Raw genomic sequence first — 53,295 nt, forward strand, 5'->3', positions numbered from 1 at the left:
ACGCGAACCGGGAGCAGAAATTGTCTCCGCCAACCTCTTGCACTCGCCTGTGGAGAGTGCTAAAAATTATCTGTGTCTAGCGACATAGGTTATCTGAGTTCTCTTCAATAGAGAGTGGAGTGAGCTGGAGGTGACGACCATGTTGATGCGCACCGATCCGTTCCGGGACTTGGATCGTCTGACCGAACAAGTGTTCGGGACCCCGGCCCGGCCGGCGGTGATGCCGATGGATGCCTGGCGGGACGGGGACGAGTTCTTCGTGGAACTCGACCTGCCCGGCGTCGACCCTGATTCGCTGGATCTGGACGTCGAACGCAACGTGGTCACCGTGCGGGCCTCGCGCCCACAGCTGGATCCGGGGCGGGCGATGATCGCCTCGGAACGCACTCGCGGCGTGTTCAGCCGTCAGCTGTTCCTGGGCGAGAACCTCGACACCGATCGCATTCGCGCGGACTACCGCGACGGGGTGCTGCGGTTGATCGTCCCGGTGGCGGAGGAGGCCAAGCCCCGCAAGATCGAGGTCACCTGCGCCGGGCACGAGCGTCAGGCGATCAACGCCTGAGCGCGGGTGCTGCCGCACCGGAGGTCTGCGTCATGACCGCCGTGGCCGACGTCGGCGCACCCGAGTTGTCGTGGCTGGATGACCGGCTGCTCGCGCTGGATCCGGACCTCGAAGAGTTGTTCGGCGAGGTGGACGACATCCTGCGCGGGGCACAGGCGCGATGGCGGCCACGACCGGGCCGGGCGCGTCCGAGCAATAGCCGGCGACCGCGGCAGCCGCCCCGGTTGCGGGGGCGGCGCCCGGAGCCGGCGCCCGCGACCCAGCGCAGCCCGCCCGCGCGCCCGCTGCGGCTGGATGGCCGACCAGGAGTGAGAGCGAGGTGATGCGCGTATCGCACAAGAGCACAACATGATTCCGCGGCCAGCGGAACACGACCTGCCGCACCCGCATCGAGCAGACCGGCTCCCGGCTGTGTCCGGGCATTGACGGTCGCCGTGCCCGCCACCGGAAGTGGCACCGGGCAGGCGCTGTTCCGCCCGTCAGCGGAAGTTCATCGACACATGTCCTTCGATCCCTTCTGTCGACGGGTGGGCCCGGTCGGCGCAGAGCGCCGGGCCCACCCGGCCCTTCGCCGGACTCCCGCACGATCACGGTTCGAGGAAGGAGACCGCCATGTCCACGTTCCCGTACGGCAGCGACACCGATCGCGCCGGCCAAGACACCCTCGTCTACGACCATGACCGCGACATCGGCCTGGACATCGCGGCGGTGCACCCGCTGGCCGAACGCATTCGTGCCGCGTTCGACACCGCCGCTCTCACCGACCGCATCGACCAAGCCTGGATCACCCCGGACCCGTATGACGACTACGACCTCGCCTACTGACCGCATCCCGCACCTCGACCCGCACACCGAAACGGAGCTACCGCGCTGGCAGCACGGGCACGTCGCCTGGTTCAACACCGAGAAAGGCTTCGGCTACCTCACTCCCGACCGCGGCGAGCCGGTATTCGCCGAGTATCGCGTCATCGCCACTCCCGGCTACAAAACCCTCACCGCCGGGCAACCGGTGATCTTCACCTACACCGACACGCCCCGCGGTCCCGAAGCCACCCAGATCATTCCGTACACCCGCACCGGCACCACTCCACGTCCCGCACCGCATCGCCAGCGCGGCGACCACGGGAGATCGACTCGCCCGCGCCGACCTCACCGCCGGTACCGCCCATGAACGTCGGCGGTGCGGGGGCCGAGCGGAATTCGGCTCCGCTCGGTCTCTCGGCCGCCGGCTGCTTGCGCTGGGCGAAGCCGCTCCCCGGTGCCGTGTTCGCCGCACGCGTGCTCTCGAGCCGGTGCCACCGATCGCCCTTGCCGGGTTCCGATTCCACTGCTACACCGGATCTATGTCGATGAATACAGATTTATTAGTTCGCAATCCACAAAATCTGCCACAGAACGCACCGGCGCGCCCGAGTGACTGGCATCCGGGGTCGCTGTGGTGGGATGCCCGAACCGTGCTGGTGACCCACGAGATCGAACCGGGCCGCTGGGAGCGGCTGCGGCGGCTGGTGGTACCGGTCGGGCTCGGACGACTGGCGTTCCGGCTCTCGTCGTGGTCGCCGGAGGCGGCGCGGATGATGCGCGACCGCCGGGTCATCGTCCAGGCCGGGGACTGGCGCGGCGAGCCCGCCATCGGATCCCGCGAGCATCAGGGCAGCGTGCAGCTCTACGGCCCCGGTCCGCTGGCCGACACCGTCGCCGAGGGCCTGCGGATCAAATACGGCCGGCGCTTGACCATGGCCCGGCTCGGGCATCAGCTGCGGCTCGGCTCGGCCCCGTACGCGGACCTCGTCGCCGTGGTGACCGTCCGCGAGAACAAGGGCCTGCTCGCCCTGCCCTGACCGCGCGGCCCTGTGCTCGCGTCGGCCGCCCACGCGGGAAGGCGGGACCCCGCCGCGTCCTCGAACTATGCCGTGTCCATCGACGGCCCACTAAAACTCGTGCCGGAACAATGCCCTGACGGCGGGGGATTCGACTCGCCGTCGGCCTGCGCGTTTTCCATCTTCTCCGCTGGGTACAGCCCCGTGGTCCCCGAGAGAAGGAGTGATGCAAAATGCGCAAGTTCATCGCGATCCCCTTGACGGCGCTCACCCTCACCCTCAGCGGAGTCGGTGTAGCCGAAGCGGTCCCCGCCCCGGCGCCCGTGACGCTGGCCCAAGACATGCATAACGAGGACAAAGACAGTGACAAGACCGGTCTGTGGGGCCTGCTAGGGCTGCTTGGCCTGGCGGGCTTGGCCGGCTTGGCTCGCCGCAAGGAAAACCGCGATGTTCCGTCCACCGGAGCACGCCCCCGCCAGCCCTGAACCGCTTTCGACTCGGGCCCTGTCATGGGCAGGGCCCTTTCTGTCGAATGTTCGGCCGCCAGCTGCGCACGCCGAACGATCCGGCCGGACCTCGGCCACCGTGCCGCCTTCTCGGTGTGCAGCGGTCTTTCACCCGGACGAATCTCGGATCTGGTCGCTCCTGCGCGAGGCCTGGCGTTGCACGCGCACAACCGGCGGCCCGGCGTGGTCGGCCGAATGCCTTCACCGGCGCAGCGGCGGCCTTGCCATCGCGAGTTCCCCTCGCCGGGCCGCCCGCCACCAGCGCTGTCCGGAGTCGATGCCACGCCGGATCCTGCGCACGGCGGGTACCTGTGTGAGCAGGTGTAGCTGATATCGCCACGGCATTTGCAGCCCGTGCCGAACCGCCATCGCATAGGCGAAGCGCACGGCGTGGCGGTCGAGATACCGGTCGGCGTGTTCGAACCAGACCATGCTCGTACGGGCGGCGGCCTGGATCGGGCGCAGCGCGGCGCGCCGCTGCGCGTCGTAGTTCTCCAGCGCGTCGGCGACCTCGGCATGCTCGTACAGGTTCTGTGCGAGCACGACGGCGTCCAGGATCGCCAACCGGGTGCCCGAACCGATGGTGAAGTGCGTCGTGTGCGCCGCGTCGCCGAGCAGCACCACGTTGTCGTGATACCAGGTCTTGTTGGTCACCTCGGGAAAGCGGCTCCACCTTGCGAACTCGCCTCGTGTCTTGCTCATCAACGAGTGACCGTCGAGGGGGCGCCGGAAGATGTTCTCCAGAACACGCAGGGTCTCGAGGTTGTCCAGGGCATCGAAGCCGAGTCCGTGCCAAGTCTGCGGTTGACACTCGACGATGCAGGTGCTGATTTTCCCGGCAACCGACGGGTAGGCATGGAACCAGATCCACCCGGCCGAGGTGTGTTCGAAGGCGAAAGTGAATCGGCTGAACACCATGTCGGTACCGAGCCAGATATATCGATTGTCGCCGAAAGCGACGGAGGTACCGAAACGTTGACCACCCAGCTGCCGTATCCGGCTGTTCGCGCCGTCGGAGGCGACAACGAGATCGGCGTCTTCACAGCCGGACAGATCGTCGATCTCTCGCCCGTGCTGGACATCGACGCCCAGCTCGCACGCCCGTCGGGAAAGGACGTCGAGCAATGCCGCGCGCCCCATGCTGAATCCGTAGCCACCGAAATATGCGGTTTGGTCGTCGCGTATCCGGATCGCCTGTTCACGCCAGAGGACCGACCCGGCACGCACCGCCTGAGCGCTGTCGGGGTCGTTCCGATACAAAATGTCGAGCAGGTCGTCCCAATACACGACGCCCCAGCCGTAAGTGGACCCGGGGGGATCGCGATCCATCACCGTGATGTCATGGGCCGGGTCGCGCCGCTTCATCGAAATAGCGAAGTACAACCCGGCCGGCCCCCCACCGATACACACGATCTTCATCTCGTCACCGGCTTCAGCCCGGTCGGTCGATCCTGGCGTCACATGTACTCGATGTGGCCGAGCCCGGCACGCTGTGCGTGTCCGGGCTCGATCACCGGCGCTGGAACGCTAGAAGCTGCCCCAGCCTCCCCATCCGAAGGGGTTCCACCAGCCTCCGCCGTTACCCCAGCCGCCCCCACCCCAGCCGCCGCCGCGCCAGCCCCCTCCACCCCAGCCGCCGCCACCCCAGCCCCAGCCCCCGCGGCCCCAACCGCCGCCACCCCAGCCCCCGCCGCCCCAGCCGGGGTTGTCGACGAGTTGGGTTGCGGACGTGGGCGTCGTGGCCTGCGCGGTGGGCGCTTGCGCCGCGGCTGTGACGACCGGAATCGCGGCAACAGCGGCTATACCGGCGGCAGCCGCCAACCGGGCGAACTTCGTGTGTGAATTCTTTCTCTCGAACATGATGGGCTCCAGGTACAGTCCCGACCTGCTCGAATCCTACGCGCCTTCGCGGAACTCCATAAGCCACCGCGGGAACTAATTCAGAATTACACCGTATTTCCGACCGTTGCCCTCTCCGAGGACTCCGGAACGGGCCCAGTGGTCGAGGCGCGTCGCATAGGGATCATCACTGCGGCGTGGCTGCTGGCAATTGATCTGACATATGTACCTAAAGGCGACATTCCGAAGACCTACCTGTTGGCCGCCGCGATGGAAGTAGGCTGGTTGACGGCGTGGTCGCGTCCGGCTCTGCGGGCGCGAGCCCAGGCTTTATTCCAACGTGTTCCGGGTTGCCGGCGCTGTCGGACAACCCGTCATTCACCCGGTTTCGGCTCTCGCTTCACGGGTACTTCGCGGGCGCCCGAACGACGAAGAAGGTGCAAGATGGCGGCGATTGCGCGTGAGATTCCACCTGTCGAGGCGATACGGCCTTACCCCGCGCGAGTCGGGCCGAAAGGCTCGTTCCTGTGGAAGATGGTCACCACCACCGATCCCAAAGTGCTCGGGATCCTCTATCTGACCTCGGCGACCGGATTCTTCCTCATCGGCGGTCTCATGGCACTGCTGATGCGCGGCGAACTCGCCAGGCCGGGCCTGCAATTCCTTTCGCCGGAGCAGTACAACCAGTTGTTCACCATGCACGGCACCATCATGTTGCTGTTCTACGCGACACCTGTGGTGTTCGGCTTCGCCAACGCGATCCTGCCGTTGCAGATAGGGGCGCCGGACGTCGCCTTTCCGAGGCTCAACGCCCTCAGCTACTGGCTGTATCTGTTCGGCGCGACGATCGCCACCGCCGGATTCCTCACCCCGGGCGGCGCCGCCGACTTCGGCTGGACCGCCTACACCCCGCTCAGTCTGGCCGAGCACTCGCCCGGCCCCGGCCCCGACCTATGGATCATGGGCTTGGCCGTCTCCGGTCTGGGCACCATCCTCGGCGCGGTGAACATGACCACCACGGTGATCTGCCTGCGCGCACCGGGGATGACGATGTTCCGGATGCCCATCTTCACCTGGAACATCCTGGTCACCAGCATCCTCGTGCTGCTGGCCTTCCCGATCCTCACCGCCGCGCTGATGGCCGTGGCCTATGACCGGCATCTGGGCGGGCACATCTACGACCCGGCGACCGGCGGCTCGATCCTGTGGCAGCACCTGTTCTGGTTCTTCGGCCATCCCGAGGTCTACATCATCGCGCTGCCGTTCTTCGGCATCGTCACCGAGGTGATCCCGGTGTTCAGCCGCAAACCCATCTTCGGCTACACCGCCCTGGTCTACGCCACGCTCGCCATCGGAGCTCTTTCGGTCGCGGTATGGGCCCACCACATGTACGCCACCGGCGCGGTGCTGCTGCCGTTCTTCTCGTTGATGACGTTCTTGATCGCGGTGCCCACCGGTGTGAAATTCTTCAACTGGATCGGCACGATGTGGCGAGGTCAATTGACCTTCGAGACGCCGATGCTGTTCTCCGTCGGATTCATCGTCACCTTCCTGCTCGGCGGACTGTCCGGCGTCATCCTCGCCAGCCCGCCACTGGACTGGCATGTCACCGACACCTATTTCGTCGTCGCCCATTTCCACTACGTGCTGTTCGGCACCATCGTGTTCGCCACCTTCGCCGGCATCTACTTCTGGTTCCCGAAGCTCATCGGACGCTTCCTGGACGAAAGACTCGGGAAAATCCACTTCTGGACAACCCTGATCGGCTTCCACGCCACCTTTTTGATCCAGCACTGGCTCGGCAACGAAGGCATGCCGCGCCGGTATGCCGACTACCTCCCGACCGACGGGTTCACACTGCTGAACACGATCTCCACCCTCGGATCGTTCCTGCTCGGCGTCTCCATGATCACGTTCGTCTGGAACGTCTTCAAAAGTGCCCGTTACGGCGAGGTGGTGACCGTCGACGATCCCTGGGGCCAAGGCAACTCCCTGGAATGGGCGACCACCTCACCGCCCCCGCGGCACAACTTCTACGAACTACCCCGCATCCGCTCCGAACGCCCGGCCTTCGAACTGCACTACCCCCACATGTCCGCGCGCATGCGCGCCGAAGCCCACGCGGGGCGCACGACACACGGAACACCCGTAGCGATCGCGAAAGCAGACCAGCAAGCCGACACCGAGCCGACACCCACCTCCGGAGGATGATGCTCAATATGTGTCCACGCGTCGCCGATGGAGGTAGCCGCGGGAAGCGCGCTCGTCTGAGCGCCGGAAGCGATCGAACCGGCGACGAGGATTCCGGCGCGCCCGCCACGTGTGAGCCGGGGACGGCTCTCGGTCAGCAGCGGCCGAAGACGACGGCTGCGTTGTGGCCGCCGAATCCGTAGGAGTTGTTCAGCGCGTACTCGATGTTCTGGGTGCGTGCGCTGCCGTGGACGATGTCGAGGTCGATCTCGGGATCCTGGTTGTCGAGGTTGAGGGTGGGCGGCACCACCCCGTCGCGGATGCTGAGGACGGTGAGGGCGGCTTCGACCGCGCCGACCGCGCCGACGGAGTGTCCCAGCGCGGATTTGGGTGCGTAGACCGAGGGGTGGTCGCCTACCGCGGCGCGGATCCCTTTGGCTTCGGCCAGGTCGCCGAACGAGGTGGATGTCGCGTGGGCGTTGACGTGGTCGATGTCGGTGGGGCTCACGCCCGCGGTTTCGATCGCGCGGCGCATCGCCCGGATGTTGCCCGCACCGTCCGGGTGGGGGAGGACCATGTGGTAGCCGTCGGCGGTCAGGCCGGCGCCCATCAGCCGTGCCAGTGGTGTGGCGCCGCGGGCTCGGGCGTGGTCTTCGGATTCGAGTACGAACAGCGCGGCGGCTTCGCCGAAGACGAACCCGTCGCGGTCGCGGTCGAACGGGCGGGAGGCGCGTTCGGGTTCGTCGATGCGTGTGCTCAATGCCCGCATCATCGCGAATCCGGCCACCGCCAGCGGGTTGATGCGGCCTTCCACCCCGCCCGCCACCACCATGTCGGCCTCGCCCAAGATGATCGAGCGCCACGCGTGCACCAGCGCCTCGCATCCCGACGCGCACGCCGAGACCGGCGTGATCACGCTGGCGCGCGCGCCGAGTTCCAACCCGACCACCGCGGCGGCGCCGTTGGGCATGGCCATGGGCACCGCGAAAGGAGACACCTTGCGGTAGCCGGCGTTCTGCATCTGATCATTGGACTCGATGATCGTGTCGGCGCCGCCGAGGCCGGTGCCGATGCAGACGCCGAGCCGGTCGGGATCGACCTCAGGACGGCCTGCGGTGTCCCAGATCCGGTTACCCATGACGTAGGCGACCTGCTGGACGTAGGACATGCGCCGCTTCTGGACTCGGCTGAGTTCGTCGGTCGGATCGAGCTTGAACTGGCCGCCGATGTCCACGGGGATTTGAAAGCGCTCGAACTCGGGGTCCTTGACCTTGGCGATCCCGGTCTCCCCGGCGAGCAGTCCTTTCCATGTCGCGTCGGTGTCGGCGCCGACCGCGGTCGACATCTCGACAGCGGTCACGACCACACCCCGGAACCCTCCGTTGCTGGTGGAGAAGTCCGTCAAATCGGACATCGAACTCCTTCTTTCGGCTTGTCGGCTCGGCTGCTCCAGCGAGGCTATGTGCGCGCCGGAAGCCTGGGGTAGTAGCCCGAGTGCCGATCACCGCTACGATCGGGCCATGGAATCGGATGGGGGCGCGCGCCGGGTGACCGTGGTCATCCCCGACGAAGTAGTCGTTCTGGATGCCGCGATCCCGATCGACGTGTTCGGCTCCGACCCCAATTACCGGCTCGAGGTGTGCGCGGTCTCGCCGACGGCGCCGACGTCGGTGCCGGGGTTGTCCTGTGTGGCGGTGGCCGGGCTGGAGGCTCTGCGGCACGCGGAAACGGTGGTGGTGCCCGGTTACGCCTCCTACGCGACACCGCCGCAGGAGCCGGTGCTGCGCGCGCTTCGCGATGCCCACGGCCGAGGCGCGCGGATGCTGTCGATCTGTACCGGCGCGTTCGCTCTGGCCGCCGCCGGGCTGCTGGCCCACCGGCCCGCGACGACGCATTGGCGGGCCGCCCCGCTGCTGCAGAGCCGGTATCCCGACATCGAGGTCCATGCCGATCGCCTGTTCGTCGACGACGGCGACGTGCTGACCTCCGCAGGCGTGACCAGCGGGATCGACCTCTGCCTGCACGTGGTGCGCAAGGACATCGGCGCGGCCGCCGCCAACGAACGTGCCCGTGACCTGGTGGCGCCACCGGTCCGTGAGGGCGGTCAAGCGCAGTACACCCGGCAGTTCCCCAAGCAGACCTCCGCGGGCGTGCTCTCCGAGACGCGCGCGTGGATCCTCGCGAACCTCGACCGGAGGCATTCGCTCGAGGACCTGGCCAGGCGGTCGAATCTCTCGCGCCGCAGCTTCATCCGCCGATTCCGGGAAGAGACCGGAACCTCGACGCACGTCTGGATCACCAGCGCGCGCCTGAACCAGGCGCGGGAGCTGCTGGAGACGACGGAACTGCCCATCGACCAGATCGGCTACCGCGTCGGACTGGGCAACCCGGCCAATACCCGGGCGGTGTTCAAGCGCTATCTGGGAGTCAGTCCGGGGCAGTACCGACGCACGTTCGCGATCCGCGACTGACGGGCGCCGCCGGTCTAGCCGGGCAGCCGCTGCGCCGGGTAGCCGTGCAGGCGCGGATCGGCGTCGCCGACGACGACAGGATGACCGACCAGTTCGAACATCGCGGTGTCGGAGTGGTGGTCGCCGAACGCCGCGCAAGACGACAGATCGATGGCCGCTTCCTCGGCGTACCGCAGCAAGGCCGCGGACTTGTCGGCGCCGACCATCGTCGCGACGACCTCGCCGGTGTACCTCCCCGCGGCCGTCGCCAAGGTCGTACACAGCACCGACGACGCGCCGACGACCTCGGCGATCGGGCGCAACGCCGGGGTGAACGAACCCGACACCAGGACGATCCGGGTTCCGGTGTCAGACAACTCGGCCAGCCGCCGTCGCACCGCGATGTTGAAGAACGCCGGGTCCGCGCAGCGGGAGGCGAACCATGCACGGCCGACCTGCCGCACGTCGGCGACGTCGCGGCCGGCCCAGTGCCGATAGAACCACCGATGGGATTCGCCGCGGCTCATTCCCGCCGCCCGAAGCGCCAGGAACTCCTCGAGCACGGCGTCGGCCTCGGCGCCGCGCCCGCGTCGCCGCGCGTCGAAGGAGAACAACGACAAGAAGGTGACATCACGCACCAACGTTTCGTCGACATCGACGAAAGCCGCCGGTACCGAGCAGCTTTCGGTTCCCATCGGACTCGCCCCCGCGGATTCCCGAGTCCCCTTGTTGGTCATGGCGCGGCCTCTGCCTGAACGGCTGAACCGGTGCGCTGTCCGTCCCCGGTTCTCCGCTCACCGTCGGGCAGGGCGCGCGGGACACCGAAGAGTTTCAACAGCGGTGCCGTCATCGCGGTGGTGATCAACGCCATCATGACCAGCAGCGAATACAGCCGCTGGTCGATGACGCCGATCGTGAGCCCGATGTTGAGGATGACCAGTTCGGTCAAGCCCCGGGTGTTCATCAGCGCGGCGAGGGCAGCGGCCTCGGTCCGGCCGGTGCGGCTCAGGCGAGCCGCCAGGTAGGTGCCGCCGAGTTTGCCGGCGAGTGCGGCGAACATGATCGCGGCGAACTCGGTGATGCTGGCGCGGTCGAGTCCGCCCAGGTTCACTTGGAGGCCGGCGACGACGAAGAACGCGGGCAGGAAGATGCTGCTGAGCAGTTGCGCGCCGTTGTCCACGGCCGCGCGCAACCGTCGGGGGAAGACGACGCCGAACAGGAACGCGCCGAAGATCAGATGCAACCCGATCCATTCGGTGGCCGCTCCGAGCAGTAGAGCGCCGGAGACCCCGATGAAGACCATGTTCGCGGGGTTCTTCTCGGATCCCGCGCCCGCGAGGCGATCCAGGGCGGGACGTACCGCCCACCACATGACCACGACCAGCGGAACGAACAGCAGCAATCGCCAGTGGTGGCCGAGGCCGGGTCGGGCGACGCCGATGACCACCGCCAGGACGCACCAGGCGAGGACGTCGTCGAGTGCGGCGCACGTCATGGCGGACTGGCCCAGCCGGGTGCCGAGCAGTTTGCGGTCGTGCAGGATGCGCGCCAGCACCGGGAATGCCGTGACGGCGAGCGCGCAACCGATGAAGAGCGCGAAATTGAGGCGGTTGCCGCCGTCGTGGCGGGCCAGCGCCCAGACCGCGATGGCGGAGCCGAGCGCGAACGGTGTGAGGTAGGCCGACAGCGCGATCGCGGTGACCGATCGCCGCCGTCCGGCGACGGACCGGAGATCCATCTCGAGGCCGGCCGAGAACATGAAGATCATCACGCCCACGTTCGCGAACGCGGTGAGATACGAACGCGTGTCGTGCGGGAAGACGGTTTCCGACAGGTGCGCGCCCAGCACCGTGGGGCCCGCGAGTATGCCCGCCACGATCTCGCCGATCACCGGCGGTTGACCCAACTTCGCGGCCAGCCAGCCGAGCAGACGCGCGGCGGCCACGATCAGGACGAGATCCAGCAGCAGAAAGATCATTTGGTCGCTCGGCAACGCCTCGACTCCGTTCGACACCGAGGACATCGCGGAAGCGGATTCGACACTGGCACGGGGTATCTCCGTATCGCACCGATCGCAGCGCGGAACCCCCGAAACATGGACTGCCTGCCCCGCGACGATATCGCACCCGACCGGCCGGCGAGAGTGGACAGTGAGCTACGCCACCCTCGCCGTGACCGTGCGCGCCTGCTGGCGCAAAGGAGTGCATCTCTGTCGCGAATCGGACTGGCTGGTCGTTCTTTTCGGCGGGAATACTTCTCTTCATGGCTTGCGCCGGTCGGAGGGCGCAGCCGAGGGGAGTCGACGTTGTTCGAAGGTAAGACAGTACTCGTAACCGGTGCGGCGACCATCATCGGCGCCGAAGTAGCCCGGGTCTTCGCCGAATATTCCGCGAATGTCGTGCTGGGAGACATCGATACGGACGGGGGACAAAAGGCGGCCGCGGCGATCGGCGACCGCGCCTTCTTCCTCCCCCTCGACCTGCGCAGCGACCCGTCGGTCAGGTCGTTCGTCGCCGCCGCGATCGACCGGCACGGACGCATCGACACGCTGGTCAACATCGCGTGCGTCTACGGTGACGACGGGCCGGGTCCGGACGCGCGGGCCGAATGGCTGGAGGTGCTGAACACCAATGTCGCGGGCACGGCGATGTTGTGCGCGCAGGCGCGCGGCGCATTGCGGGACACGTCGGGGTCCATCGTCACCTTCACCTCGCCCAGCGGACGCATCGCGCAGGCAGGCCGGATTCGATACCCGGTCAGCAAAGCCGCGTTGCTGCAGCTGACCCGCAGTCTCGCCTTGGAATACGCGGCCGACGGGATCCGGGTGAACAGCGTCTCACCGGGCTGGACCTGGTCTCGCGTGATGAACGAGCTCACCGAGGGCGACCGGGCCCGGACCGACGCGGTGGCGTCGCGGTTCCACATGCTGGGCCGGGCGGGCGACGCGCGCGAGATCGGCGAAGTGGCCGCCTTCCTCGCTTCGGACAAGGCGAGCTTCGTGACCGGCGCCGAGTGGACCGTGGACGGCGGCTACTCCGCCCTCGGCCCCGAGCAGACCACTTCGGCGATCGAGCTTCTGCTGCGCGAGCGGCCGCCATCGCACGCACCCTCTCTGACCTAGGAATCGGACCATGACTGCAGCAACAATTTCGGCGACCTCCCTGCTGAGCGCGGTGCGTTCGCTGACCCCCGACCTGGCGGCGCGTCGCAGCGAGATCGATGCCGAGCGCAAGCTCCCGATGGACATCGTCGAGCGGCTTCGCGACATCGGCGTCTACCGCATGTGTTTCAGCGCGGAGATCGGCGGCCCCGGCTTGACTTCGCTCGAGCAATTGGAAGTCGTCGAGGCGCTGTCCTACGGGGACACCGCGACCGGCTGGTGCGCCATGATCGGCGCCGCCACCGGGATCTACGCCGGATATCTCGACGAGCAGGCCGTCGCCGAGCTGATGCCGACGCAGGATCTGATCACCGCGGGACTGATCTTCCCGGCCGGCCGCGCCGAACGGGTCGCGGGCGGATACCGGTTGACCGGACGGTGGAAGTTCGGCAGCGCGATCACGCACGCCGATCTGGTCATCGGCGGTGCGTTCGTGACCTCGGGTGGCCGCATGGAGGAGACCGCGGAAGGCGGGCCGCTCGTCCGGCTGTTCTTCATGCGCCGCGACCAAGTCGCCGTGTTCGACACCTGGGACACCACGGGCCTGCGCGGCAGCGGCAGCAACGATTACGCGGTCGAGGACCTGTTCGTTCCCGACCGCCATTCCTTCGCGTTCAGCGAACGCAAGAGCTGTCGCGGGAGGCTGTCCGAGCCGGAGGCCCTGGCCCGGATCATGCCGGGTGTGCCACTGGGAACCGCCCGTGCGGCACTGGATTACGTGCGCGGCCTCGCGGACGGGAAGATCGTGACCGCGACCGGACAGAAGTGGGCCGACAACTACCGGGCCCAGTACCTGCTCGGCGAGTGCGAGATGGAGTACATCGTCGCGCGCGGCGCCGTCGTCAACACCGTGGCGCAACTGTGGGACGCGCTGGAGGGCAAGCGGTTCGCCGACCTGCCCACCGATCTGCGGATCGCGACCGCGCTGGCCAGAACGAACGCCTTCCGTGCCGCGCAACGGATCGTCACTCGGTTGTGCGAACTCGTCGGCACCGATTCGATCTACCGGCCGAATCCGCTCGACATCTGGTTGCGGGACACGAACACCATGGCCCGGCACATCATCGCGCACGACCAGGTGATCCAGTCCACCGGCGCCTTCGTCCTCGGCGGCAGGCCGGAATTCCCCTTCGTCGTCGGCCTGGGTTGATCGCGATGGAAATCGACACTCGTAAACGGCTGCCGTCGCTGACCGGGCTGCGGTTCTTCGCGGCGTTCTCGGTCTTCGTCTTCCATGTGATGCTGCCCAACTCGCCGATTCCGCCCTACAAGCCGGTGAATCTCTTCGCCGACCCGGATATCGCCTACGATGCGGCGTGGGTGGTCGGCAAAGCCGGATTCCTCGGGGTCTCGTTCTTCTTCATCCTGAGCGGCTTCGTGCTGACCTGGTCGTGGAAGCCGGGATCGAGCAAACTGCAGTTCATCCGGCGGCGCGTGGTGAAGATATTCCCCAACCACCTGACGCTGTGGCTGGCGTCGATGGTGCTGTTCGCGGCGGCGATCACGCCGTGGAAGGCATGGCTGCCGAATTTCTTCCTGCTGCACGCCTGGTTCCCGCAGAACTATATCAATGCGGGGGTCAACACGCCGTCGTGGACATTGTCTTGTGAGCTGCTCTTCTATGTTCTGTTTCCGTTCCTGATTCCGCTGGTGCTGCGCGTCGACGGAAAGTATCTGTGGTACGGAGCCGCGGCGATGGTGGCCGGCATGGGCGTGATCGTGCTGCTGACCGTATTCGTCATCCCCGGTTCCGAGAAATCGGAACTCACGCCGATACCCGTGCTGCAGCTATGGTTCGGATATCTCTTCCCGCCGACGCGTCTTTTCGAATTCTTTCTCGGGGTGTTCATGGCGCGAATAGTGGCGGAGGGCCGGTGGATACGGATTCCGTTGTGGGCGGCCGTGGCCGCGGTCGGCGTGGGGTACGCGGTGGCGACGTACACGCCGTTCTACATCGGCTTCATCCTGGCAACCGCTGTTCCGCTCGCGCTGCTGATCGCGTCGGCGGCGCAGTCGGACCTCGACGGCACCTCGAAATTCCTGTCCAGCCGGCTCGCCGTGCGGCTCGGCGAGATCTCGTTCGCCTTCTATATCTGTCAAGGCGTGACGCTGTTCTATGTCCGCCGGCTGATGAACGCCGCCACGTTCAGTGCTCCGGTCGCGGTGTTGTTGATCATCGCCCTGTTCTGCCTGAATATTTTTGCCGCGTGGTTGTTGTTCACTTTCGTGGAATCTCCGGCGATGCGCCGCTTTGCCCGGCCGAAACGGCCTGCGGTCGCCGCAGAAAGGATGGCCGGCCAGCCGCTCCGGAGCACATGATCGACGGAGATCGAAATTCCTGTTCGGAGGTCCGTGGCGTTGCCGCGGGCCTCCGAATTCATTTGTATCCCCATGCCTGGCAATGTGGTTGCCCTGCCGTCCTGGCGGCGGTATCCTGATGGTGTTATAAACCACAGTTTAGATTGTGAATACGGGGGGTGTTTCATCGAATGGGCCACGTGATTCGGATTCGGCTGTGAGCATCGGGGCTCGCCGATCCCGGATATTGATCCGGCGTCTGAATCACTTTCCCACTACGACGTTCTGATCGCAGGCAACTACCGACGGCTCGATTCGCGCTGATGGCGGAATTGTCGCCGTGTGGTCCGTTGCGTGCGCTCGTTGGTGTGTCCGGAAGGTAGTAATGAGCACGACTGTCGACAACGGCTCCGAGCGCGTCCAGGAGCTCGGGCGACCACGACTACACAGACCCGGCGACGACGTCGGATCCGTTGCCACGCAGATACTTCACATCGTCTTCGCCCGCCGGCGCAGTGCCGAATCGAAGTCCCTGTGCGACCTGGCCCCGTGTGCGGACTGTTTCGCACCGCACCTGGCCAAGGTGATCCGATACCTCGAGGCCCGCGTGCCGGTCCACTTCATCATCCCCGCGTTCCCGGCGAAGTCACGCAACCGCCGCAAGACGCTGGGACGCTTGCCCGATATGGCGGAAACGCTGGCGATCGAGTCCCTGCAAGGGTTCTGCGATCAGATCTCGGCCGTCTACCGGCCCGGCGCCATCGTCACGATCTGTTCCGACGGTCACGTCTTCAGTGATGCGTTGGGAATCCCGGACGCTCACGTCGACGACTACGGCGACGAGCTGCGCCGGATCATCCGGTCGACCGGCGGGGGTTCCATCGGCCTGTACGGCCTGCGCGACGCGATGCCCGAGATGACCTGGGACGAACGCAGGCAGCGGTTGCTGAAGGAGTACTCCGACGGCATCGACGTGCTGCGCGAGGCGGTCAGGACCGATCCCGCGGCCCGGCGGATGTTCAACGGGATCCATCGCTTCATGGTCGAGGACAACTCGGCGCTGCTGCCCGAGCTGTCCGCGACGCAGCGGCGGAACCGGTCGAAGGAGACGGCTTACGAAGTGGTGCAACGCAGTCAAGCGTGGAGCAGTCTGATGGCGGAGATCTTCCCGGACGCGGTGCGGCTGTCGATCCATCCGCAGGCGAACCACTCGGAGAAGATCGGATTCCATCTGCTGCGCACCCAGGACAGCTGGCTGACGCCGTGGCACGGCGTGGTGCTCGACGACGGAACGAATTACACGCTGGTCAAGCGGATGCATGCCGAGGAACTGGGGGCGCGCGTGGTGTGGCGCAACAGCCGCCCCAGCCACTTCGTCCTCGGAACCACGCCCGTGACCGAAACACAGCGAGGGTGAGGAGACCCATGACGAAAAGCGTGAACAAGGTGCTGCCGGACAGTGAGCCGCTGCGGCCCTTCGGCCGGCTGGTGGCGTCCGATACGGAGGGGCGCACCCTCGCCGACGTGCCGATCGAGGAGCTGCTCGCACTCACGCTCCAGGCGAAAGTGGTCGTATTGCGCGGATTCGGGCTGCTCGGCAAGACGGAACTGGAAACCTATTGCCGCGCGGCGGGAGAGATCCTGCAGTGGAACTTCGGGTCCATCCTCGATCTGGTGGTCCGGGACACTGCCGAGAACTACCTGTTCGACAAAGGCGACGTCCCGTTCCACTGGGACGGTGCGTTCGCCGAGCGTGTGCCGCGGTTCTTCCTGTTCCAATGCGTACGAGGAGAGGGCGCCGGCGGCGAGACCGTGTTCTGCGACAGCGTCCAGGCCTATCGGGACGCGCCGGAAGACCTGAGGCAGCTGTGGGCGCGAACCACGATCACCTACCGCACCGACAAGCTGGCCCACTACGGCGGACTGGCCGAATGGCCGCTGCTCGGCACGCATCCGGCGACCGGCGAGACGACGATCAGATATGCCGAACCACTCGACCCCGCCCGCTACGCCAATCCGCTGTTCTTGACCGTGGACGGCATCTCGGCCGAGGACGGCGTCCGGGTCATGGAGGACTTGCGCGAGCGGCTGCACGACCCTCGCTACTGCTACGCCCACGAGTGGCGGACCGGCGACATCGCGGTGGCCGAGAACCACGCTCTGCTGCACGGCAGGAATGCGTTCACCGGCTCGGTCTCCCGGCATCTGCAGCGCATCCAGATCATCTGAGCAATCGGCCATCAGAGAGGAATGTCAATGGCTAACCCAATCTCCAGACCGGCGGACGAGTACGACGTGGTGATCATGGGCGGTGGTCCCGCCGGGTCCACGCTCGCCGCGATGCTCTGCCGCGACACCGATCTGCGTGTGGCGATCTTCGATCGCGAGGTGTTCCCGCGGGAGCACATCGGCGAATCGGGTGCCCACCCCCTGGTGCCCGTTCTGCAAGCCAGCGGCGCGCTGGAGAAGGTGCTCGCGAGCGAGTGCTGGATCCAGAAATTCGGCGGAATCTACCAGTGGGACACCGACCGGCCGTTCGTCGGCTTCTTCGAGCACGCCGACTACCTGGTCGACGGCGTCCACCGATGGTCGGTGCACGTCAATCGCGCCGAATTCGACGCGGTGCTGCTCGAGCACGCCGAAGCCTGCGGCGCCCACGTCTTCCAGGGCGTGCGGGTCATGCGGTTCCTCCCCGGCGACGGCAAGGCCACGGTGGTGCTGGAAGACGGAACCGAAATCGCGGCAGGCTATTTCGTCGACGCGTCCGGCCGGGCGAATCAAGTGGCCGCCCGTGGTTCCCAGCGCGACAAGCAATGGCTGTCGGAATACCGCAACGTGGCCGTCTGGTCGCACTACCGCAACTGCGTGCCAGCACAGCGGGCGGAGGGCGACTGGAACGTCTTCCGCGCCGACGATCTGTCCCCGATCTACGCGGTGGCCTTCGAGCACGGATGGGTGTGGTACATCCCGACGCCTCGGTTGGTCGACGGCGTCCGGGAAACCGTGTGGTCCATCGGCATCGTCACCAACCCGGAGTCGATCGCCCGCGTGGATCTGCGTGATCCGGACATCTTCCTGAAGACGATCAAATCGATCCCGGTGCTGCAGGATCTGGTGGCGAACGCGGAGCCGATTCGTGCCGAGATGCTGACGGCCACCAACTATTCCCGGGTGAGCGAATGCTTCGGCTCGTACCAGGACCGGTGGATGGCGGTCGGTGACGCGTCGTACTTCGTCGATCCGCTGTTCTCCTCCGGGATGTCCTTCGCCGTCACGCAAGCCTGGGCGGCCGCGCTGGTCCTGCGCAAGACGTTCGACGAGGACCTGGACGAGCGATCGAAGGAAGACCTCTGGCGCGACTACGACGTCGAGTGGCGCGGCATGGCGCAGACCTGGGCACTGAGCATCGACCAGTGGTATCACGAGATCTCGCGCTCGCATCCGGACAGCCCCTACTGGAGCGCGGAAGGCAGGCGGGTGGAGGTCGACAACGCCACCGAGGGAACGTTCCAGGCGCTGCTGAACACCGCGCTGGTGCCCGACCTGCTGAACATCATGACCAAGGGCTCCCGCGACCCGCGTGACCTCGCCACCGAGGGGCCCTACCTGCGGGCCTTCACCGCCGCCGACGCGGTCGAGCTCGCGGCCGACGACATCGTGACGTTGTCGGCGGACGCGCGCATCCGCGCAGGTGTGGCAGCGGACATCCCGGGCTTCAAGGGGATGTCGCCGCCGTTCGAGATCCCGCAGGAGGCGCGCGACGGGCTGGCCAGGTACTGGCGCGACCCCATCGCGAACAGCGACGCGGCGCCGTCGCCGCTCGCCGACACCGTCGCCTGCCACCGGATCTACTCCGCGGCCGACCCGGACGTCGAGGTGCGATGCCTGGAGCGGGACGGGGGTGAACAGCTGTGGGAAACGCTGAACCGTGGTCCCGCCAGGTGGTCGGAGCTGGCGCCCCGATTGACAGTGCTGCAGGGACGAGCCTTGAAGCGTTTGATTCGCGCCGGATTGGTGGTGGCCGGCCCGGAAGCGGACCAGCGGGTCGGCTAGGTCCGACGCATGAGGTCAGTGGCTGTTCTGGCCGTCGACGACGTGATTCCGTTCGATCTCGCGGTTCCGCTGGAAATCTTCGGCCGGACCAGGCAGGAGGACGGAACCGCGGCGTACGAGGTCCAAGTCTGCGGCGTGAACTCCGACGTCCCGTCGAAGTTCTTCGAAATCTCCTGTCTCGGCGACATCGAGTATCTCGAGGAGAAGGCCGAGACCATCGTCGTGCCGGGAGCGATGAGCTACCGGTCGCGGCCGTCGGATCGGCTGTGCAAGGCGTTGGTGCGGGCCCACGCACGTGGGGCGAGGGTGGCGTCGATCTGCTTGGGGGCGTTCACCCTGGCCGCCGTCGGATTGCTCGACGGACGGCGGGCGACCACGCATTGGATGGCCGCCACCGAACTGTCGCGGAGCTATCCGCGGGTCCGCGTGGATCCCACGGTGCTGTATGTGGACAACGGGGGCATCCTCACCTCGGCCGGTGCCGCGGCCGGGCTCGATCTGTGCCTCCATATGGTGCGCAAGGACTACGGGACCGCCGTGGCGGCGGCTACCGCCCGGCTCTCGGTCATGCCACTGACCCGCGATGGGGGTCAGGCGCAGTTCATCGCGGAGCGTCCACGGTCGGAGGCGGACAGCAAGTCCATCAATCCGACTTTGGAGTGGGCGGAAACGATGCTCGGTGAGAAGATCACCGTGCTGGATCTCGCGGACCGCGCCGGAGTCAGCAAACGCACGCTGATCCGGCGCTTCCACGAGCAGGTCCGGATGACACCGAACGAGTGGCTCCAGACCGCCCGGGTGCGCAAGGCCCAAGTGCTGCTCGAGACGACCATCCTCACAATGGAATGCATCACCGACCGAACAGGATTCGCCTCGGTGGCAGCATTCCGGAAAGTCTTCCGCAAGACCGTGGGGGTGACGCCTCAGGCGTACCGGCGAGCCTTCCGCTGACCGGTCGCGCCGCCTGGTATCCGGTTCTCGCCGGGGATTCGCGCAAAACCGAATCCGCGGCGAGAACACCTGGGCACCACGAGAAAGCTCTTCCGACGTTGGTCGGAATGGGTCTGATACACACTTCGCGGGAATATCAAGATCAGCCCGACAACGATGCCCGTCTCGGCGCTGCACCGCATCTGATGGTGAACGCCAAGGTTTGAACGCACTTGGCAGGCTCGTGACTGAGAGCGACCTCGCCGAGGTGGCTGAACCGATCTCGTGGTGGAAGAAGGAGTGGCGCAAGCACTACTCCATCATTTCCGCCACCACGAACGTAGGCGTGCTCCGCTCATCTGATCTCGATCTGTCCAGTCGGTCGGCCCGACTGCTGCGGCAGGTACGGTCCGGCGTAGAGGGCCGCCGCTATGCCCTTCGGCTCGATGCCGGTTGTGCAGGGGCCGTATCGGTGCGCAGGGCGGGTGCGATCCAGGTGGTGAGGTAGGCGCGCAGGGCGGCGCCGGTGCGGGGCGGGCGGCCGGGGTCGATGACGAAGGACTGCACGATCCGCAGCATGTGCTCGACGAGTTCGCCGAGGCGGGCGTCGTCGATGCCGGCCGCTGCCCAATCGACGGCGAAGCGTTCCAGGATGGCGCGGCCGAAGCTGAGCGCGGTGTCCGAGGTGACGCCGGGGGAGAACGCGCCGGCTCGGCCCGGGGTGAGCAGCAGGCCGAGGTAGCGGTCGGTGGCCAGGCTTTCCAGCGTGTAGGCGATGCCTTCGACCACTGCCTCAGCGGGATCGGTGAGGTGGTCGAGGTGTGCGGCGAGGACGTCGAGGAACCGGCCGGTCTCGGCCAGCGCGGTCGCGGTCAGTAGCGCGTCGGCGTTGGCGAAGTAGCGGTAGACGGTCTGGCGGGTGACGCCGAGGTCCCGGGCGATTTCGGTCATGGTGAAGTCGCCGCTGCGCTCGATGGCAGCGCGTGCCGCGGCCACGATGCGGTCCACGGCTTCGGTGTCGTCGGCCGGAGCGGTGCCCGACCAGCCGTGTGTGCGCATCCGGACCCTTCCCAGTAGGCGATCGTGTCGAACCGACCCTAGCGAGTTCCGCGCCCCGGTGAATGAGGTCCCGCACCGAATCCAGACCATACAATACGAGTTGAGTGTATGGTCTGGTCTCATGACGACACATACCGGCCCCGCCTGCCCGACCGGGCTGACCGGGCTCACCGAGGAGCTGACCCGCCGCGCGCTGCGCCTAGTACTCGACGGGACCACCGACATGGCCGCACATCCACTGCGCGTGCCGCTGCACTACTACCGCGATCCGAAGATCACCGAGGTCGAGGAGTCGCAGATCCTGCGCCGCACCCCGCTGATGATCGTCCCCTCGGCGCGTATTCCCGAGCCGAACGATTACGTGGTGCGCAGCGTGCTCGGTGACTCGCTGCTGGTGACACGTGACCGGTCGGGCACCGTGCACGTGCTGCTGAACTACTGCCGCCACCGCGGCGCGCAACCGGCCTGCGGCTCCGGCAAGGCGACCCGCTTCACCTGCCCGTACCACGCCTGGACTTATCGCAATACCGGCGAGCTGGCTGGAGTGCCCGGCAAGGAGGGCTTCACCGGGATGAACCGCGCCGACTACGGCCTGGTCGAGCTGCCGAGTCAGGAACGCCACGGGTTCGTCTGGGCGGTCCTCACCGCCGGCGGCGACATCGACGTCGACGATCACCTCGGAACCATGGGTCCCGAACTGGCACAGCTGGACTATGCGAGCTACGGCTATCACGACGACCGCGAGTTTACCTCCGAGGTCAGCTGGAAAGGTGCGCTGGAAGCCTTCGCCGAGAGCTACCACTTCCCGTTCGTCCACGGCCAGAGCGTCATCGGGCAGAACACCGTCGCCAACACCTCCACCCACGACGCCTTCGGCCGCCACCACCGCATGGGCTTCCCCTTCACCTGGATTCGCGCGCTGGACACCGACCCCGCCGGCTCCTGGGACCCGCTGATGAACATGGGCGTCATCTACTGGATCTATCCGAACCTGGTACTGGCCAACAGCCCTGTCGGCGTCGAGATCCTGGACATGCTGCCCGCCGGCGCGCCCACTCGCTGCACCGTGCGACACAGCTGGATGGCCAAGATCCCCGCTACCAGCGACGAGCAACGCGAGGTCTACGACGGCATCTACGCCCAGGTCCACGCCGCCGTGCGCGACGAGGACTTCGCCATGCTGCCGCAGTGCGGCGAAGGCGTGCGCCAGGGCCAGCACGACCACATGATCATCGGCCGCAACGAGATCGGCGTCCAGCACATGATTCGCACCTTCGCCACCGAACTAGGTGTCGCCCTGGACTACGAGGAGACCACGTGACCACCCCACCCCGGCCCACCGCACTCGACTCGCCGTTACTGCCGAAGATCTTCAAATACGCGGGCCGAGCTCAGGTGTGGATCTACCGCCGCACCGGCGGGCGGCTCGGCTCCCGCTGGCGTATCGGCGCCGGCTTTCGCAAGCCGGTGCCCACCCTGCTGCTCGAACACCGCGGCAGGCGCAGCGGCGCCGGCTACGTCACCCCGCTGCTCTACCGCGCCGACGGCGACGACATCGTGGTCGTCGCCTCGCAGGGAGGACTGCCGAAACATCCGCAGTGGTACCACAACCTGCGCGCACACCCCGACACCCACATCCAGATCGGCCGCGAGCGCCGCCCCGTGTACGCCACAGTCGCCGACCCGACCCAACGCGCCCGGCTCTGGCCGCTGCTGGTCGAGACCTACGCCGACTTCGCCACCTACCAGTCCTGGACCGACCGCGAGATCCCCGTCGTCGTCCTGCGCCGCCGCAACCCCCAACCGGATTGCACCGTTTCCCGGTAGTCGGCCGGCGCGTGGTGCAGGAGACGCCATCGAAAGGGGGAATCAGCAGGGCGCTCCGGTCCCCAGTCTTGGATGCGAAGCGCGACCGAGCCATCGTTTCGGCTGCCTCTCGGTCGAGAGAGCTTCGGCGGGCGGGCGGGATGCTTCACGCCCGGCTCCCGCTCCGGTGTACGTCCCGCAAAGGCGCGGCCACCACAGCCAACCACGCCTACGGCGATCCCGAACGCGCCGCCCGCCAGCTCGACAACACTCACGCGGTGGCCGAGACCCTACATCGACGTGCCGGAGACCGTTCCCGACAATCGGGACGTCCTGGAACGCTAGGCCGGCGGCGACGAGGGCGAAAGTATGAGATTTCGACTGGCTCGGGTCGAATCCGGCCCTATGCCGAGGAACGAGAAAACCCCTTCCGACGCTGGTCGGAAGGGGTTTTGTCTGTCGGGCTGACAGGATTTGAACCTGCGACCACTTGACCCCCAGCTCTGGGCTAATGTCATTTGCACACGTCAAACCCGGTAATAGATCATGCGGCAACATTCCAAACGTGCTGGTCGTTCTCGGCCGCGCATAGCGTGTGGCCCCAGATTGGCCCCAGCTTTCGACAGCCAGCCGAATGCCAAACGGCAGGTTTCTGGTTTGAGTCCGATCGTCGATGAGCACACTCGCGAATGTTTGGGCGGGCTGGTGGAACGCTGGGTCAGCGCCGACAGGCTGATCGATGAACTCGACCGCATCGCCGTGCAACGCGGCTACCCGGCCGCGCTGCGGTGCGACAACGGGCCGGAGCTGGCCGCCACGCGATGGGGGACTGGCTGGTGAACGCGTCGGGCTGGCATTCATCCCGCCGGGCCTGCCCTGTTGATATGCCTCGAAACGACGGTATGCCTGTACTGGTGACGAACTCGTGGCTTGCCATGCACGACAAGACCGTTGAGCTGCAAGAACAAGGACTGATATGACCGGCTGGGTGGAGTTCACTGACGGCCTGACGCAGCACCTGTCCACGTTGTCTGCTGGAACGGTCGTCATCATCGGTGAGGCAGACGAACCGAAGGAGCGCCGCCGCTTCGTCCAATTCTGGCAGCTCGACACCATGATCTGGGCAGAGCTGCCCGGCGACAGCTGACTTGCCCCGACGTGCAAGTCGGAGACTCCCGCGGACAGATCATTGAGAGCGCTGGCTGGCAGCGACCAGACACCGACCACTGTGACAACTGGTGGTGCGAGTTGCGCTGGCCGGCCTCGTCGGACGGCTATCACCAGTTGGCGGCAAGGATGGTCACGGGTCTACGTGACGCCTTCGGAATCGCGGATCCGGCCACGTTGGTGTACGAGGCATGGAACGAGCGCGGCGGCGAGACCGAACTGCCGCTTCTCGGTCTATCGACGAGGCGAGCGCACACCGCAACGAGCGTTGCTCCGAGCTCGAGGAGTTCGCCGCCGGTTGGCGAGTCATGGGAAACTCGGACGTTGTTGATCTCGCCCGGCAGCTGCAGTCGTTGGTCTGGTCATGGCGGATGGGAAACCTGATGCACCTGCTGGCGAAATTCGACTGGCGCGATCCGATCATCCTGTCGAACGCCTGGGTTCGTTTCGACAGCGGCCTCGGGCCCGGCAGCTGCGACGTGATCGGCAACGGCGGTCACGCCGAACGTATCGAAATAGCCTTGACCATTGGCTCCCGACGATGTCGCCGGTCGGGCGGCGGTACATGCGGCGTTCAGTGACATCGCCGCCGCCCTGACCGCCTTACTCGGAGCGCCGACCGCGGAGATCGTCGACTCAATTCCCGAGATCCGATGGACCGGTGAGGAAACAACCCTGCTGTTGACCGATCTGGGCTCTGACGCAATCGCTCGCAGTGGATCTGTTGACTTGCGCGGCGCCTTGGAGGCCGCCGGTATACGGCTGCGCCCCAAAAGTCGCCATCGACAGGACACGCAAAACATGGGCAACTGCCTGGTCGTCGTTGATGACTACTCGATATGAGCTTGTCCGCGAACGGGTGCGTGGGGGTCAGGGGCTCGAGTCCATCTCGTCGAGCGATGCACCTCTGACCCTGATACCGGCGTACGATCGGCGCCATACCAGGTGGCCGCCGAGGGCGACAGCGAGATGTCGTCGTAGACTGCGGACGCCGTCGACCCTGCGGAGGCGCACGACTCCACATAGCGGGGTCGACGGATAGTCCCGCCGCGGCACTGCAGGCGGACCGCAGGCGTTTGGCTGCGCGTATCCGTGATGCGGGAACCGGTTCCGGGATATCGATTTCGCCGATCCGGCATCCGCGTTGTACTCTGGAGCCCTTGCCCTCAGACGGTGAGGTCACAGAAGTGGACCCGCCCATGTCGTTGAATCCCGGCCAGCCTGCCGCGACGGACCCAGGGTTGTTTCCCATTCCGCCGGGGCCAGAGCGCCGAAAGGTCGTCCAGAAGTACCGTGCGTTGGCCGAAGCGATCGGTCGCACGTGGACCGCGACGGTCAGAAGCGACGTCGCCCTGTACCCAGGAAGCCGGTTCGACATCGACTGCGAGCAGGTCGTCATCGACGCGGCCAGCGCGTCGGTCATCGCCCGCACCATCGACCAGCAGTTCGAGAATCTCCTGGCTCCGAATGATCAAGACACCTACAAGGAGTTCCGCGACAATGACACGGACGGTCGAATCGTGCGGGGCCTGACGCTGATTCGCAACGCTGATACCCACGCGGATTCGGTGATCGAGATGGATTCGAATCGTGTGGTCGGCGGTATGGCCGGTTGGCGGGTCTTCCCGGTCTGGAAGGCGCACGCCGATCTGCCCGCCGAGATTCAGAATCTGTCCGGCACCGCTCCTGGGGTACACAAGCGCTACCGGGACTGGGTCGCGGGACGACTGGTAGTGGAGACATTGCTGGATATCCTGCGCTTCTTCGATCGCTGTGATCCGTCACTTGCGCGTCGTTCGGACTCGGGAGACCTTGAGGGCTTTCCGCTTCGCGACTTGGGAGCGCCAGGTTACGACTGCCTTCACCCGTACTGGCTGCGGGAAAACGAGCTCAGCGAGCAATTGCTGGATCGCTTCAAGACCATGGCGCCGACCGGGCTCGGCCGTCGGATCCACCGAGCGGTTCCGCACGCCGATACGACCTTGCTCGTGGGCGTGACGGCACTGGGAGGCCACGGGATGTCGTTCATCGAGTCGGCCGAGCAGGTGGCTCGCGATATCGCGGGCGGATACGTCTACACGGCAGCGACCAGGGACGGCGACGTCGTTGTGGCGCAGCGCGACGGCGTGCTGATGGTGTAAGCCGACGCACTTGCCGATGTCGAGCTGCCCGCGAGCGACGGTGAAGAGTCGCTCGCTCAGGACGGCACCGACGGTCGTATCTGCGCCTCCTGGGAGGCCCAGATGTCCGACGCGTTCTGGTACCGCGAGCATCGACGCCCGGTTCCCTGAGCAGCATCCCAGCAGACGACGAACAGGCCGTAAGAAACGCAACGACCGGGACATCGATGGAGCGAACCGACTGCGGCGAATCCTCGGAGTAGTCCGAGGTGGGGTCGTCGACCTCCGACCGGAGCAACCGTGTCGCGTGGGTGATGGCACCAGTCAGAAGATCGAGTCGTCGGCGTTGGGAAACTCGGCGGTCGGCAGTAGGCCGGTCCGAAGGATCTGTTGGAGAGGGTCGTTGTCGTCCGCTGCCGCCTGACTGCGATCGTAGGCGAGTGATGTCAGCGCGCGTGCTGCGATGTCGTTGCCTGCCACGGCCCACCGGCGTAGCTCGGCGAGGTCCCCTCGAGTCGCGAGCAGATTCGCGAGGGCCGCTGTTGCGTAAGGATCTCCGGCCGTGGTGAGGTCGCGTAGTTCGACTTCGCCCTGTTCGCCGGATTCGGCGAGCAGGGCGGTGAATTTGCGCTTGTCGCCCTTGTACCCGAGCTGGGCTTGTTGACGTGCGAGTACCAGCGCTTCGTCTGTGCGGCCACTGGCCGCGAGCAGATCTATCAGCTCACGGGCCGCGTAGATATCACCCGAACCTTCGAAAATTCTCTGCCACAAAGGGATTGCCTCGATCGTACGGTCTTGCGCCGCGAGCCATTCGGTCGCGACATCAGCGGCAGCGACTTGGCCCGCCTGTGCGCGATGGAGCACCTCGTACCAATGCCCGTTCTGGATCAACCAGGCGGATAGTTCACGTTGCGCGTAGGGGTCGTCGTTGTCGGCTCGACGGCGGAGATCATCAATTCTGTTGGCGGCGAGAAGTATTCTGCCGACGCCGACATCATCGTTCGGGGTGCCGTCTTCCATCTCGGTCGCTAGTTCGAGTGCGTCGTCGACTCTCCCTGCTTCTTGATAGAGGTGTAGCAGGCGCCACCGGCTGTCGTCGTCGTTGTCGGCGTGGTGCCACCGCCGAACCCGTTCGATGGCGGCGTCTATCCCGTTCGTTTCGATCGTTCGGGCGACGGCGGCGGAGCGTGCCGCATAGTTGCCCGCCTCTGCCATCGCGTCGACCTCCTCGAAGCGATCGCTCGATTCGAGAAGTTCCACCAAATAATCGCTTGAGTCGGTACTTCGGAGGACGTCCTCCATTTCGTTCACGCGGCCCAGCTCGGACAGGACCTCGTAAGCCTTCTGCACGGCAGAACGGTTCCCGGAGGCAGCGCAGTCGAGGAGGTAGGCGACCATGTCCTCGATGTCTAGTGTCGCTGTGAGGATTCGGACGATCTCACCGAGCGCCCAAGAGACGTTCGTGTGGTTTGCGACGAGTTCTCGGCACAGAGGTAGCGCTTCTATGTCTGCGCTGGTGGCGACCAGTGCCCCGGCCAATCGGCGCACGTGGTCGAGGTTCGGGCCGGGTGTGTTGTCGATGAGTCGCTTCAGTAGTGGTACTGCCTGATCGGGACTTGCCCGTGCCGCCACCCAGCTCATGACCGGTTCGTCCCCCGAGTCCAGAGCTGCGCGCAGAAGCTCCTGGGCGTGTTCTGGGTAGCCTCGTTCGACGCGGAGCTTGGCGGCATCTAGAAGTGCGCCTGCTTGTCGATACAGGGCATCGGCGACGGAGAACAGGAGTCGGTCCTCAGCACTACGTCCTGCCCGTTCGAGATCTTCGGTGACTGTGATGTGCCGGTGGACGGCGTCCCATGTTTCGCTCGGGATCAATATCCGCTCGCGTACGTGACGAAGATGCTGCTCGAGATAGTCAGCCACGGTGTAGCCCGCGATCTCGCCCAGAGCGTCTCCCGGCACTGTAGGAAGGGCAGCGGTGGCGCCGAACAATAGCTCGGTGCAGTACCGCATCGCTTCGTCGAATGAATCGGGTCGGGCGTGGCGCCGGTGCTCCGGCGCGAGATAGCCAGCCGCAGCGGCGCGCAAGTAGTCTGTCGGCAACGGCCCCAAGACACCTACACGGCGGGCGTCGACAGCTGCGGCGACGACAGCCTGGCCGAACGGGCCCGCCATATCCCATCGCTGGATCAGGGCGGGAGCCGCGGCGAGGGTCTGAACCAGACCGTAGTCACGCACACCGAGCGCCGTGGCGAGACGAGCGTCGCCGATGGCGCGGTCGGCGGCGTCACGCAATTCCTCGTCACTGAGCTGATGGGAGACCTGGACGATCGATGCCAGCTCGCACACCGCGCGGTGTGCGCGATACGGATCGGACCGCGAGGAACCTATCGGTAGATACTCGCGATAGGTTTCCTCCCAGATGGTTCCCACGACCACAACCGGCTCGTTGCGTTGCTGCCAACGGCCGAGGACGATCTCGTCGAGTCCACCGCGGTCGAGATATCGGTCCAGGTTGTCGAGCCATACGATCGACCGCACCGACACCTCGGTCATCAGGTCCTCGAGATCAGCCCGATCGCTCGGACGTACCAACCACCAGTCGGGCAATTGCCGCAGTAACCCTTCCCACGCACTGCGGGACTTACCGACCGACGACGAACCCACCATCAGTACGAAGCCACCAGCCTCGGCAGCGCTGACGAGGAACCGATCGACGTCCACGTCGACGGTCCTGGGGACATAGGTCGGCAGCTGCCCGACCGCTCCTGGTACCTCGATCGGCCGGTGCACACCGAGCAGGATCGGATCCCACTGCTGCACCGGACGGGCGCCGAGCGGCGGTCGCGCCACGCTCGCCGCCGCCCACAAATCCCGGATTCGCTCGATCCGGGGATTCCCTCGCACCAGCGGGGCCTCGCCGACTACCTGGTGGAAGAACACCAAACCCGCAGCGACCGCGACCGTGCTGTGAACACTCGCCGGCAACGTCGGCGCGGTGAGGACCTTGTGAATCGTGTCCACCGACGGCGTCGCCGACGGATCCGACTCCTCATCACCATCGGCGAGTTTCTCGATCCGCACCCGGATCTGTTCCATGGTCGGCTGCCCGACCGCACGGTGCAGTCCCTCCAACTCCGCCTTCAACTCGCGCAACGGTCCCGCAGCCAGCACCGGATAAGCCACCGGGCGCTGCCGCCGAACCGGCCGCCGAGCCACGCCGTCCGCACTCATCCGGAAATCATCCCCTGCCTATCCGACCCGACCGGTATCGACCTGCGTGAACAGACGATCGTCCCGGCAGCTCATCCGCACTGATTCTTCCCCTTATGAGACCCAAAAAGCTGCATTTACAGCACATTTCCATCGAAGGATGTGCCCGGAGCATCCGAGAGGAGGAATGCCTCATGCAAGCCATCACCAAGATCGTCTATGCCGCCAGCGCCTGTGTCATCGCCTGGCTCGCGCTGTGCGCCCTGGTTATCGTGATGACCGGCGACGCCGCCGACATCCACGACGCCGCCGTCTCTACCGTCGTGATCGTGGATCACGCCGCCGACGCGATCCGACAGTTACTTCCCACCAGCAACGCACCAGTCCTGTAGCCCGCCGAGACCACTGGGCCCTCGACCGCATCTGGTCGAGGGCCCAGTGGCGCGTCGGGGCGACAAGGCAGCTGTGAGACCGCCGACGATTTGCGGGGCCAGCGGCCGTGCGGATGGACAACGGGCCGGAGATGATTTCCCACGCACTGCGACGGTTCTACTCGAACGCGGTCGGAATGGTCTAGATCCCGCCGGGCACGCCATGGAACAACGGGTTCATCGAGTCGTTCAACCGGCGGTTGCCCACCGAATGCCTGAACCGCAACCACTGGACCAGCCTGCTCGAGGCCCGGGTGGTGATCGGTGACTTCAAGGACGAACACAACACTCGCCGGGCGCGGGGAGGTCCTTCGTGCTGTGAGCCCGGTCAGGGGCAGCGATCAGGTCGAGTCCGTCGCCGCTACTCGCTGGAGCGTTCCCGCGTCTCCTCGATCACCGCGTCTACGCAGTGCTGCAGCACCATCATGTCGAGCGTGAAAACCTCATCTAGATCGACTTCCGCCGGGTTGTCGATCGTCGTGTACACCATGATGCCTGCCCAAAACCGTTTTATGGCCTTTAGTATCTCCACTGCCTCGACAAACAGATCGGTGTCGAGCCGCTCGTCCGGATCGACTATGTACTTGATGAGTTCGTGGGTGACGGCGTGCCGGTGGTTGTAGATATCGTTCAGCCGATCGGCCTGCGTCATGGTGATGGCTTCGGACTTGACCAGCCAGAGCAGCGAAGCCCGAAACTTGTTCTTCGGCGCCAGATCCAGCACGTTGCGCTGGTAGGCGTCCTCATTGACGATGCCGCGGCCGGAGTCATCCCAGCCCGCGTTGTAAAATTCGCGAACCTCGTCAAGCACAACCAGTTTCAGCCGCTCATGGATCATCTGGAGCAGGCTGGCGAACATCAAGGCGAACCGGATGTTCTCTGGCTGCAGCTTGGCTTCGACTGCCCGCTTGTATCCCTCCGGATCGTCGGCATATCCCCCTGCATCAGTGTGTCGAAGCTGGCGGTGTTCGGCATCAGAATTTCGGTGGCGGTTATAGCCACCAAAACCCTGTGGCTAGCTGCGTGTTCGCGCCCGGCACGTCTTCACCACATCCTTCCGGATCCGGCCCCTGGACGCGATGTAGCGATCCTCACGCGCCGACGTAGCCGAATGGCCCGCGACCCGTACGGAGGCCAGATGGTCCGGTGTCACGAGGGCGGGGGTCGAGTCTCGCCATGCAGAAAGATCCCAACGACTCGCGGTGGCGGCGGAGAGGTGACGATGCCGGCCAGGCGGAGCTTCTCAGGAGAAGAACCTTGCCTGATGAAGACCCTGGTCTCCGTGCCTCCACCGCCGATCGGAGCGTTCCGTTGACAGGGCGAGCCCCGCGTCGCAGGTTGGTGCCCTCGGCAGGACACGCACAACATGGGCAACTGTAAAACGCCTGGTCATCGCGGGGACGTACCCAGTGTGAGGATTGCGGGGATGGCTCCCGTTCCCATGTTCGATGTGACCAGGGCAGGATTCGAACCTGCGACACCCGCTTCAGGAGAGCCACCCACTCCATGTTTGTCGGTATTGTCCGCGTTGGCAGGGCTGGCGACACGGCGGCGAGCTGCATGGCTGATGTTGGCCATGTTGTGCGAGACGCGAGGGTGCACAGCTGTGCTGCGTACTTTCTGCGTACTAATTGTCACCGGAAGGTGCTCAAAGTTCGCCTGCTAGTTCGGAGCGCATTGCAGCGTAGAGGTCTTTGCGCATGGGCAGTCCGGCTGCCACCTGTTCGGCAAAGGCCGGACCATCGAGCTCTCTCGCTGCATTCGCCAGGCTCCAGAGGTGAAGCGTCGGCGCTCGGGCCGCCTCGCATGTCGGAGCCCCAGCGGTGATTTGGAGTACGTGTTCGGCTGCTTTGAACGTGTTCGTCTCATCTGGCGCGAAGGTCTCAAGAAGCGGGAGTCCGGTCCGGCGCTGAGCCGGATCGGCCGCTTGTCGCTCTTGGTGTAGCACCAAGATGCGATCTCGAAGAGTGCTGTAAGCCGAGAGGTAGTTTAAGCAAGCCTGGCGAACTTCTTGCCGGCGTCCATCACGAGCAGTGATCACCCGTTGAGCTTCGGCGACTGCTCGTTGTTGGCGAGCCATTACGAGGCTCGTGACCGTAGTGCTGACAGCCGTAATCGCGACTCCGGACACGGTCCCGGTCACCGCGATCCATGCAGGATCCACCATGACATTCTAGGGGCAACCAGATGGTCGCCTGGACTAGGAAGCCTGTCCAATTGCCTTCGCGCGGTCTGCTTTCTCGTGCAACTGGTCCAGCGCCGAGATGAACTGCTCGTAGGCGTTGTCTCCCACCGCGGTCACCATGGGGCCGCCGCCGTCGCCGCTCGGGTCGCTGTCGAGGCTGGATTCGCGGCGAGTCGCAGCGACTCGCGAACCGATACGGCCTGCACAGAGGCACTGTAGCCGGGTACGCGTTGGCCCGCGTCACAACGCTACGGCTGCAATGGATCTCGTCTCGACCATCGACGAGACCGAATGGAAGAACCACCATGTCGACCATCCTCAAGAGCCTGCTGCTGACTGTCCTCTCCCTGCTGGCCGTCCTCGCCGGGATCGGTGCAGCACTGCTGGCGAAAGCCGACGGCGCCACCGTGCCCGCCAGCCTGCGGGCTGGCGCAATCGGTCAGAGGTAGCGGCTGGATACTCGACGTTGAGGACTGGCGTCAATAGTAGGCGGCAGCTGTGTCGCCGGATGCGAATGCTGCGGCGGCGACCTACCCGGACGTAACGCCGTGTCGTAAACCTGGCTCGAAGTAATCTGCCGTCGCTTCGCGCATTTGCTTGCCTGTGGTGATGGCGGCTGGACCCAGAACTGCGTCGATCGCTACTTTCGTCATCGGCGAGTCTGGTATGGCCGGTTTCTGAATCAGACGCGTCTAGCGTGTTGTGCCGGGTGTCTGGTATTGGTTCGAGCCTGCGGCGACCATGCGTTCGAGCTCGGTCAGGGCTCCTTCGAACTGCTGTTGCCAGCTTCCGGTCTCGGCTCGGAGGATCTCCGTGAGAGTGTCGGCAAGTTCGCGCAGTCGTTCGAGCTTCATGCTCCATTGTTCCGGTGCGGTTGAGTAGGTGAGAGCAAGCCAATCAACATGGAATCTCATCATGCATGCATCGATCGATTGCGCCGCCGAAATGTCCCGTATCCAGGCCGACGACAGGCCGAACAGGCTGTCGAAGGCATAGCACGAAGCAGCTAACCCCAGGCATGCGTATCCCAGTTGAAGATTGAGCGGAGTTCTCACGAGCCCGGTCACCAGCGGGGCGAGTCCGCCCAGCGCGGCGAGGAAGATGGCGGCTGCTCGCAGCATACGCGACAGTCGTCGCTTCCAGCGTTTATCGGACAGATACCACTCGCGCAACGCGCGTGCGTACTCCTCGACGTGGGACCGCAGCAAATTCACCGCCTCTTCAGGACTGTCGGCATCGATCTCAGCCCACGCGAACGCGCTCAATCGGGCGTCGGTTCGGACCGAACGGGGATGCGGCGTTGCGGGAAGTCTCACTGATCATCTCTCGGCATTCGGCGAATCTTTGTCGTACGTCCGCTGGGACAACGTCGAGATAGTCGGCGGCAGGTACTGCGGGATGGTTTGCCTACTCGGTCAGTACCACTGCGCCGCTGGACACTAACCGCAGGCGCAGCTCGACGGGGACACTGCGGTCGTTCCAGAGTCTTTCGACGGCGTTCAGGATCACCACCGAAACGTCTCGGGTAACGATCTGTTTGCGCGAGATCGCAAAGTCCATGAGCGTGTACAGGTCGATTACCTGTCGGGCCGGTGCGACGGTTGTCCCGTATTCCGGCTCGCCGATCATGTCGACGACTTGGCTTCGAGTGAACGACCAATCCTGCAGTGCGTCATGGAACGGAGGTTCGACACTTGGATCGAGATCGCCGTGGTAGTACAGAAGATAGGCGCGGTTCAGATCCCGACGTTGCGCGGAGGCGTCGAGTTCTCTGACGAAATCCAGTGCGCCGTCTAGGCTGCCGCAATGGCACAGGGCCCACATCAGGCTGTTCCGGAGAAACGGATCCTGTTCGTCGGCCATGAGTTCGGTCAAGTGTCCAATCCCGGCGTCGGTGCCTCGGGAGATGATGTAGGCGACCAGGTTGCATACGGTCAGGCGGACATTGCCGACATAGCCCGACTGCTGGACATGGTTGTACAGGTCAACGAGGACGGTGCCGGAGGTGCTGCTTTTCGTGCGCAGCTGTTCGGTCAGGAAGTGGCGCACACGTCGCGGCAGATCGAATTGGAGGCGCATGGCCATCTCGTGGTGATCGAGTTGCTCTCCCGCGCAGAGGGCGTCCCTCACCGAGTCCGCAAGCAAGTACTCGAAGAAGGAGTAGTGGACGAACTGGCTATATTCCTTCCCTGCGGTGGAAAAGTCCAAGACGAACGACAGTGATCGTCTCAGTGTTTCGGGGGAGGTGCCCGGCATAGACTTGAGAAGTATTTTTTCGAGAGCGGTGTAATTGATTTGGTCATCGATTAGCAGCCGCTTCTCGAATGACATTCTGGCGGCGAGACGCCAGATGTCGAGAACGCTGGTTTTCGATACCTCAGCGATGAGGGTGGTCTGGCATGCTGACGACAGTCGGTCGAGATACAGGTCGTACAGGCTTGAGGGGCCCGTGACCAGGTCGGCCGATTCAGTGCCGACATAGGTAAGCATCCTCGCGAACAGCGGGCGGCGAACCAGACCCCGGAACACGTCTGACTCGCGCACCGTGTGAAGGATATCGGTGGTCTCCAGAAGGCTCGCGCCCACCAGCTTCCGCACGTATTGGGTGAATTCGTCTTCCACCGACCATTCTTTGATGGAGTACATCTGGTCGAAGATGGTCGTGGGAATCCACCGGACCAACACCTCTTCGTATTCGCGGCGGCGGCACGTGACGACCACTGCGAATACTCGCACCAGAGTCTTGATCAGGTCGGCGGCGAGGCTCGCTTCCTCGGCGTCGGTAGTGAGCTCGTCGATGCCGTCGATGATGAACAGGATCGATGAGGACGCAGAATCGGGTATGGTCTCATCAAGTCCGTGGCGTTCGCCGAAGGTGCGAACATCAGAGGCGCGGAGAATGACAGGGAGCATCCCGGCGTCGCGCGCGGCCAACGCGAGTTCGTAGACAGCGACGCTCTTCCCGGCCCCGGGCTCACCGAGCAGGATGGTCGATCGCTGGTCGACGCTGAACCGGCGCGCGGTGTCGCGCAAGTACTCGTAGTCTCCGATGTTGCGCCTCTGGTATAGGCTAATCCGTACCGGAACGTTCACCGACTGGCTGATCAGCTCACCGATTGTCAGATCGAGAGGGTAGGCGGTCCGGCGCCGCCCAAAGGACTCGACGCTCGATCGGCTGAGTCGTTCCCATCGGGACGGATGCCGGTCCTCGTCGTCAAAGGTAGCCGGTGTCAGGGTGTGGCCCTGTCGGCGACGCAGCGCCACCGTGGCCGAAGACGCACCGACGGGCAGGAGCGCGGAGTCCATCTGCCATTGGCCTGCCCGGGGGACCCACACACGCGGCCAGATCTGCAGGGTGGGGCCATGGCGGATGTCGCGACTGATGGTGGCGATGGAGTAGCTATAGCTTTCGGCCGCGATCCAGTTGCCGCCGCGGCGCATATAGCCGACACCCGCACCTATGGAGACCATGCCGTCGTCTCGCAGAATCTGGTGTCTTCCGGTGCGCAGGATGTGGAGATGGCCGTAGAGATGGATGTCGAATAGATCGTTCACCAATGGTTCAAGTTCGTCGCCGTCGGAGAGCCACGACAGCGGGTGATGCGACAACAGGACGCGGACGGTGTTCCTTTCGGCAGGTGCGTAGGCGGGGCGGAGCTGGCGGTGCCCGAGTTGGAGGCGACCTTCGTCGGTGTCGTCGTTACAGAGCAGCGCGGTATTGGTTCCGATGAACTGGACAGTGAGCTCGCCAGTCGTGATGGTCCGCTCCCAGCCGTCGAGTGAGCCCTCGGTCGTGATGCCCTCGTCGAGTTCTTTGAGTTCGTGTAGGAGAGCGGTGTATCCGCTCAGTCGCTCACCCAGGAGCAGGCGATCGTCGCCGCGGGCGAGTAGGTCGTCGATCGACTCCTCACCGCGGCGGGCGGCTTCGATCATCCGATGTGCCGCCCGGTCTTCGCTGGTGGTGCGTTGAATATCGTGGTTTCCGGGGACCACGAGGATGACCGAGACGGTGCCGATTGCACTGACCACGTGCCGAATGAAGTCGCTGGCCTCGGCGAACTCTGAATCGGATACAGCTCCTCCAGTCGCGGCGATATCGCCGGTCAGGACCAGGACACTGGGGGATGGCGCACCGTATTCGGCACGGTGTCGGATGTCGGTGAGCATTCGTTCGCAGATCATGCGGCGATGCTCCCGGTCGGCCGCTTTCTGGTCGCCGAAATGCAGGTCCGAGATGTGGATCCAGGACAGTCGCGGAGGGAAGTCACTCGTCATAGGTCCAGCTCTGGGTGCGTTGGCGAACCTGGTCACTGAAGAAGAGCTGAACCAGCAGGTCGCGAACCTCCATGCCCGCCGGGGTGAGCCACAACCAGCGGTCGTCACCGTCGACGAGACCTCGTTCGAGGAGACCGTGCAGCGTCTGGCCGAAGTGTGCGGTCACGTCCTCGCCGAACATGTTCCGGTACCGGGATCTGTCCAGGCTGTGGATTCCGAGGATGACCGCTTTGCGGCGTCGTTCGTCTTCGGTCATCGGTATTCCGTTGGGTGTGTTGAGCCACCCGAACGACGGGGAGTCCATGTAGAGCGCGAGCGTCTTGTTCCTCGCGTTCACGCTGTATCCGTTCCGTAAGTCGATGTGTTTGAAGTAGCTGCGTGCTCCTGCTCCGAGACCGATCAGCGTGCCCATGCTCCAGTGGTATTCCTTCTGGAGGTAGCCGCCTTCGCCCTGCTTCCACCGCACGTGGGTTTCACGCTCGTATCCATTGTCGGTCAGCATCGAGTGTGCGGTGCGGAACATTTCGCGCATGACGGAGCCGTGTGGCCTGGTGTAGGACAGCCGGTCGAATCCGGTGTTGGGTCGTTGGGTCCACGCGTAGGCGCAGATGGTTTCGGGCGCATGATCGATGGCCATCTGTACCGATTTCTCCCACGCCGGCATTGACTCGCCGGGCAGTCCGAAGATGAGATCCACGCATACATTGCGGAAGCCAGCGGCTACAGCGGCCTCAACCATGTTGTGCTGATGTTCGATGGAGTAGTTGCGCCCGATCATCCGCAGACCGGTGGCAGATGTCGTCTGTAAGCCCATAGATACTCGCTCGAAGCCCACGTCTCTCAACGCCCGAAGATAGTCCGCTGTAACCGTTTCCGGCGAGACCTCGATCGCCAGTTCCTCGGTGCGATCGGCGCCAAGGTGCTTGCGGAGCGACGTTAGAACCCGCTCAAGTTGCTCGATCGACAGGATGGAGGGAGTTCCTCCGCCGAAGTAGATCGTCGGCCAATTGTTGGTGGCTGACAACAGTCCGGCGTCGGCGTATGCGCTGATCTCGACGTCAAGTCGGCGAATGTACTCATCGACTGCGTCGTCGTGGCGATGGGCGGTGGTGTAAAGATTGCAGAAACGACAGATCTGTCGGCAGAAGGGGATATGGATATAGATGTTGACGGGTTCGTTGGGCGGTAGCGAGGTCGAGACCTCACTGATCAGCTGGTCGGGCGCAAGGTCGAGGTCTCTGTAGGCCTGACGAGGCGGATACATGTAAACGTAGTCGGCGTAAGAATTATTTACAATCGCTTTGTCCAGGTCCGTGAGACAAGCGGCTTCGAGCATCATGGGAGGTCCTCGCATAAATATTCAGCTGATCGAAATGACGTTCTGGTCGACCTTGGCGATGAAATTCTTGGTGTTCTCGGACAAGTGGGCGGTCATTGCTGACAGCTCGGGCATGCTCCAGTACCGGATATCGTCGAATTTAGCTGGCTCGCCAATTTTAGGAACGTATCCGTTCGTACGCGCCAGATACCATGTGTAGGAGATCGTATAGCCGTCTTCGCGGAAGGATTCTGTGCCGAGTTCGCGGACGATGTCGACGGTGATACCGAGTTCTTCATAGGCTTCGCGGGAAGCTGCGGTGGCCGCATCCTCGGAAGGCTCAATCTTACCTCCTGGGATTTCCCATTGTGTACGATTGCTAGTATTTCTGTGGAGGAGAAGTATCCGGCCTTCTCCATCGGGTATTATCACTCCTGACAATTCCATGGGCGAACGGCCTCCTTGTTCATTCAAATTTGGTTTGGTTGTTGATGTTCGACCGCGAGTAGGTTTCGGGCCTCGGCTAACACGATCGTGTGCGCTGCTTGAATTCCTTGCATGACGTGCCGCATTCCCGTGCCAAATGTGTACCGACTAATGTCAACGGTGACGTCGATTTTTCGCAACTCATTCAGCCGGTCGTAGTCGGCTTCCATCTCATATAGCGACGAGAATTGTTGCATGGTCGACCGATCCTTTTCCTCCACCAGTGCCGTAGCCTGACCCACGTTCATAATCGGCTTTGTTCCCTGAGAGACCAGGCATTTCAGGGCGCGGGACTGCACGTCCGATCGCAGGTAGATGATGGCAACCGCCTCACTGATCGACGGATATTTTTGAGCTAGAAACGGCAGGCTCCACGAGTCGAACACAGTGGGCTGAGTTCCACCGGCGATACTCATGAGGCGATTGTCGACTGCTGCGTCGGAGCGTTCGTCCCTACGCCGTGCATTCAGCGTTGATGCGTCTGCGATCCAAATATCGTTGCGACCCGAGTTTCGGTAATTTAGTTCATGATAAAGTAGGCTCGACGCAGACAGATAGGACATCGACAGTTGCTGCGCAAGTAGGGTTGCGTGTGTGGTCTTGCCTGCTGCGGAATAGCCGGTGACGCAAAGGTGTCGAGGATTGTGCTGGCGGGATGCACTACTGTTCGGCGGTGGATTGGTATGCATGGCTAACGATCTCGTTGTTGAACTGCATACCGAGACTGCCGAGCTTCTGGTCTGCTTGAGCACCGGTTCGTGTGCTCGCCTCTGGGGCACGTGACTGATGCCAGCATGGATGCATAATGCCTTAGTCTCGGGTCGGAGTCCACTTCATGGCGCCCTTGCTGATAGTTGTGTCCAAATAGTATCGACGAGACCGGTCTGCACGTTTTCCTTTTCGGAAGCCGTACTCCAGGATCCCTTTGTGATGCTTTGGTTTGTCGGTTCCGCTGACGGCGGATCGAGGTCGAGGTGGCTGCGTGGCTTGTGCCCGATCGATAAGGTTGTCTCCGCGGCCAGCGAGCTAAGGTATGGCTGCCCAACCATCGGTTCGGCATCGACCACGTCGAGTTGTCTTCGCGCCCATGTGGCCAGTATCGACTTGCTGGTTAGGCCGCGTCTGGCACAGTACAGAGCGCACACGAGCGTCCGGTCATCTGTGAATGCTCTTGTTTCTGAGTTCATACGTACGCGGGTTGGTCGGATCCGATGGCACGCTGACGTATTGGCCGCACACAAGATCGGGCGCGCCCATGATCTCGATGATGGAACCACCTCGAAACGCCCGCCGGTCGAATCGGACACCGAGCGTCCCAGTAATGACCGGAGGGCTGGACGGGCCGCGCTATTCGAAGTGATATGAGGTTCGGCTGAGGTGAGTGCAAGGAGCCTGAATCGGCTGAAATATCAGTACGAGAATGTATCGCCGAGTGAGTACGAGAGTTGAGGTGTGCATGCGGTGCAGTCCGTACTGGCAGGATAGGGCTACTCGGGCTGCTTGTCGATATCGGGTGCGGACGGAATCGTTTCGGCAACAGGACTGTGGATGCCCGCTCACGTCGGGTTTGACCACGGCAGCATCACAGCAGTCGACAGGCGCGGCTTTCACCGAGCGCGGTGTGCAAAAGCGCGGGTGCGCGCTCGGTGCCAAGACGTCCGAGCCGCAGATGTCCCTAGGGCACGCGGCCCGCGTATCGGTGCTCGAGCGCTCGGCGCAAGGAGACGCAGCGTGGGCGATCATTTGACCTGTTCGATTGTCTCCGTCGACCCTCAGATCGTTCATGGACGATCGCCGCCGAACCTCGCCTGCAATCATTGAAGACGAGGACCTGATCGATTCGACACGAACCCTCTTCATAGCCCCTGTCGGGGCTGAGCAAGCGGCAATCACGAACCGGTCAGCCTTAGTCCGACAAGACATCTCTGGGAAGGATCCGCCCGATGAGCCATACCGATGGTCCGTCGCCTTTCGATTCGGCACCGACTGCTGAGGAGTCGCGGTCCCCCGAGCAGGTGGCCTGGGCCAAACTGAGGCACCTGGCCGCGCACGGCACGGGCCTGCCCGCTCCGACCTTCGACGAACTGGGCATCGTTTGGGTCCACGACGTGTGCGAACGATTGGGGAGGTACCGGCGTGCCGACTTCGAGCCCGACATCACGGTGGACGTGGCCAAATCGCAGTGGCGCGAAACTTGTGCACTGGCAGGGTCGATTGCCGAGACACTGATGCTGGGAGCCGCGGCGGCCGTGGAGATCATGTGGCACGACAACGCCATGCGCGGGGGCAAGGAGCCACTCGGAATGGGGTTGGGGCAAAGGTTCTTTGCCGATGCCCTAATCGAGACCACGGTCGCTGCCGCGCATCGCCTCATCAACCTCGTCGCTCGCGTCATGCGCACCGACGCCGATACCTGTGCCCGCATGGGTGGGCATGGGCAACTCAAGGAGTTGGGGCCGGGCTACGTTCCATTCGAAACCATCGCCGAACGTGCCTGGCCGCCGCTGAACAAGACGAAGGTGGACGCGCTGCGCACAGTCGCAGACCCAGCGAGTACCTCTATCCATGCGATGCTCAATCACCTCGACGCTCTCGTCTTGTCACCGGAGTGGGAGCTGGCCTTTATGCATCGAGCTGCCAACTTTCACCGCCTGCGCCTTGAGCATCCCTACGTTGCCGGAGTCGACCCTGGGACCGGTCGCGTCCGGAATATCCTCGACCACGAGGGCAAGATCATCGGCCGTTCGTTTCATTCACGCCCAGCTCCCTACACCGCCGCTGAGGGGTTGGACACCCAGGTAGTCACCGACGCTCGCGCGTTCTATGACGCCACCGCACACGCCGCGGGCAAGGTAATCACCACCATCGTGGACGGCTTGCACGATCTCACAGGCAACGTCAGCATCGTCGCTACTCCAACGAGTTACGAGGTGCGCTATCAGTAGTCGAGTTGGGCAACCGAACCCTCCTGCCCACAGCTGAGGCTGTTAGCAAAACGTACGAATTGGGTTGCGTGGCGAGGGTTTCATTGAGTGTCGCAGGTACCGGTGATCGGCAGGACACACGAAACATGGGCAACTGCAAAACGCCTGGTCATAGTGGGTGCGTATCCGGTCTGACGATTTGCGGTGCGTCCGCACGGATCGGTTCACCGTTCCCATGTTCGTCGTGCCCACGGCGGGGCACATCGAACATGGGAACGGGGACGACCTGCGGTTTTCGGGTGGTCGGTTGGTGATCGAAGTCGACTACCAACTGTAGGCCGGACACAACCCGAATCGGAGAAATCATCACCGATAAAGTCGTGTGGCGGCTACGGCCATGCAAGTCGTCGACGCAGCCATTCTCCCGACACTTGCGCCGAACATGCTTGGTGACGGCGCAGTTTCGGCGAATGTGGAGGTGGGGGCATCCGGCTGTTGTGCGCCCCGTAGCCGACCAGTGCACAGAGAAAGGCATCGACGGCGGCGGAGTCGGTTGTGCGGGTCACCGGATGGGCTGCAAGGATCGGGTCGGGGTCGATCCCGCTGGCGGCGATCGAGGGTGCCAGCGAGACGAGTTCGAGCCAGGCGGCGCCGACGCAGGGCCAGGCCCAGTCGATCACCACGACTGTGCCGTCGGGACGAAGGAGCATGTTGTCGGGCCGCAGATCTGTATGCAGCAGGGTTGTACCGTCGGTGGCTTCGGGCCAGGTCGATTCCAACTCGGCCAGCCGATCCAGATTGCGCAGCGACCAACTGTCCAAGTCGACGGGCGGGCCGTGCTCGGCGAAGTGCCGCCAGCAGTTCAGCACCGGCCCATAGCTGTCGGCCATCGCGGGCACATCGCAGATCGGGCTGGGCGTCAGCACGTTCGCCAACTGCTCCACCGCCGTGAGCACCGCATCCAGCTCGGCCGGCTTATCGAGACGCGGATGGCAGCCGGCGACGTCGTCGAACACCATGACGAACCACCCGGCGAGCTCGGCGGTGAACTGGACCGCCGGTGTCGGGACCGTGGGCGGTAGCCGCGCTGCGGTGCGTGCCTCGGTCTGGTACATCCCACACAGTTTGTCATCACAATTGATCACCTTGGCGAAAGCTCTGCGGCCGTCGTTCAACAGCAGCCGCACGGCCGCGCCGTGGCTGTACCCGCCCGTCTGCGTGACCGCCGACCGCACCGGCGCGCCGAGGCGGGCCTCGATCCCGGCGCATACCGGCTGCGGCAACTCATGCCACTCGATCCGACTCGCGGTGCCTTCACTACCGGACATTGCACGATCATCTGTTGGAGCGCCGCGGACCTCCAGTCATTTATTCGAGGCAGGCGCCTGGACTATGTCCGGGGCCTGCCGGTTTCGCGAGGGGCGCTCGCCCTGAACACCGGCAGAGGCAGCTTGGTCCCGACGGACGACAATTGACTCGTGAGTACATGGGTAACTCCATGTACTCACATCGCACTAGCCTGCGATTGGCATCGTTGTCAAGAGCGGACCGCATTGGTGGTAGAGGGTTTCATTGGGTCGCTGAGCTGCGGATACTTCGATGACTTCATTCCGACGTCACATCGATTGCCAGCGTTGGCGAGTGCGAGCCTCGTTGGTTGACGTCAGCCACTAAATGGCGGGTTTGATGACAAGTAGCGACCGCTGACCAGCAACCACGCCAGGCACGTGCGATTCCCAGCTTTAGATCGCGGTTCCGGTCAGTGGATTGCGGTGATGGTGTCTCGGAATTTGTCGGTAGTGGGTCCGCGGCTCAGCCGCACCGGCAGGCATGCCTCAGACCGGAACTTCAAAGCGTCTCACCGCTGGAACCGGCGGACGGCGATCCATGTGAATGAGTTCGAGCGATGGTCTTCGAGGACACCGAGTTCTTGAGCATACTTGCCGGACACCCGTCGGAGGCGGAAAGTGGCGGCGGAGGCCTTGGTTGCTCGGCAACTCCTGGATGCTGTCTGATCGAACGAGGCAAGATGAGGGGCTATGAGCGGCGCAGTTCTCTATGACGGCTACTGCGGTGAGCCTATCGCGTGGGCACGGGTCGGCGAGCCTGTCATCGGGCATGAGTGGACTGAGCACGGAAGAGTAGCGATTACCGGGCGTCTGGGCCCGGCTGACGCGGCACAGAAGTACGGCCCGGTCACAGAGGTGGTGCTCGGCCGGAACGGCGGCTTCAAGTCGGTCACTTACGGTGCCACGAAGTTCATCTCCAGGTTCGTGGACCCACGGGGTACCGGGTTGTATGACGACGCCGTTGTCCTTGTGGACGACCCCGCCAGGGAGAACTACGAGTGCCCGGACTGTGGGGCTGCGCCCGGTGCGCAATGCGTGAACAAGAAGGGACAATCCTGTGCGACACACAGGAAGCGGTCCAACGGCCGCAGCCGCTGGGAGATTGAGCGAACGCAAGAAGCAGAACGGGTAGCCCAGGAGGAAGCCCGAGCCACCGAGCAGTGGAAACGCGATATGGCCACGCCGCCCGCCGTCGGCGCAATCATAGAGATCAAGCGATGGAAGCCGGTCGAGCCCCCGGCATGGGAGCGGGTTCCCGATGTCCCCGAACGTGTCACTGTTGAGCGAACTTATGCCAACCGTACGGTTGGTGGCACTGCTGAGAGCGGCGCTCGAGTGTTTCTGGCACGCAACGAGGTTACCGGTGATTGGTCCATAATCTGTGGTCAGCCGACATCGATGCGCTTGCCGTGCAGGAACGGCGTCGCCGGGGTGCAGTGTCGGACTCGCCACAAGGTAGGACTGCGTCTACGCGAGGACACACCGTGGGATCGAAGCGTCGATTACGCATAGCGACGCGGGAACATGGAGACGGGAACCTACACCTGCGCTCCGCCGTCATACCTGGTGAAACATTCGATCGCCGCCGAGGAGTCCGTCGTCCAGGTGAAGTGTTGTTTCACTGCACGTGACTGCCGGCCGCCGCTCGGGCACGCCGCCTGGCATGAGTGGCGCATGCAGTGGCGTGAGGTCGCCAGCCAGTTCCCCGACGGTGTGGAACACGTCCGCAAGGCGGTGACCATCCAAGGAGGCGCCGGCGGTGATGCACTCGTCGATGTTCGTCACCGAGCCCATTCTCATCGGACTCCTACGGATCGCACCACCGCGGCGCAGTCCCTACTGCGTGTCCCCGTACGGCTCCGTCGTCTTCCACCAGTGACCCAGCCGGAAGTGCAGCGCTCCAGTGAAGACAACCGATCCCGGCCAGGGAATAGCGACGAGGAGAAGCGCATCGCTCAGCAACTGCCCTCGATGAGTAGCAGGTAGGTCGCCTCGAATGCGCCACACATTCAGCGAGAATCGCCGGTACCGGCACTGGGCAGGACACGCGCATGGGTGACTGGGAAACGCTTGTTCATCGTGGGTACCTATCCCATCTGAGGGACTGATCAGTACGACACCGTGTGGTTGAGCGAGCGGTGTCGGACGGGGTGTTGCGTTGTATTACGCAGCGGGATTGACACCCCTGGAGGTGATCGCTACGGTCCAGCCATGACTGATGGGGGAGCTTCAGCCTCCGGCGCAGGCATTTCGGTTGTGCCAGAGGAGGTTAGAGAGGTTGGGCAATACACCTACGAGCTAGCGGAATCCTTGCAGTCCGCCCTGCGGTCCGTAGCTGAGGACGTCGCGGCTTTGCTCGACGGGGGCTGGTCTGGCGGCGCAGCGACCGACTTCTCCGCAGGGTGGTCCGAGGTCCGCGATGGGGGAGGTCAGATCATCACGGCGTTGAGGGAGATGGCTGAAAAGCTTGGTGTTTCCGCCCAAACCTACGAAAGCCGCGACGGGACCAACGCATCAGCGTTGAACACCTCGGCATCCAGCCTGGAGCTTCCGTGAGCGAGTTCACCGTCGATGTCGACCAACTGGACCAGATCGTCGCCAGGTTGTCCGGCCTGGCCGGATTCATCAGTGATCACCTCGACGACATCGACGACAAGGTAGCGGGACTCACCGGTACCGGTTGGGAAAGTGTCGCAGGCCGGGCCTATTTCGAAGCGCATACGAAATGGGTCACAGCCGCGCGGGAGTTCGCGGAGGGTGTCCGTGACATGAGCGACGCCGCCCGCAAGGCGCACGCGAAGTACGTCAACGCTGCCGAGGTCAACAAGCAGATGCTCAACGGCGGATAACGCCCATGGGATGGACCATCGATTCCGGCATCTACTTCGATGCGGCGAAGAAATGCCAGCTGCTCGCCAGCGACATCTCTCTCGCGTTGGGTCCGTTGCTGTCCACGTTGGTCCACGAGTGCGGCGGAATGGCAGGCAACCACGAGAAGTGCCAGGCATGGATCACCGCCTACGACCAGTACGCCAGCGAGATAGTTCAACTGACAGCGGCCCTGGCGAACGCACTGCAGCGATACGGCGATGTGCTTGCCGCCACCGGCTACAACTGGTGGCAGGCTAACCGCTCCACCGCCAGCGGCACCGAACCGACACGTCCAACCGAGTCCCAACTGCTGTACGACACCGGGATGGACCTCCCCGCTACCGCTAAGGGGGACAACGGATCCGGCATCGACAGCCCGATCACGGGCCTACTGGAGAAAGTCGGCAAGATCCCCAACGGGGACGTCACCAAGTTGCACACTGCCGCAGAGGCGTGGAAAACGTTCTCCGAGCACACGAACATCACCGGGGCCGCAGAGCGCATCAAGGGCATCAATGCCAAGTTCGCCGGCAGCACCGACCCGAACATCATCGCGATCGAAGAGAAACTGTCAACGCTGCAGAAAGCCGCGGAACTGTTGGCTCAGGCGGCGAAAGCGTTATACGGGCCGGTCCAGGGACACTACGACGCTCTCGACAAAATGCGCTCCGACATCCAGAAAGCTGTCTCCGACGCCAACAAGGATCTCGCCGCATCGATAGCTGTCACGATCGCGGTCGTCGGGGTCCTAGCCCTCGTAACTGGCGGTGTAGCCGCTGGGCCTGCCGCCGCGGGTGGCGCTGCGGTGACCACAGAAGTCGTCACGGCGGCGGCAGCGGTTATCCGCACTGCTGTTCATGCCAGTGACCTCATCCACATCTACGAGGCGGTCACCTCCGTTGGTTCCGCCGGCGCGGGCGTGTTCTCGGCCATCCCCGACCTCTCTCAGGGCGGCACCAAAGCCGCTCTCGACGGCATCGCGGCAATGACCGTCAAGCTGACCGACGGCGGCAGTGGCGGGAACCAGTGGGACAAGGTGGAGGGGGCGAAGCCCGACCCGGCGAAGATTAATATTTCTCAGAAACGACGGATCCATATCCTCGACGGCGACGGGAGTGACGACATCAACGGTGGTGGGCACGCGCCCGGGACTGGAATGCCCAACAAGACCGAGTTCCCCGACACCGATGACTGGGAAGACGACAAAATCATCGACCGAATAGTCGACGTCGCGAAGAACCCGGACCAGCCGCCAGTCCTCCAGGACAACGGCAACTGGAAAGTCAACGGCACCCGCAACGGCGTCCAAATCGAAGTCATCGTCGCTCCCGACGGTTCAGTCGTGACCGGCTACCCCATCGGCGGCGAGGGTGTAGTCAGGAACGACGCGAATGGTGACCCGATCAAATAGGCTAGGAGAGCGATGAATCCGGACAGGGCGGCACGAGAAGCGCGAAAGCGTCAGCGAGACCCGCAAGCCATCGAAGCCCGTAACCGTCGGCTGAACAAGATGAGCAAGGACTCGCGAGACCTTCTCGAAAGCGTCGCCGACCGCCTGCCTCCCGACTTGGTCGAAAGCTACCGGACCTACAGCGACGTTGGTGAGTGGGCGATGCTCGTCGACGTGCTGTGCGCCAGTCTGATCAAGCGCCGGATCCCGGTCACTGAAGCGGAACGCGATGCCGTGGCGAACGTGCTCGGCCAGTTCAATCCCCCAGTGGAGGGATATCGCTACCTCAGCGACCCCCAAGGTGTGCTGTCTGAGCTCAACGTGGTCACCCGTAGGTCCTCGTGATTCGATCGGGGACGGACGGCGGAGTCATGCACGGCGGCGGCGCGGTTCCGACTTCCACCTCCGGTAGCGGTTTGTTGGTCGGGGTAGCTGCCGGTACCGCGCCGCAGCAAGTCGGGAGTTCGACTCCTAAGAGGCTCCCGGGTCAATGGTGGGTGGGGTAGTACATCAGCCCGGCTGGATGCTGCTTGTCATGTGCCTATTGATTTCGCTGCCGCTTACCGATCGGCTGCCGCGGTAAGCGACGCGGACAGGAAGACTGGCCTGCCCCTTGTAGTTCGGTCCCCGGGCCAATCAATGGGTCCCGCCAGGGGCGCTCGGCAGGGGTGCCCGCCGTCGGCCACGCCAATGAATGGCTTATCCGTTCGGAAGTCGAGACGGGTCACAGTGTAGTGGTCTTGTGATGAATGCGATCGTCGCGGTGTCAGGTCCAGTGGAAGTCGCAGGTACCGGTACTCGGCAGGACACGCGAAACATGGACAACTGAAAAATGCCTGGTCATCGTGGGTACGTATCCCGTCTGAGGGATCGCGGTGCCCTGTGGGCGGTGGTCGATCGGCCCCAAATCTAGGGCTGGGGCATGCGAACATGGGAACGGAACGACCTGCGGTTTTCGGGTGGGCGGCTGGTTTTCGAAGCGGTACCAGCTGTAGTGGCGTGTGGCGCCCCTTGATCTGCTGGGTGTGGGCCGGTACGACCAATACCACTGACGCGCCCGTCATCGACGGCCTCCGCACCTATCCGCTCGTTCTGCCGGGCTTCCTGCGCGGAGAGGTGATGCGTGCGTCGAGTCGCCGTGATGGTCGAGGCGGAACACGTCCGGGTCGTCACGGACTGATGCCCACGGCGACAGCTGCCAGATCGTGTGGCAACAACCGCCACGCACATCCGGCCACCAGCACATCGCGCTCGTACGCCAGGATGCGGTCCCTGTCGGGTCAGGCCGGGCGATTTGCCGGCGGCCGGATTTTCGAAGAGCGCTGACACGATCGCTTGGGCGTCGGCTGCATAGCCCTCGAGGCGCGCCGAGGCACCGCTTGATGGTTTTGTTCTGGCGATCAGCAGTACCGCTTCATTTCCGTATCGCCACCACATCATCACAGGTAAGCCCTCGTTTTCTTCGGGCTTTCTTGTCTGTGGCGTATTCGGGGGGTTGGGGGTATTTCCGCGTGAGGGCACCGGAGTGGTGCCCTCACAGCACTTGCGATGCACCGTCGTTATCCGGAACTCGAGAAGACGGAGGCTTCCATGAGCACAGCAGCTATCGCTATCGAGGCCATTACCACGGTGGCGGGTACCGGCACCGAGGGCTACAACGGCGACAACCAGCCCGCCATCGACGCCGACCTTGACTACCCGGAGGGTGTGGCGGTGGACGGGTCGGGCAACCTCTACATCGCCGAACGCTATAACCATCGGGTGCGGAAGGTTGATCATGCCACCGGGGTCATCACCACGGTGGCGGGTACCGGCACCGCGGGCTACAACGGCGACAACCAGCCCGCCGTCGACGCCGAACTCAACGTGCCGGAGGGTGTGGCGGTGGACGAGGCGGGCAACCTCTACATCGTCGACCGCGTCAACTATCGGGTGCGGAAGGTTGATCCAGCCGGGATCATCACCACGGTGGCGGGTACCGGCACCGAGGGCTACAACGGCGACGACCGGCCCGCCATCGACGCCTACCTTGACTACCCGGAGGGTGTGGCGGTGGACGGGGCGGGCGACCTCTACATCGCCGACCTCCGTAACCATCGGGTGCGGAAGGTGGATCATGGCACCGGGGTCATCACCACGGTGGCGGGTACAGGCAACGCGGGCTACAACGGCGACAACCAGCTCGCCATCGACGCCGAACTCCACTACCCGAACGGTGTGGCGGTGGACGGGGCGGGCAACCTCTACATCGCCGACAGCGGCAACCAGCGGGTGCGGAGGGTCGATCCAGCCGGGGGGATTACCACGGTGGCGGGTACCGGCACCGAGGGCTACAACGGCGACAACCAGGCCGCCATTAACGCCGACCTTGACTACCCGGAGGGTGTGGCGGTGGATGGGGCGGACGCGCGGCCCGAAGACGCGCAGCCTCTACATTTCCGACACCGGCAACCATCGGGTGCGGAGTGTGGAGGCTGTCGTTTTCTCGGTTGTTCAGGATGCCCCGGATCCGGTGGTGATGACGGCGGGGGTGACCACGCAACTCGAGTTCACGGTGTCGGCGAACACCACGGTTACCGCCGGTCAGACCATCACCCTCGATTTCCCGTCAGGCGTCGGTCTGGCGCCGAGCGGTGTCGTCCGCTACGTCTGCCCGGACGCTGGTATCGACACTCCGCTGCCGGTCACGGTCGGCGCGGACGGGTCGGTGAACGTTACCGCGCCGGAGATCACTGCCTCGACGGCATGCTTCTACGCCGCCGACGTGTGGGCCCCGGTCTTCATCGAGGGGGTCTTCGGGGGTGTCCTCGAGGGCGTCATCTCGATCGGCGGCACCACCGAGCCGATCCACTTTCGCGTGGCAGAGCCTGTCTTCACGGTCGTTCAGGATGCCCCGGATCCGGTGGTGATGACGGCGGAGGTGACCACGCAGCTGAAGTTCACGGTGTCGGCGAACTGCACGGTTCCTGCCGGTGAGACGATCACCCTGGGTTTCCCCTCCGGGGTGGGCTTGGCGCCGGGCGGTGCCGTCCGCTTTCACTGCCCGGACACTGGCACCGATACCCCACTGCCCGTTACGGTCGGCCCCGACGGGTCCATCTTCGTCACCGCCAGCGAGATCACTGCCTCGACGATTTGCTTCTACTCCGTAGATGTTCAGGCCCCGGTTTTCATCGAGGATGTCCCCGAGGGCAGCATCTCCATCGGCGGCACGACCCAACCGATCCACTTCCGCGTGGAAGAGCCTGTCTTCACCGTGGTTCAGGACCCACCGGATCCGGTGGTGATGACCGGAGGGGTGACCACGCAGCTGAAGTTCACGGTGTCGGCGAACTGCACGGTTCCTGCCGGTCGAACCATCACCCTGGGTTTCCCCTCCTGGGTGGGCTTGGCGCCGGGCGGTGCCGTCCGCTTTCACTGCCCGGACACCGGCACCGATACCCCACTGCCGGTCACCACCGGCCCCGACGGGTCCGTCATCGTCACCGCCAGCGAGATCACTACCTCGACGACATGCTTCTACACCGCCGACGTTCAGGCCCCGGCGATCCCCGGGGGCACCGTTTCCATCGGCGGCACCAGCCAGCCGATCCACTTCAGTATCGAAGGGGTGCCCGCACAGACACGCGCAGTACACCGTCGTTATGCGGAACGTGATGAGTGGGAGGCTTCCAAGAGCACAGCACCTACCGCTTTCGGGCTCATCACCACGGTGGCGGGTACCGGCACGCCGGACTACAACGGCGACAACCAGCCCGCCATCAACGCCGACCTCAACGCCCCGGACGATGTGGCGGTGGACGGGGCGGGCAACCTCTACATCGCCGACCTCTACAACCAGCGGGTGCGGAGGGTCGATCATGCCACCGGGGTCATCACCACGGTGGCGGGTACCGGCACCGGCGGCTACAACGGCGACAACCAGCCCGCCATCGACGCCGAACTCAACCAACCGTGCAGTGTGGCGGTGGACGGGGCGGGCAACCTCTATATCGCCGACCTCCACAACCAGCGGGTGCGGAGGGTCGATCCAGCCGGGATCATCACCACGGTGGCGGGTACCGGCACCGGCGGCTACAACGGCGACAACCAGCCCGCCATCGACGCCGAACTTGACGCCCCGAACGGTGTGGTGGTGGACGGGGCGGGCAACCTCTACATCGCCGATGTCGACAACCAGCGGGTGCGGAGGGTCGATCATGTCACCGGGGTCATAACCACGGTGGCGGGTACCGGCACCGAGGGCTACAACGGCGACAACCGGCCCGCCATCGACGCCGACCTCAACCAACCGTGCAGTGTGGCGGTGGACGGGGCGGGCAACCTCTACATCGCCGACCTCCACAACGAGCGGGTGCCGGCGGGTGAATCCTGCCGGGGTCATCACCACGGTGGGGGGTACCGGCGCCCACGGCTACAACGGCGACAACCAGCCCGCCATCGACGCCGACCTCAGCTACCCGGTCGGGGTGGCGGTGGACGGATCGGGCAACCTCTACATCGCCGACCTCTACAACCAGCGGGTGCGGAGGGTCGATCATGCCACCGGGGTCATCACCACGGTGGCGGGTACCGGCACCGACGGCTACGACGGCGACAACCAGCCCGCCATCGACGTCGACCTTGACTACCCGGGCGGTGTGGCAGTGGATGGGTCGGGCAACCTCTACATCGCCGACACCGGCAACAAGCGGGTGCGTCGGGTGGAGGCTGTCGTCTTCTCGGTTGTTCAAGATCCACCGGATCCGGTGGTGATGACGGCGGGGGTGACCACGCAACTCGAGTTCACGGTGTCGGCGAACACCACGGTTACCGCCGGTCAGACCATCACCCTCGGTTTCCCTTCGGGGGTGGGTTTGGCGCCGGGCGGTGTCGTTCGCTATCGCTGCCCCGACACCGGTGTCGACACTCCGCTGCCGGTCACGGTCGGCGCGGACGGGTCGGTGAGCGTCACCGCGCCGGAGATCACCGCCTCGACGGCATGCTTCTACACCGCCGACGTCCAGGCCTCGACCATCCCCGAGGGCACCGTCTCCATCGGCGGCACCACCCAGCCGATCCATTTCCGCATCAACCTGTAGACACATCTGGTGTAAGCGGTGCGGGGTCCGGACGGGTGGATCACGATCATCGGGTCCGCCCGGCCGGGCAACGTCGTGAACACGACGAGCAATCCGGGTTCGGGCTGGTACGACATCGAGAGCGGTCGCGTCTATGCCGCGACCGATGGATACGTCACCCTGAAGACCGGACGCCTCATCAATGGCCAGGCCGCAGTCAGGCCCTCAACTCCTTCCGGGCAGGCGTCGACTTTCGGCGTGCACGATTCGCCTCGCCGCCGAGAATCAGCAGATGCGAGGTAGTAATCGGTGAGTCTGAGCGGCACTGGCCGGACAACTGGGTGGAGCTGACGGCGGAGGAGATCTGCGGATTCATCGATTCTTGGCCTGTGGACCGGGCTGCAATCGTTGAGAAGGCGCATGCTGCGAAGATTCGGGCTCAGTGGGAATCCCTGTCCTGACCGGTTCGTCGCCAGCATCTCCGCACACAATTGAATCACAAGCTAAGAGCACCTCATTTGCAAAATCTGCGTAGCAGACCGGGACTGCGTGGCAACGCGGTGGCGGTTTTAGTCAGAGTCGAAGGTGCCGGTAGTCGGCAGGCCACGTAGAACATTGGCAACTGGAGAACGCCTGATCATCGTGGGGGAATATCCACTCCGTACGTTTGGCTGGACACCAGGGCCTGTGTTCCTATGTCCAGATACCAGCACGGGCGTGGGAAGGAAAGTGGAAGACGATGCGGAGAGATTTCGCGACAAGTTCGGGGCGCTGATGTCGGGATGACCCTGACTCTCGGACCGATCATGCAGAGCGCCGGCATCGACCCCGTAGACACGCAGGTGATTCGGCACGCCTATGTCAGGGAGCACCAAGACACCGGCATGCCGGGCATCCACGCAGACTCATCGGACGAAGAGATCCTCGCGTACACGAGCCAGCAGTCGACGAACCCCCGGATCTTCCCCGCCGTCCCGCCGCGCACTTGGATCGTGTTCATCCGCGAAGGCGGCGATCGGGCGCGCCTGTGGTCGGTGGTGGAGAACCGTGGCGAGGTCTCGAACGATGGCGCGCTCCGAACATTCGACCTGGTCGTCTCAGACCGCATGGCCGACCTCAGCAACCGGCTCGTCATCGGCTGGAGGTCGCCGCGTACCTGGAGACTCAACGGCCCCACGGCCGCCGGCTATCCGGTCACCGAGATCGCGGATGCGCAGCCGGTGCCCTTCCCAGGCTTCGACCGCCTCGTCCTCGACCACGCGCAGCTGCAGGCGGTGATGCGCGAGCACAGGTACGCCTCATGGCGCACTGCACTCTCATCGGTGGTGGGTGTCTACCTGGTCACGGACACCCGGGACGGCCGCCAGTATGTCGGCAAGGCCGACGGCACAGAGAGCATCCGGCAGCGCTGGAGCGCATACGCGGCCAACGGCCACGGTGGCAACGTCGAGCTGCGCGGCCTCGACCCGAACAGCTTTCGCTTCTCGATCCTGCGCGTCTTCGACCCCGCGACGCCCACCAGGGATATCGATGAAGCGGAGATCCACTTCAAGGTCGCCCTCGATACGCGCAGGCACGGTCTGAACCGAAACTGACGGCCTAGGTTGGGAGTGTCCGATTAAGTCTCTGACACTCCCGGGCGGTGTAGCTGCAACGGGTTTTGTGGCGGCGATTTCATAGATGTCAACGGAACGCCAATCCGGACCATCTGACGGCAGTTCAATCTGGACCACCTGGCCGGTTGGGTTGGTGGTTTCAGTCTTCAGTTGTGCCGGC

48 protein-coding genes and 3 pseudogenes are annotated in these 53,295 nt (G+C 64.4%); 36 read left to right on the forward strand and 15 right to left on the reverse strand.

Annotated features, from left to right (window positions below; all coding sequences use genetic code 11):
- Positions 1–124: 124 nt before the first annotated feature.
- The 6 genes from ACWDMM_RS23070 (at position 125) to ACWDMM_RS23095 (ending at position 2,867) form a co-directional block, all read left to right on the forward strand.
- Entirely contained in the window at positions 125–562 is a 438-nt protein-coding gene (locus ACWDMM_RS23070; protein WP_357206470.1) for an Hsp20/alpha crystallin family protein, read from the forward strand.
- A 32-nt stretch (positions 563–594) separates the two neighbouring features.
- Complete coding sequence (locus ACWDMM_RS23075) at positions 595–885, forward strand: hypothetical protein (RefSeq protein WP_195081539.1); 291 nt, start codon at positions 595–597, stop codon at positions 883–885.
- Positions 886–1,174: 289 nt separating this feature from the next.
- Positions 1,175–1,387 (forward strand): hypothetical protein, encoded by a 213-nt coding sequence (locus ACWDMM_RS23080; protein ID WP_449939432.1) that lies wholly within the window; start codon positions 1,175–1,177, stop codon positions 1,385–1,387.
- A complete protein-coding gene (locus ACWDMM_RS23085; RefSeq protein ID WP_195081541.1) occupies positions 1,362–1,733 on the forward strand; it encodes a cold-shock protein in 372 nt (123 codons plus the stop codon). Before ACWDMM_RS23080 ends, ACWDMM_RS23085 begins: the two co-directional genes overlap by 26 nt.
- A gap of 283 nt (positions 1,734–2,016) precedes the next feature.
- The gene (locus ACWDMM_RS23090) at positions 2,017–2,403 is read left to right on the forward strand and encodes a hypothetical protein (RefSeq protein WP_195081542.1); all 387 of its coding nucleotides are present in this window, start codon (positions 2,017–2,019) and stop codon (positions 2,401–2,403) included.
- Positions 2,404–2,615: 212 nt separating this feature from the next.
- Positions 2,616–2,867 carry a WGxxGxxG family protein gene (locus ACWDMM_RS23095; protein ID WP_195081543.1) on the forward strand — a complete coding sequence of 84 codons (252 nt, stop codon included), beginning with the start codon at positions 2,616–2,618 and terminating at the stop codon, positions 2,865–2,867.
- 222 nt (positions 2,868–3,089) lie between these two features.
- On the opposite strand, the gene ACWDMM_RS23100 is transcribed toward ACWDMM_RS23095, so the two are convergent.
- The gene (locus tag ACWDMM_RS23100; protein WP_323124299.1) at positions 3,090–4,253 is read right to left on the reverse strand and encodes an FAD-dependent monooxygenase; all 1,164 of its coding nucleotides are present in this window, start codon (positions 4,251–4,253) and stop codon (positions 3,090–3,092) included.
- A gap of 162 nt (positions 4,254–4,415) precedes the next feature.
- Complete coding sequence (locus ACWDMM_RS23105; RefSeq protein ID WP_195081545.1) at positions 4,416–4,748, reverse strand: hypothetical protein; 333 nt, start codon at positions 4,746–4,748, stop codon at positions 4,416–4,418.
- 423 nt (positions 4,749–5,171) lie between these two features.
- Here ACWDMM_RS23105 and ctaD point away from each other — a divergent pair, with 423 nt between their 5' ends.
- Positions 5,172–6,938 (forward strand): aa3-type cytochrome oxidase subunit I, encoded by a 1,767-nt coding sequence (gene ctaD / locus ACWDMM_RS23110; protein WP_449939438.1) that lies wholly within the window; start codon positions 5,172–5,174, stop codon positions 6,936–6,938.
- Positions 6,939–7,071: 133 nt separating this feature from the next.
- Here the strand turns inward: ctaD and ACWDMM_RS23115 are convergent, their stop codons facing one another.
- Positions 7,072–8,331, reverse strand: a complete 1,260-nt coding sequence (locus ACWDMM_RS23115; RefSeq protein WP_449939440.1) for a KasA/KasB family beta-ketoacyl-ACP synthase — start codon at positions 8,329–8,331, stop codon at positions 7,072–7,074.
- A 106-nt stretch (positions 8,332–8,437) separates the two neighbouring features.
- Here ACWDMM_RS23115 and ACWDMM_RS23120 point away from each other — a divergent pair, with 106 nt between their 5' ends.
- Positions 8,438–9,388 carry a GlxA family transcriptional regulator gene (locus tag ACWDMM_RS23120; RefSeq protein WP_195081547.1) on the forward strand — a complete coding sequence of 317 codons (951 nt, stop codon included), beginning with the start codon at positions 8,438–8,440 and terminating at the stop codon, positions 9,386–9,388.
- A gap of 14 nt (positions 9,389–9,402) precedes the next feature.
- Here ACWDMM_RS23120 and ACWDMM_RS23125 read toward each other — a convergent pair whose 3' ends face one another.
- Both ACWDMM_RS23125 and ACWDMM_RS23130 read right to left on the reverse strand, forming a co-directional pair.
- Positions 9,403–10,062, reverse strand: coding sequence for an HAD family hydrolase (locus ACWDMM_RS23125; protein ID WP_449939444.1), 660 nt, complete (start codon positions 10,060–10,062; stop codon positions 9,403–9,405).
- Between the two features lie 38 nt (positions 10,063–10,100).
- Complete coding sequence (locus ACWDMM_RS23130) at positions 10,101–11,390, reverse strand: cation:proton antiporter (protein WP_449939447.1); 1,290 nt, start codon at positions 11,388–11,390, stop codon at positions 10,101–10,103.
- A gap of 282 nt (positions 11,391–11,672) precedes the next feature.
- Here ACWDMM_RS23130 and ACWDMM_RS23135 point away from each other — a divergent pair, with 282 nt between their 5' ends.
- The 7 genes from ACWDMM_RS23135 (at position 11,673) to ACWDMM_RS23165 (ending at position 19,829) form a co-directional block, all read left to right on the forward strand.
- A complete protein-coding gene (locus tag ACWDMM_RS23135) occupies positions 11,673–12,488 on the forward strand; it encodes an SDR family oxidoreductase (RefSeq protein WP_357206413.1) in 816 nt (271 codons plus the stop codon).
- A 10-nt stretch (positions 12,489–12,498) separates the two neighbouring features.
- Positions 12,499–13,677: an acyl-CoA dehydrogenase family protein gene (locus ACWDMM_RS23140; RefSeq protein WP_449939451.1), complete on the forward strand. Its 1,179-nt coding sequence runs from the start codon at positions 12,499–12,501 to the stop codon at positions 13,675–13,677.
- Positions 13,678–13,682: 5 nt separating this feature from the next.
- Positions 13,683–14,846 carry an acyltransferase family protein gene (locus tag ACWDMM_RS23145; RefSeq protein WP_449939454.1) on the forward strand — a complete coding sequence of 388 codons (1,164 nt, stop codon included), beginning with the start codon at positions 13,683–13,685 and terminating at the stop codon, positions 14,844–14,846.
- A gap of 364 nt (positions 14,847–15,210) precedes the next feature.
- Entirely contained in the window at positions 15,211–16,242 is a 1,032-nt protein-coding gene (locus ACWDMM_RS23150; RefSeq protein ID WP_449939456.1) for an L-tyrosine/L-tryptophan isonitrile synthase family protein, read from the forward strand.
- Positions 16,243–16,250: 8 nt separating this feature from the next.
- A complete protein-coding gene (locus tag ACWDMM_RS23155) occupies positions 16,251–17,054 on the forward strand; it encodes a TauD/TfdA dioxygenase family protein (protein WP_449939459.1) in 804 nt (267 codons plus the stop codon).
- A gap of 27 nt (positions 17,055–17,081) precedes the next feature.
- Positions 17,082–18,878: an NAD(P)/FAD-dependent oxidoreductase gene (locus ACWDMM_RS23160; protein ID WP_449939462.1), complete on the forward strand. Its 1,797-nt coding sequence runs from the start codon at positions 17,082–17,084 to the stop codon at positions 18,876–18,878.
- Between the two features lie 9 nt (positions 18,879–18,887).
- Positions 18,888–19,829: a GlxA family transcriptional regulator gene (locus ACWDMM_RS23165; protein WP_195081555.1), complete on the forward strand. Its 942-nt coding sequence runs from the start codon at positions 18,888–18,890 to the stop codon at positions 19,827–19,829.
- Positions 19,830–20,237: 408 nt separating this feature from the next.
- Here ACWDMM_RS23165 and ACWDMM_RS23170 read toward each other — a convergent pair whose 3' ends face one another.
- A complete protein-coding gene (locus ACWDMM_RS23170) occupies positions 20,238–20,867 on the reverse strand; it encodes a TetR/AcrR family transcriptional regulator (RefSeq protein WP_449939464.1) in 630 nt (209 codons plus the stop codon).
- 121 nt (positions 20,868–20,988) lie between these two features.
- On the opposite strand from ACWDMM_RS23170, the gene ACWDMM_RS23175 reads away from it, so the two are divergent.
- The 8 genes and pseudogenes from ACWDMM_RS23175 (at position 20,989) to ACWDMM_RS23210 (ending at position 25,981) form a co-directional block, all read left to right on the forward strand.
- Positions 20,989–22,188: an aromatic ring-hydroxylating oxygenase subunit alpha gene (locus tag ACWDMM_RS23175; protein ID WP_195081557.1), complete on the forward strand. Its 1,200-nt coding sequence runs from the start codon at positions 20,989–20,991 to the stop codon at positions 22,186–22,188.
- The gene (locus tag ACWDMM_RS23180; RefSeq protein ID WP_357106201.1) at positions 22,185–22,694 is read left to right on the forward strand and encodes a nitroreductase family deazaflavin-dependent oxidoreductase; all 510 of its coding nucleotides are present in this window, start codon (positions 22,185–22,187) and stop codon (positions 22,692–22,694) included. The genes ACWDMM_RS23175 and ACWDMM_RS23180 overlap by 4 nt, the downstream gene beginning before the upstream one ends.
- A 645-nt stretch (positions 22,695–23,339) precedes the next feature.
- A pseudogene (locus ACWDMM_RS23185) lies at positions 23,340–23,550 on the forward strand (IS3 family transposase); the annotation flags it as partial.
- A gap of 99 nt (positions 23,551–23,649) precedes the next feature.
- Positions 23,650–23,820: a TY-Chap domain-containing protein gene (locus tag ACWDMM_RS23190; protein WP_449939467.1), complete on the forward strand. Its 171-nt coding sequence runs from the start codon at positions 23,650–23,652 to the stop codon at positions 23,818–23,820.
- 11 nt (positions 23,821–23,831) lie between these two features.
- Complete coding sequence (locus ACWDMM_RS23195; RefSeq protein ID WP_449939469.1) at positions 23,832–24,224, forward strand: TY-Chap domain-containing protein; 393 nt, start codon at positions 23,832–23,834, stop codon at positions 24,222–24,224.
- A complete protein-coding gene (locus ACWDMM_RS23200; RefSeq protein WP_449939536.1) occupies positions 24,149–24,421 on the forward strand; it encodes a DUF6301 family protein in 273 nt (90 codons plus the stop codon). Before ACWDMM_RS23195 ends, ACWDMM_RS23200 begins: the two co-directional genes overlap by 76 nt.
- Entirely contained in the window at positions 24,369–24,683 is a 315-nt protein-coding gene (locus ACWDMM_RS23205; RefSeq protein WP_449939471.1) for a DUF6301 family protein, read from the forward strand. The genes ACWDMM_RS23200 and ACWDMM_RS23205 overlap by 53 nt, the downstream gene beginning before the upstream one ends.
- A gap of 356 nt (positions 24,684–25,039) precedes the next feature.
- Positions 25,040–25,981 (forward strand): hypothetical protein, encoded by a 942-nt coding sequence (locus ACWDMM_RS23210; protein ID WP_449939473.1) that lies wholly within the window; start codon positions 25,040–25,042, stop codon positions 25,979–25,981.
- Positions 25,982–26,284: 303 nt separating this feature from the next.
- Here ACWDMM_RS23210 and ACWDMM_RS23215 read toward each other — a convergent pair whose 3' ends face one another.
- The gene (locus tag ACWDMM_RS23215) at positions 26,285–29,191 is read right to left on the reverse strand and encodes a hypothetical protein (RefSeq protein WP_449939476.1); all 2,907 of its coding nucleotides are present in this window, start codon (positions 29,189–29,191) and stop codon (positions 26,285–26,287) included.
- A gap of 173 nt (positions 29,192–29,364) precedes the next feature.
- On the opposite strand from ACWDMM_RS23215, the gene ACWDMM_RS23220 reads away from it, so the two are divergent.
- Together ACWDMM_RS23220 and ACWDMM_RS23225 are read left to right on the forward strand one after the other, a co-directional pair.
- Positions 29,365–29,562, forward strand: coding sequence for a hypothetical protein (locus ACWDMM_RS23220; protein WP_449939479.1), 198 nt, complete (start codon positions 29,365–29,367; stop codon positions 29,560–29,562).
- 185 nt (positions 29,563–29,747) lie between these two features.
- Positions 29,748–29,885, forward strand: a pseudogene (locus tag ACWDMM_RS23225) (integrase core domain-containing protein); the annotation flags it as partial.
- Between the two features lie 77 nt (positions 29,886–29,962).
- Here the strand turns inward: ACWDMM_RS23225 and ACWDMM_RS23230 are convergent.
- Entirely contained in the window at positions 29,963–30,460 is a 498-nt protein-coding gene (locus ACWDMM_RS23230) for a hypothetical protein (RefSeq protein WP_449939482.1), read from the reverse strand.
- A gap of 1,631 nt (positions 30,461–32,091) precedes the next feature.
- Between ACWDMM_RS23230 and ACWDMM_RS23235 the strand changes: the two genes are divergently transcribed.
- Entirely contained in the window at positions 32,092–32,235 is a 144-nt protein-coding gene (locus tag ACWDMM_RS23235; protein WP_449939485.1) for a hypothetical protein, read from the forward strand.
- A 243-nt stretch (positions 32,236–32,478) separates the two neighbouring features.
- On the opposite strand, the gene ACWDMM_RS23240 is transcribed toward ACWDMM_RS23235, so the two are convergent.
- The 5 genes from ACWDMM_RS23240 to ACWDMM_RS23260 all read right to left on the reverse strand — a co-directional run bounded on the left by ACWDMM_RS23240 (position 32,479) and on the right by ACWDMM_RS23260 (position 38,281).
- Positions 32,479–33,051, reverse strand: a complete 573-nt coding sequence (locus ACWDMM_RS23240) for an SLATT domain-containing protein (RefSeq protein WP_449939488.1) — start codon at positions 33,049–33,051, stop codon at positions 32,479–32,481.
- Positions 33,052–33,193: 142 nt separating this feature from the next.
- On the reverse strand, positions 33,194–36,061 hold the full coding sequence (locus ACWDMM_RS23245; protein WP_449939491.1) for a metallophosphoesterase: 2,868 nt from the start codon (positions 36,059–36,061) through the stop codon (positions 33,194–33,196).
- On the reverse strand, positions 36,051–37,400 hold the full coding sequence (locus ACWDMM_RS23250; RefSeq protein WP_449939493.1) for a coproporphyrinogen-III oxidase family protein: 1,350 nt from the start codon (positions 37,398–37,400) through the stop codon (positions 36,051–36,053). The genes ACWDMM_RS23245 and ACWDMM_RS23250 overlap by 11 nt, the downstream gene beginning before the upstream one ends.
- Before the next feature lie 21 nt (positions 37,401–37,421).
- Entirely contained in the window at positions 37,422–37,826 is a 405-nt protein-coding gene (locus tag ACWDMM_RS23255; RefSeq protein WP_449939495.1) for an NUDIX hydrolase, read from the reverse strand.
- Between the two features lie 23 nt (positions 37,827–37,849).
- On the reverse strand, positions 37,850–38,281 hold the full coding sequence (locus tag ACWDMM_RS23260; RefSeq protein WP_449939498.1) for a hypothetical protein: 432 nt from the start codon (positions 38,279–38,281) through the stop codon (positions 37,850–37,852).
- Positions 38,282–39,808: 1,527 nt separating this feature from the next.
- On the opposite strand from ACWDMM_RS23260, the gene ACWDMM_RS23265 reads away from it, so the two are divergent.
- Positions 39,809–40,810, forward strand: a complete 1,002-nt coding sequence (locus tag ACWDMM_RS23265; RefSeq protein WP_449939501.1) for a hypothetical protein — start codon at positions 39,809–39,811, stop codon at positions 40,808–40,810.
- A gap of 368 nt (positions 40,811–41,178) precedes the next feature.
- On the opposite strand, the gene ACWDMM_RS23270 is transcribed toward ACWDMM_RS23265, so the two are convergent.
- Positions 41,179–42,072, reverse strand: coding sequence for a phosphotransferase (locus ACWDMM_RS23270; RefSeq protein WP_449939504.1), 894 nt, complete (start codon positions 42,070–42,072; stop codon positions 41,179–41,181).
- Positions 42,073–42,828: 756 nt separating this feature from the next.
- On the opposite strand from ACWDMM_RS23270, the gene ACWDMM_RS23275 reads away from it, so the two are divergent.
- Positions 42,829–43,650 (forward strand): hypothetical protein, encoded by an 822-nt coding sequence (locus tag ACWDMM_RS23275; protein ID WP_449939507.1) that lies wholly within the window; start codon positions 42,829–42,831, stop codon positions 43,648–43,650.
- Positions 43,651–43,695: 45 nt separating this feature from the next.
- Here the strand turns inward: ACWDMM_RS23275 and ACWDMM_RS23280 are convergent, their stop codons facing one another.
- Positions 43,696–43,923: a hypothetical protein gene (locus ACWDMM_RS23280; protein ID WP_449939509.1), complete on the reverse strand. Its 228-nt coding sequence runs from the start codon at positions 43,921–43,923 to the stop codon at positions 43,696–43,698.
- A 426-nt stretch (positions 43,924–44,349) separates the two neighbouring features.
- Here ACWDMM_RS23280 and ACWDMM_RS23285 point away from each other — a divergent pair, with 426 nt between their 5' ends.
- From ACWDMM_RS23285 to ACWDMM_RS23320, 8 genes and pseudogenes are all read left to right on the forward strand, one after another.
- A complete protein-coding gene (locus ACWDMM_RS23285; protein WP_449939512.1) occupies positions 44,350–44,694 on the forward strand; it encodes a WXG100 family type VII secretion target in 345 nt (114 codons plus the stop codon).
- Positions 44,691–44,987 carry a WXG100 family type VII secretion target gene (locus ACWDMM_RS23290; RefSeq protein ID WP_449939515.1) on the forward strand — a complete coding sequence of 99 codons (297 nt, stop codon included), beginning with the start codon at positions 44,691–44,693 and terminating at the stop codon, positions 44,985–44,987. The genes ACWDMM_RS23285 and ACWDMM_RS23290 overlap by 4 nt, the downstream gene beginning before the upstream one ends.
- A 5-nt stretch (positions 44,988–44,992) precedes the next feature.
- Positions 44,993–46,420, forward strand: coding sequence for an EndoU domain-containing protein (locus ACWDMM_RS23295; RefSeq protein ID WP_449939521.1), 1,428 nt, complete (start codon positions 44,993–44,995; stop codon positions 46,418–46,420).
- A 12-nt stretch (positions 46,421–46,432) separates the two neighbouring features.
- Positions 46,433–46,804 (forward strand): hypothetical protein, encoded by a 372-nt coding sequence (locus tag ACWDMM_RS23300; protein WP_449939524.1) that lies wholly within the window; start codon positions 46,433–46,435, stop codon positions 46,802–46,804.
- A gap of 1,245 nt (positions 46,805–48,049) precedes the next feature.
- On the forward strand, positions 48,050–49,435 hold the full coding sequence (locus tag ACWDMM_RS23305) for an NHL repeat-containing protein (protein WP_449939527.1): 1,386 nt from the start codon (positions 48,050–48,052) through the stop codon (positions 49,433–49,435).
- 310 nt (positions 49,436–49,745) lie between these two features.
- Positions 49,746–50,804 (forward strand): annotated as a pseudogene (locus ACWDMM_RS23310) (hypothetical protein); the annotation flags it as partial.
- A 178-nt stretch (positions 50,805–50,982) separates the two neighbouring features.
- A complete protein-coding gene (locus ACWDMM_RS23315) occupies positions 50,983–51,540 on the forward strand; it encodes a hypothetical protein (protein ID WP_449939534.1) in 558 nt (185 codons plus the stop codon).
- Between the two features lie 761 nt (positions 51,541–52,301).
- Complete coding sequence (locus tag ACWDMM_RS23320; protein WP_449939530.1) at positions 52,302–53,114, forward strand: GIY-YIG nuclease family protein; 813 nt, start codon at positions 52,302–52,304, stop codon at positions 53,112–53,114.
- Positions 53,115–53,295: the final 181 nt, after the last annotated feature.

It is taken from the genome of Nocardia sp. NPDC003726, from assembly GCF_053586955.1.

What these genes read in the sequence shown, in the direction of transcription:
- ACWDMM_RS23075 (WP_195081539.1), top strand. Translation starts at nt 595, where the DNA reads ATGACCGCCGTGGCCGACGTCGGCGCACCCGAGTTGTCGTGGCTGGAT.
- ACWDMM_RS23080 (WP_449939432.1), top strand. Translation starts at nt 1,175, where the DNA reads ATGTCCACGTTCCCGTACGGCAGCGACACCGATCGCGCCGGCCAAGAC.
- ACWDMM_RS23085 (WP_195081541.1), top strand. Translation starts at nt 1,362, where the DNA reads ATGACGACTACGACCTCGCCTACTGACCGCATCCCGCACCTCGACCCG.
- ACWDMM_RS23095 (WP_195081543.1), top strand. Translation starts at nt 2,616, where the DNA reads ATGCGCAAGTTCATCGCGATCCCCTTGACGGCGCTCACCCTCACCCTC.
- ACWDMM_RS23100 (WP_323124299.1), bottom strand. Translation starts at nt 4,253, where the DNA reads ATGAAGCGGCGCGACCCGGCCCATGACATCACGGTGATGGATCGCGAT.
- ACWDMM_RS23105 (WP_195081545.1), bottom strand. Translation starts at nt 4,748, where the DNA reads ATGTTCGAGAGAAAGAATTCACACACGAAGTTCGCCCGGTTGGCGGCT.
- ctaD (WP_449939438.1), top strand. Translation starts at nt 5,172, where the DNA reads ATGGCGGCGATTGCGCGTGAGATTCCACCTGTCGAGGCGATACGGCCT.
- ACWDMM_RS23115 (WP_449939440.1), bottom strand. Translation starts at nt 8,331, where the DNA reads ATGTCCGATTTGACGGACTTCTCCACCAGCAACGGAGGGTTCCGGGGT.
- ACWDMM_RS23120 (WP_195081547.1), top strand. Translation starts at nt 8,438, where the DNA reads ATGGAATCGGATGGGGGCGCGCGCCGGGTGACCGTGGTCATCCCCGAC.
- ACWDMM_RS23125 (WP_449939444.1), bottom strand. Translation starts at nt 10,062, where the DNA reads ATGGGAACCGAAAGCTGCTCGGTACCGGCGGCTTTCGTCGATGTCGAC.
- ACWDMM_RS23130 (WP_449939447.1), bottom strand. Translation starts at nt 11,390, where the DNA reads ATGTCCTCGGTGTCGAACGGAGTCGAGGCGTTGCCGAGCGACCAAATG.
- ACWDMM_RS23140 (WP_449939451.1), top strand. Translation starts at nt 12,499, where the DNA reads ATGACTGCAGCAACAATTTCGGCGACCTCCCTGCTGAGCGCGGTGCGT.
- ACWDMM_RS23145 (WP_449939454.1), top strand. Translation starts at nt 13,683, where the DNA reads ATGGAAATCGACACTCGTAAACGGCTGCCGTCGCTGACCGGGCTGCGG.
- ACWDMM_RS23150 (WP_449939456.1), top strand. Translation starts at nt 15,211, where the DNA reads ATGAGCACGACTGTCGACAACGGCTCCGAGCGCGTCCAGGAGCTCGGG.
- ACWDMM_RS23155 (WP_449939459.1), top strand. Translation starts at nt 16,251, where the DNA reads ATGACGAAAAGCGTGAACAAGGTGCTGCCGGACAGTGAGCCGCTGCGG.
- ACWDMM_RS23160 (WP_449939462.1), top strand. Translation starts at nt 17,082, where the DNA reads ATGGCTAACCCAATCTCCAGACCGGCGGACGAGTACGACGTGGTGATC.
- ACWDMM_RS23165 (WP_195081555.1), top strand. Translation starts at nt 18,888, where the DNA reads ATGAGGTCAGTGGCTGTTCTGGCCGTCGACGACGTGATTCCGTTCGAT.
- ACWDMM_RS23170 (WP_449939464.1), bottom strand. Translation starts at nt 20,867, where the DNA reads ATGCGCACACACGGCTGGTCGGGCACCGCTCCGGCCGACGACACCGAA.
- ACWDMM_RS23175 (WP_195081557.1), top strand. Translation starts at nt 20,989, where the DNA reads ATGACGACACATACCGGCCCCGCCTGCCCGACCGGGCTGACCGGGCTC.
- ACWDMM_RS23190 (WP_449939467.1), top strand. Translation starts at nt 23,650, where the DNA reads ATGACCGGCTGGGTGGAGTTCACTGACGGCCTGACGCAGCACCTGTCC.
- ACWDMM_RS23200 (WP_449939536.1), top strand. Translation starts at nt 24,149, where the DNA reads ATGGGAAACTCGGACGTTGTTGATCTCGCCCGGCAGCTGCAGTCGTTG.
- ACWDMM_RS23210 (WP_449939473.1), top strand. Translation starts at nt 25,040, where the DNA reads ATGTCGTTGAATCCCGGCCAGCCTGCCGCGACGGACCCAGGGTTGTTT.
- ACWDMM_RS23215 (WP_449939476.1), bottom strand. Translation starts at nt 29,191, where the DNA reads ATGAGTGCGGACGGCGTGGCTCGGCGGCCGGTTCGGCGGCAGCGCCCG.
- ACWDMM_RS23220 (WP_449939479.1), top strand. Translation starts at nt 29,365, where the DNA reads ATGCAAGCCATCACCAAGATCGTCTATGCCGCCAGCGCCTGTGTCATC.
- ACWDMM_RS23230 (WP_449939482.1), bottom strand. Translation starts at nt 30,460, where the DNA reads ATGTTCGCCAGCCTGCTCCAGATGATCCATGAGCGGCTGAAACTGGTT.
- ACWDMM_RS23235 (WP_449939485.1), top strand. Translation starts at nt 32,092, where the DNA reads ATGTCGACCATCCTCAAGAGCCTGCTGCTGACTGTCCTCTCCCTGCTG.
- ACWDMM_RS23245 (WP_449939491.1), bottom strand. Translation starts at nt 36,061, where the DNA reads ATGACGAGTGACTTCCCTCCGCGACTGTCCTGGATCCACATCTCGGAC.
- ACWDMM_RS23250 (WP_449939493.1), bottom strand. Translation starts at nt 37,400, where the DNA reads ATGATGCTCGAAGCCGCTTGTCTCACGGACCTGGACAAAGCGATTGTA.
- ACWDMM_RS23255 (WP_449939495.1), bottom strand. Translation starts at nt 37,826, where the DNA reads ATGGAATTGTCAGGAGTGATAATACCCGATGGAGAAGGCCGGATACTT.
- ACWDMM_RS23260 (WP_449939498.1), bottom strand. Translation starts at nt 38,281, where the DNA reads ATGAGTATCGCCGGTGGAACTCAGCCCACTGTGTTCGACTCGTGGAGC.
- ACWDMM_RS23265 (WP_449939501.1), top strand. Translation starts at nt 39,809, where the DNA reads ATGAGCCATACCGATGGTCCGTCGCCTTTCGATTCGGCACCGACTGCT.
- ACWDMM_RS23275 (WP_449939507.1), top strand. Translation starts at nt 42,829, where the DNA reads ATGAGCGGCGCAGTTCTCTATGACGGCTACTGCGGTGAGCCTATCGCG.
- ACWDMM_RS23285 (WP_449939512.1), top strand. Translation starts at nt 44,350, where the DNA reads ATGACTGATGGGGGAGCTTCAGCCTCCGGCGCAGGCATTTCGGTTGTG.
- ACWDMM_RS23295 (WP_449939521.1), top strand. Translation starts at nt 44,993, where the DNA reads ATGGGATGGACCATCGATTCCGGCATCTACTTCGATGCGGCGAAGAAA.
- ACWDMM_RS23300 (WP_449939524.1), top strand. Translation starts at nt 46,433, where the DNA reads ATGAATCCGGACAGGGCGGCACGAGAAGCGCGAAAGCGTCAGCGAGAC.
- ACWDMM_RS23305 (WP_449939527.1), top strand. Translation starts at nt 48,050, where the DNA reads ATGAGCACAGCAGCTATCGCTATCGAGGCCATTACCACGGTGGCGGGT.
- ACWDMM_RS23320 (WP_449939530.1), top strand. Translation starts at nt 52,302, where the DNA reads ATGACCCTGACTCTCGGACCGATCATGCAGAGCGCCGGCATCGACCCC.